This window comes from Aeromonas sp. s2 (genome assembly GCF_040907935.1).
Classification (GTDB): Bacteria; Pseudomonadota; Gammaproteobacteria; order Enterobacterales; family Aeromonadaceae; genus Aeromonas; species Aeromonas dhakensis.
On record NZ_JBFOCR010000009.1, the window covers coordinates 172,343 to 227,689 of the forward strand.

Annotated in this window: 54 protein-coding genes and 2 pseudogenes (2 of these 56 only partly in view); 32 read left to right on the top strand and 24 right to left on the bottom strand. The window is 62.7% G+C overall.

The annotated features are described in order from the left end of the window. Positions 1-1,346, bottom strand: the 5' portion of a protein-coding gene (glpT, locus tag AB5Y81_RS05710; protein WP_005299556.1) for a glycerol-3-phosphate transporter. It extends 10 nt beyond the left edge of the window; only the first 1,346 of its 1,356 coding nucleotides appear in the window; the start codon lies at positions 1,344-1,346; the stop codon falls past the left edge of the window. Between the two features lie 487 nt (positions 1,347-1,833). On the opposite strand from glpT, the gene AB5Y81_RS05715 reads away from it, so the two are divergent. From AB5Y81_RS05715 to AB5Y81_RS05730, 4 genes are all read left to right on the top strand, one after another. Next, entirely contained in the window at positions 1,834-2,682 is an 849-nt protein-coding gene (locus tag AB5Y81_RS05715) for an MIP/aquaporin family protein (RefSeq protein ID WP_005299554.1), read from the top strand. 54 nt (positions 2,683-2,736) lie between these two features. Beyond that, positions 2,737-4,239, top strand: a complete 1,503-nt coding sequence (gene glpK, locus AB5Y81_RS05720) for a glycerol kinase GlpK (RefSeq protein ID WP_005299552.1) — start codon at positions 2,737-2,739, stop codon at positions 4,237-4,239. 197 nt (positions 4,240-4,436) lie between these two features. Continuing rightward, positions 4,437-6,413: a methyl-accepting chemotaxis protein gene (locus AB5Y81_RS05725; protein WP_279484539.1), complete on the top strand. Its 1,977-nt coding sequence runs from the start codon at positions 4,437-4,439 to the stop codon at positions 6,411-6,413. Between the two features lie 186 nt (positions 6,414-6,599). Further along, entirely contained in the window at positions 6,600-6,836 is a 237-nt protein-coding gene (locus tag AB5Y81_RS05730) for a hypothetical protein (RefSeq protein ID WP_206219821.1), read from the top strand. 92 nt (positions 6,837-6,928) lie between these two features. Here AB5Y81_RS05730 and AB5Y81_RS05735 read toward each other — a convergent pair whose 3' ends face one another. Continuing rightward, positions 6,929-7,831 (bottom strand): LysR substrate-binding domain-containing protein, encoded by a 903-nt coding sequence (locus tag AB5Y81_RS05735; protein WP_005299545.1) that lies wholly within the window; start codon positions 7,829-7,831, stop codon positions 6,929-6,931. A 190-nt stretch (positions 7,832-8,021) separates the two neighbouring features. On the opposite strand from AB5Y81_RS05735, the pseudogene AB5Y81_RS05740 reads away from it, so the two are divergent. From AB5Y81_RS05740 to AB5Y81_RS05775, 8 genes and pseudogenes are all read left to right on the top strand, one after another. Then, positions 8,022-8,408: pseudogene (locus tag AB5Y81_RS05740) on the top strand (DUF6404 family protein). 72 nt (positions 8,409-8,480) lie between these two features. Beyond that, entirely contained in the window at positions 8,481-8,702 is a 222-nt protein-coding gene (locus tag AB5Y81_RS05745; protein ID WP_162791134.1) for a hypothetical protein, read from the top strand. Between the two features lie 142 nt (positions 8,703-8,844). After that, complete coding sequence (locus AB5Y81_RS05750; RefSeq protein ID WP_017779401.1) at positions 8,845-9,231, top strand: DUF6404 family protein; 387 nt, start codon at positions 8,845-8,847, stop codon at positions 9,229-9,231. A 20-nt stretch (positions 9,232-9,251) separates the two neighbouring features. Further along, complete coding sequence (locus AB5Y81_RS05755) at positions 9,252-9,617, top strand: VOC family protein (protein ID WP_024942200.1); 366 nt, start codon at positions 9,252-9,254, stop codon at positions 9,615-9,617. A gap of 285 nt (positions 9,618-9,902) precedes the next feature. Then, positions 9,903-10,871 (top strand): hypothetical protein, encoded by a 969-nt coding sequence (locus tag AB5Y81_RS05760; protein ID WP_368146592.1) that lies wholly within the window; start codon positions 9,903-9,905, stop codon positions 10,869-10,871. A 130-nt stretch (positions 10,872-11,001) separates the two neighbouring features. Then, a complete protein-coding gene (locus AB5Y81_RS05765) occupies positions 11,002-11,298 on the top strand; it encodes a putative quinol monooxygenase (protein ID WP_024942201.1) in 297 nt (98 codons plus the stop codon). Between the two features lie 46 nt (positions 11,299-11,344). Continuing rightward, positions 11,345-12,148, top strand: a complete 804-nt coding sequence (dkgB, locus tag AB5Y81_RS05770) for a 2,5-didehydrogluconate reductase DkgB (RefSeq protein ID WP_279484541.1) — start codon at positions 11,345-11,347, stop codon at positions 12,146-12,148. A 579-nt stretch (positions 12,149-12,727) separates the two neighbouring features. Next, positions 12,728-13,915 carry an MFS transporter gene (locus AB5Y81_RS05775; protein WP_368146594.1) on the top strand — a complete coding sequence of 396 codons (1,188 nt, stop codon included), beginning with the start codon at positions 12,728-12,730 and terminating at the stop codon, positions 13,913-13,915. An 84-nt stretch (positions 13,916-13,999) separates the two neighbouring features. Here AB5Y81_RS05775 and AB5Y81_RS05780 read toward each other — a convergent pair whose 3' ends face one another. From AB5Y81_RS05780 to AB5Y81_RS05815, 8 genes are all read right to left on the bottom strand, one after another. Continuing rightward, entirely contained in the window at positions 14,000-14,605 is a 606-nt protein-coding gene (locus AB5Y81_RS05780) for a DoxX family protein (RefSeq protein WP_279484542.1), read from the bottom strand. Continuing rightward, the gene (locus tag AB5Y81_RS05785; RefSeq protein WP_341536329.1) at positions 14,602-15,345 is read right to left on the bottom strand and encodes a putative DNA-binding domain-containing protein; all 744 of its coding nucleotides are present in this window, start codon (positions 15,343-15,345) and stop codon (positions 14,602-14,604) included. The genes AB5Y81_RS05780 and AB5Y81_RS05785 overlap by 4 nt, the downstream gene beginning before the upstream one ends. 43 nt (positions 15,346-15,388) lie before the next feature. Further along, positions 15,389-16,249, bottom strand: a complete 861-nt coding sequence (locus tag AB5Y81_RS05790) for a DUF692 domain-containing protein (protein ID WP_279484544.1) — start codon at positions 16,247-16,249, stop codon at positions 15,389-15,391. After that, positions 16,237-16,566: a hypothetical protein gene (locus tag AB5Y81_RS05795; RefSeq protein ID WP_017765999.1), complete on the bottom strand. Its 330-nt coding sequence runs from the start codon at positions 16,564-16,566 to the stop codon at positions 16,237-16,239. The genes AB5Y81_RS05790 and AB5Y81_RS05795 overlap by 13 nt, the downstream gene beginning before the upstream one ends. Beyond that, entirely contained in the window at positions 16,559-17,518 is a 960-nt protein-coding gene (locus tag AB5Y81_RS05800; protein WP_139430398.1) for an MBL fold metallo-hydrolase, read from the bottom strand. Before AB5Y81_RS05800 ends, AB5Y81_RS05795 begins: the two co-directional genes overlap by 8 nt. 78 nt (positions 17,519-17,596) lie before the next feature. After that, positions 17,597-17,719: a cytochrome bd-I oxidase subunit CydX gene (cydX, locus tag AB5Y81_RS05805; protein WP_017766001.1), complete on the bottom strand. Its 123-nt coding sequence runs from the start codon at positions 17,717-17,719 to the stop codon at positions 17,597-17,599. A gap of 16 nt (positions 17,720-17,735) precedes the next feature. Next, positions 17,736-18,875, bottom strand: coding sequence for a cytochrome d ubiquinol oxidase subunit II (gene cydB / locus AB5Y81_RS05810; RefSeq protein ID WP_010634395.1), 1,140 nt, complete (start codon positions 18,873-18,875; stop codon positions 17,736-17,738). Then, on the bottom strand, positions 18,875-20,446 hold the full coding sequence (locus tag AB5Y81_RS05815; protein WP_279484545.1) for a cytochrome ubiquinol oxidase subunit I: 1,572 nt from the start codon (positions 20,444-20,446) through the stop codon (positions 18,875-18,877). The genes cydB and AB5Y81_RS05815 overlap by 1 nt, the downstream gene beginning before the upstream one ends. Before the next feature lie 122 nt (positions 20,447-20,568). Here AB5Y81_RS05815 and AB5Y81_RS05820 point away from each other — a divergent pair, with 122 nt between their 5' ends. Next, positions 20,569-22,008 (top strand): PLP-dependent aminotransferase family protein, encoded by a 1,440-nt coding sequence (locus AB5Y81_RS05820; protein ID WP_279484546.1) that lies wholly within the window; start codon positions 20,569-20,571, stop codon positions 22,006-22,008. Positions 22,009-22,048: 40 nt separating this feature from the next. On the opposite strand, the gene AB5Y81_RS05825 is transcribed toward AB5Y81_RS05820, so the two are convergent. Continuing rightward, on the bottom strand, positions 22,049-22,567 hold the full coding sequence (locus tag AB5Y81_RS05825; protein ID WP_279484548.1) for a GNAT family N-acetyltransferase: 519 nt from the start codon (positions 22,565-22,567) through the stop codon (positions 22,049-22,051). Positions 22,568-22,713: 146 nt separating this feature from the next. Beyond that, on the bottom strand, positions 22,714-23,364 hold the full coding sequence (locus tag AB5Y81_RS05830) for a tellurite resistance TerB family protein (protein WP_017766005.1): 651 nt from the start codon (positions 23,362-23,364) through the stop codon (positions 22,714-22,716). A 62-nt stretch (positions 23,365-23,426) separates the two neighbouring features. Between AB5Y81_RS05830 and AB5Y81_RS05835 the strand changes: the two genes are divergently transcribed. From AB5Y81_RS05835 to AB5Y81_RS05860, 6 genes are all read left to right on the top strand, one after another. Continuing rightward, complete coding sequence (locus tag AB5Y81_RS05835) at positions 23,427-24,278, top strand: DMT family transporter (RefSeq protein WP_279484549.1); 852 nt, start codon at positions 23,427-23,429, stop codon at positions 24,276-24,278. After that, entirely contained in the window at positions 24,275-24,574 is a 300-nt protein-coding gene (locus AB5Y81_RS05840; protein WP_279484550.1) for a hypothetical protein, read from the top strand. Before AB5Y81_RS05835 ends, AB5Y81_RS05840 begins: the two co-directional genes overlap by 4 nt. Before the next feature lie 20 nt (positions 24,575-24,594). Further along, positions 24,595-25,065 carry an acyl-CoA thioesterase gene (locus tag AB5Y81_RS05845; RefSeq protein WP_017784440.1) on the top strand — a complete coding sequence of 157 codons (471 nt, stop codon included), beginning with the start codon at positions 24,595-24,597 and terminating at the stop codon, positions 25,063-25,065. An 81-nt stretch (positions 25,066-25,146) separates the two neighbouring features. Next, positions 25,147-25,302, top strand: a complete 156-nt coding sequence (gene rsmS / locus AB5Y81_RS05850) for a pleiotropic regulatory protein RsmS (protein ID WP_010634402.1) — start codon at positions 25,147-25,149, stop codon at positions 25,300-25,302. Between the two features lie 40 nt (positions 25,303-25,342). Next, positions 25,343-25,810: a GyrI-like domain-containing protein gene (locus tag AB5Y81_RS05855; RefSeq protein WP_279484551.1), complete on the top strand. Its 468-nt coding sequence runs from the start codon at positions 25,343-25,345 to the stop codon at positions 25,808-25,810. A 109-nt stretch (positions 25,811-25,919) separates the two neighbouring features. After that, a complete protein-coding gene (locus AB5Y81_RS05860) occupies positions 25,920-27,119 on the top strand; it encodes an MFS transporter (RefSeq protein WP_279484552.1) in 1,200 nt (399 codons plus the stop codon). A gap of 22 nt (positions 27,120-27,141) precedes the next feature. Here the strand turns inward: AB5Y81_RS05860 and AB5Y81_RS05865 are convergent, their stop codons facing one another. After that, positions 27,142-27,990: a LysR family transcriptional regulator gene (locus AB5Y81_RS05865; protein WP_279484553.1), complete on the bottom strand. Its 849-nt coding sequence runs from the start codon at positions 27,988-27,990 to the stop codon at positions 27,142-27,144. Positions 27,991-28,095: 105 nt separating this feature from the next. Between AB5Y81_RS05865 and AB5Y81_RS05870 the strand changes: the two genes are divergently transcribed. The 3 genes from AB5Y81_RS05870 to AB5Y81_RS05880 all read left to right on the top strand — a co-directional run bounded on the left by AB5Y81_RS05870 (position 28,096) and on the right by AB5Y81_RS05880 (position 32,037). Next, complete coding sequence (locus AB5Y81_RS05870; RefSeq protein WP_279484554.1) at positions 28,096-28,599, top strand: nucleoside deaminase; 504 nt, start codon at positions 28,096-28,098, stop codon at positions 28,597-28,599. After that, positions 28,592-29,812, top strand: a complete 1,221-nt coding sequence (locus AB5Y81_RS05875) for a cyanate transporter (protein WP_279484555.1) — start codon at positions 28,592-28,594, stop codon at positions 29,810-29,812. The genes AB5Y81_RS05870 and AB5Y81_RS05875 overlap by 8 nt, the downstream gene beginning before the upstream one ends. A 344-nt stretch (positions 29,813-30,156) precedes the next feature. Further along, a complete protein-coding gene (locus AB5Y81_RS05880) occupies positions 30,157-32,037 on the top strand; it encodes an exotoxin A binding domain-containing protein (protein WP_341536330.1) in 1,881 nt (626 codons plus the stop codon). A 76-nt stretch (positions 32,038-32,113) separates the two neighbouring features. Here the strand turns inward: AB5Y81_RS05880 and rluF are convergent, their stop codons facing one another. Beyond that, the gene (rluF, locus tag AB5Y81_RS05885; RefSeq protein WP_279484557.1) at positions 32,114-33,163 is read right to left on the bottom strand and encodes a 23S rRNA pseudouridine(2604) synthase RluF; all 1,050 of its coding nucleotides are present in this window, start codon (positions 33,161-33,163) and stop codon (positions 32,114-32,116) included. A 469-nt stretch (positions 33,164-33,632) separates the two neighbouring features. On the opposite strand from rluF, the gene AB5Y81_RS05890 reads away from it, so the two are divergent. Next, a complete protein-coding gene (locus tag AB5Y81_RS05890) occupies positions 33,633-35,216 on the top strand; it encodes an alpha/beta hydrolase (protein ID WP_279484558.1) in 1,584 nt (527 codons plus the stop codon). A 123-nt stretch (positions 35,217-35,339) separates the two neighbouring features. On the opposite strand, the gene AB5Y81_RS05895 is transcribed toward AB5Y81_RS05890, so the two are convergent. Next, positions 35,340-35,708, bottom strand: a complete 369-nt coding sequence (locus AB5Y81_RS05895) for a VOC family protein (RefSeq protein WP_005299484.1) — start codon at positions 35,706-35,708, stop codon at positions 35,340-35,342. A 349-nt stretch (positions 35,709-36,057) separates the two neighbouring features. Here AB5Y81_RS05895 and AB5Y81_RS05900 point away from each other — a divergent pair, with 349 nt between their 5' ends. Continuing rightward, entirely contained in the window at positions 36,058-36,735 is a 678-nt protein-coding gene (locus AB5Y81_RS05900; protein WP_240035824.1) for an HNH endonuclease signature motif containing protein, read from the top strand. A gap of 57 nt (positions 36,736-36,792) precedes the next feature. Here AB5Y81_RS05900 and AB5Y81_RS05905 read toward each other — a convergent pair whose 3' ends face one another. The 4 genes from AB5Y81_RS05905 to AB5Y81_RS05920 all read right to left on the bottom strand — a co-directional run bounded on the left by AB5Y81_RS05905 (position 36,793) and on the right by AB5Y81_RS05920 (position 39,930). Then, positions 36,793-37,380 (bottom strand): phosphoglycerate mutase family protein, encoded by a 588-nt coding sequence (locus AB5Y81_RS05905; RefSeq protein WP_279484559.1) that lies wholly within the window; start codon positions 37,378-37,380, stop codon positions 36,793-36,795. A gap of 142 nt (positions 37,381-37,522) precedes the next feature. Beyond that, positions 37,523-38,176, bottom strand: coding sequence for a transcriptional regulator (locus AB5Y81_RS05910; RefSeq protein ID WP_005299461.1), 654 nt, complete (start codon positions 38,174-38,176; stop codon positions 37,523-37,525). A gap of 58 nt (positions 38,177-38,234) precedes the next feature. Then, positions 38,235-39,524 carry a serine dehydratase subunit alpha family protein gene (locus AB5Y81_RS05915; RefSeq protein ID WP_279484560.1) on the bottom strand — a complete coding sequence of 430 codons (1,290 nt, stop codon included), beginning with the start codon at positions 39,522-39,524 and terminating at the stop codon, positions 38,235-38,237. A gap of 22 nt (positions 39,525-39,546) precedes the next feature. Beyond that, positions 39,547-39,930 carry a Rid family detoxifying hydrolase gene (locus tag AB5Y81_RS05920; protein WP_065018725.1) on the bottom strand — a complete coding sequence of 128 codons (384 nt, stop codon included), beginning with the start codon at positions 39,928-39,930 and terminating at the stop codon, positions 39,547-39,549. A gap of 257 nt (positions 39,931-40,187) precedes the next feature. On the opposite strand from AB5Y81_RS05920, the gene AB5Y81_RS05925 reads away from it, so the two are divergent. The 3 genes and pseudogenes from AB5Y81_RS05925 to AB5Y81_RS05935 all read left to right on the top strand — a co-directional run bounded on the left by AB5Y81_RS05925 (position 40,188) and on the right by AB5Y81_RS05935 (position 44,252). Next, positions 40,188-41,483, top strand: coding sequence for an amino acid permease (locus AB5Y81_RS05925; protein WP_005299451.1), 1,296 nt, complete (start codon positions 40,188-40,190; stop codon positions 41,481-41,483). A 193-nt stretch (positions 41,484-41,676) separates the two neighbouring features. Then, complete coding sequence (locus tag AB5Y81_RS05930; RefSeq protein WP_043169990.1) at positions 41,677-43,683, top strand: methyl-accepting chemotaxis protein; 2,007 nt, start codon at positions 41,677-41,679, stop codon at positions 43,681-43,683. Positions 43,684-43,962: 279 nt separating this feature from the next. Further along, a pseudogene (locus AB5Y81_RS05935) lies at positions 43,963-44,252 on the top strand (hypothetical protein). Between the two features lie 55 nt (positions 44,253-44,307). Here AB5Y81_RS05935 and AB5Y81_RS05940 read toward each other — a convergent pair. Then, positions 44,308-44,496: a hypothetical protein gene (locus AB5Y81_RS05940; RefSeq protein WP_010634417.1), complete on the bottom strand. Its 189-nt coding sequence runs from the start codon at positions 44,494-44,496 to the stop codon at positions 44,308-44,310. A 313-nt stretch (positions 44,497-44,809) separates the two neighbouring features. Here AB5Y81_RS05940 and AB5Y81_RS05945 point away from each other — a divergent pair, with 313 nt between their 5' ends. The 3 genes from AB5Y81_RS05945 (at position 44,810) to AB5Y81_RS05955 (ending at position 48,541) form a co-directional block, all read left to right on the top strand. Further along, positions 44,810-45,718, top strand: a complete 909-nt coding sequence (locus tag AB5Y81_RS05945; RefSeq protein WP_279484563.1) for a LysR substrate-binding domain-containing protein — start codon at positions 44,810-44,812, stop codon at positions 45,716-45,718. Positions 45,719-46,043: 325 nt separating this feature from the next. Beyond that, positions 46,044-48,026, top strand: a complete 1,983-nt coding sequence (locus AB5Y81_RS05950; RefSeq protein ID WP_279484564.1) for an alkyl/aryl-sulfatase — start codon at positions 46,044-46,046, stop codon at positions 48,024-48,026. After that, a complete protein-coding gene (locus tag AB5Y81_RS05955) occupies positions 48,023-48,541 on the top strand; it encodes a hypothetical protein (RefSeq protein ID WP_162852034.1) in 519 nt (172 codons plus the stop codon). The genes AB5Y81_RS05950 and AB5Y81_RS05955 overlap by 4 nt, the downstream gene beginning before the upstream one ends. A 78-nt stretch (positions 48,542-48,619) precedes the next feature. Here AB5Y81_RS05955 and speA read toward each other — a convergent pair whose 3' ends face one another. Together speA and AB5Y81_RS05965 are read right to left on the bottom strand one after the other, a co-directional pair. After that, entirely contained in the window at positions 48,620-50,521 is a 1,902-nt protein-coding gene (speA, locus tag AB5Y81_RS05960; RefSeq protein ID WP_005299427.1) for a biosynthetic arginine decarboxylase, read from the bottom strand. Positions 50,522-51,256: 735 nt separating this feature from the next. After that, positions 51,257-51,634: a hypothetical protein gene (locus AB5Y81_RS05965; RefSeq protein ID WP_279484565.1), complete on the bottom strand. Its 378-nt coding sequence runs from the start codon at positions 51,632-51,634 to the stop codon at positions 51,257-51,259. On the opposite strand from AB5Y81_RS05965, the gene pepT reads away from it, so the two are divergent. Together pepT and AB5Y81_RS05975 are read left to right on the top strand one after the other, a co-directional pair. Then, positions 51,590-52,813 carry a peptidase T gene (pepT, locus tag AB5Y81_RS05970; RefSeq protein ID WP_279484566.1) on the top strand — a complete coding sequence of 408 codons (1,224 nt, stop codon included), beginning with the start codon at positions 51,590-51,592 and terminating at the stop codon, positions 52,811-52,813. The genes AB5Y81_RS05965 and pepT overlap by 45 nt on opposite strands. Before the next feature lie 152 nt (positions 52,814-52,965). Next, entirely contained in the window at positions 52,966-54,690 is a 1,725-nt protein-coding gene (locus AB5Y81_RS05975) for a lysophospholipid acyltransferase family protein (protein ID WP_279485549.1), read from the top strand. A gap of 62 nt (positions 54,691-54,752) precedes the next feature. Here AB5Y81_RS05975 and AB5Y81_RS05980 read toward each other — a convergent pair whose 3' ends face one another. After that, positions 54,753-55,064: a SelT/SelW/SelH family protein gene (locus AB5Y81_RS05980; protein ID WP_279484567.1), complete on the bottom strand. Its 312-nt coding sequence runs from the start codon at positions 55,062-55,064 to the stop codon at positions 54,753-54,755. A 37-nt stretch (positions 55,065-55,101) separates the two neighbouring features. Continuing rightward, positions 55,102-55,347: the 3' portion of an adenosylhomocysteinase gene (locus tag AB5Y81_RS05985; protein ID WP_005299415.1), read on the bottom strand. 876 nt of this gene lie beyond the right edge of the window; the window shows 246 of its 1,122 coding nt (coding positions 877-1,122); its start codon lies beyond the right edge, outside the window; the stop codon is at positions 55,102-55,104.

Consider the following 55,347-nt stretch of genomic DNA (forward strand, 5'->3'; position numbering starts at 1 on the left):
TGAACAGCAGCCTTGGCGGCAATCGACTCGTTCTCGTGCTTGAGGGTCATCGCCAGCAGCACGATGGAGAGCAAGCAGGAGGCAGTCAGCACCATGAAGCCACCGTCCCAGCCGAAGTGGTCAACGGTGTAACCCAGCATGGCGTTGGCCGCAACCGCGCCACCCAGGTAACCGAACAGACCGGTGAAGCCCGCCGCGGTACCGGCCGCCTTCTTCGGCGCCAGCTCCAGGGCATAGAGGCCGATCAGCATGACGGGACCGTAGATGAGGAAGCCGATGGCGACCAGGGCCATCATGTCGATGGTCGGGTTGCCGGCCGGGTTGAACCAGTAAACCAGCACGGAAATGGTCACCAGCACCATGAACAGGATACCGGCCGGAGCGCGGCGGCCCTGGAACATCTTGTCGGAGATCCAGCCGCACAGCAGGGTGCCCGGAATACCGGCCCACTCATAGAGGAAGTACGCCCAGGAGGACTTGTCGACGCTGAAGTCCTTGGCCTCTTTCAGGTAGGTGGGCGCCCAGTCCAGCACACCGTAGCGAATGAGGTAGACGAAGGCGTTGGCGATCGCGATGTACCACAGCAGCTTGTTGTGCAGCACGTACTTCATGAAGATTTCCTTGGCGGAAAACTCCTGCTCGTGGCTCTCGTTGTAATCCTTCGGATAGTCGTTCTTGAACTCTTCGATGGGCGGCAGACCGACCGATTGCGGGGTGTCACGCATCACGAAGAAGGCGATCACCGCGATGGCGGCAGCCGCGGCGGCCGGCACGTAGAAGGCACTGCGCCAGTCGTTGAACCAGCCCATCCCCAGAATGAACAGCGGGCCTATCATGCCGCCACCCACGTTGTGGGCCACGTTCCAGACCGAGACGATTTCGCCCCGCTCTTTTTGCGACCACCAGTGCACCATGGTGCGACCGCAGGGCGGCCAGCCCATGCCCTGTGCCCAGCCGTTCAGGAACAGCAGCACGAACATGATGGCGATGCTGGAGGTGGCCCAGTGCATGGTCCCCATCATGAACATGATACCGGCCGACAGCAGCAGACCGGCGGAGAGGAAGTAACGGGCGTTGGAGCGGTCCGACACGTTCCCCATCAGGAACTTGGAGAGACCGTAGGCGATGGAGACGCCGGACAGGGCCAGGCCCAGATCACCGCGGGAGAAGCCCTGCTCGATGAGATAAGGCATGGCCAGACTGAAGTTTTTCCGTACCAGGTAGTAACCGGCATAACCGAAGAAGATCCCGAAGAACACCTGCCAACGCATGCGTTTGTAGAAGGGGTCGACCTTGTCGGCCGGGAGCCTGTCTATGTGTGGTGCAGGCCTGAAGAGACTAAGCATGTTCTGCTTCCTTATTGTTGTTGTGGGCGGTTGAGGGTGCCCTGTCCATGCTGACCAATCAGAGGAGTCCCGATTCGAAAGCGAGCCTATTGTGCTCATATGTGAACATTTAATCTGTGATGTAGTCGGAAATATTGCAGTTTTATTACAAAAGAAAGTGTCAGATGAGTAATCACTCATCAGTCGCAATCCCTTGTGTAGCAAGGCTTTTGGATACCCACTAAGTGGTATAACCACGGTATCAACTTGCTTTCCGTCACATTTTCTTAGCAATGAGTGGGATCTTGTCCACATTTCCTGCGGGGAGGGAGTGGTGAATGGTCGATTTCGGTTTATTTTCTCTCTCGTCCGAGAACGAGCGCAAACGAGCATAACGTTTGCGTCAGCTCAAAAAACAAGAAGAAACGTTTTCGGGCGCAACAATGGGAATGAAAAACAACAAAACGGAACATCAAACCTACTCTGGGTGGATATAAGGAATAACGGTATGAGCATACAAAGACCCAATACCCTGCTTGGCGAGTGCATCGCCGAGTTTATCGGAACCGGCCTGCTGATCTTCTTCGGCGTCGGTTGCGTGGCCGCACTGGTGCTAGCCGGTGCCAACTTCGGGCAATGGGAAATCTCCATTACCTGGGGTCTGGGCGTCGCCATCGCCATCTATGTGACCGGCGGCATCTCAGGTGCCCACCTCAACCCTGCGGTCACCCTGGCCCTGATGACCTTCTGCGGGTTCGACAAACGCAAGGTGGTGCCCTACATCATCGCCCAGGTGGCTGGCGCCTTCTGCTTCGCGGCGCTGGTCTACTTCCTCTATGGTAACCTTTTCAGCCAGTGGGAAGTGACCCACAACGTGGTACGCGGCAGCGTCGAGAGCCTCGGCACCGCCGGCATCTTCTCTACCTACCCGAATGCCCTGCTCTCCAACATGCAGGCCTTCACCGTCGAGCTGGTGATCACCGCCGTGCTGATGCTGGGTATCATGGCACTGGGTGACAACAATAACGGCGCCCCCAAAGGCTTCGCCGCCGCCCTGCTGATCGGTATCCTGATCGCGGTGATCGGCGCCTCCCTTGGCCCGTTAACCGGTTTTGCCATGAACCCGGCTCGTGATTTCGGCCCCAAACTGTTCGCCTTCCTGGCCGGCTGGGGTGACGTGGCCCTGACCGGTGGTCGTGACAACCCCTACTTCTGGGTTCCCATCCTCGGCCCCATCGTCGGCGCCCAGATTGGTACCGCCCTCTATGTGAAAGTGTTGGCTCCCTGTGTGCCGGGCAACCGTGTTGCCGCCACCGAGCAAGCTGCCCAAACCGCCAAAGAAGAGGCCGCCGCCTAAGAGCGGCCCTCCCCAACGTGTAAAAACGTGGAAAATAAAAACGTGGAGAACATCATGTCTGCTGAAAAGAAATATGTCGTCGCTCTGGACCAGGGTACCACCTCCTCCCGCGCCATCGTGTTTGACCAGGACGCCAACATAGTCGGTACCTCCCAGCGCGAATTCACCCAGCACTACCCGAAAGCGGGCTGGGTGGAGCACGACCCGATGGAGATCTGGGCGACCCAGTCCTCCGTCTTCACCGAAGTGCTGGCCAAGACTGGCCTGCGCAGCGAAGAGATCGCCGCCATCGGCATCACCAACCAGCGTGAAACCACAGTGGTATGGGAAAAGGCCACCGGCAAACCCATCTACAACGCCATCGTCTGGCAGTGCCGCCGTACCGCGGCCATCTGTGAAGAGCTCAAGGCCCGCGGCCTGGAAGAGTACGTGCGTGAAAACACCGGTCTGGTGCTGGACGCCTACTTCTCCGGCACCAAGGTGAAGTGGATCCTCGACAACGTCGAAGGTGCCCGCGAGAAGGCGATGAACGGCGAGCTGCTGTTCGGCACCATCGACACCTGGCTGGTGTGGAAGATGACCAACGGCGAAGTGCACGTCACCGACCCGACCAACGCCTCCCGTACCATGCTCTACAACATCCGCGACCTGAAGTGGGATCAGCGCATGCTGGACGAACTGGGCATCCCTGCCTCCATGCTGCCGGAAGTGAAACCCTCCTCCGAGGTGTATGGCTACACCACCCGTGGCGGCGGCTCCCGCATCCCCATCGCCGGTATCGCCGGTGACCAGCAGTCTGCCCTGTTCGGCCAGCTCTGCTTCGAGAAAGGGATGGCCAAAAACACCTACGGCACCGGCTGCTTCATGCTGATGAACACCGGCACCGAGCCAGTTCGCTCCAGCAACGGCCTGCTGACCACGGTCGCCATCGGCCCGAAAGGGGAAGTGAACTACGCGCTGGAAGGTGCCGTGTTTATGGGCGGCGCCACCATCCAGTGGCTGCGTGATGAGCTCAAGATCATTCACGATGCCCGCGATACCGACTACTTCGCCTCCAAGGTGGGCGACACCAACGGCGTCTACCTGGTACCGGCCTTCGTCGGCCTGGGCGCCCCCTACTGGGATCCGTATGCTCGCGGCACCATGGTCGGCCTGACCCGCGGTGCCAACCGCAACCACATCATCCGTGCCGCGCTGGAATCCATCGCCTACCAGAGCCGCGATGTGCTGGATGCCATGCAGCAGGACTCCGGCATCAAGCTGGCGGCCCTCAAGGTGGACGGTGGCGCGGTAGCCAACGACTTCCTGATGCAGTTCCAGGCCGACATGATGCACACCCCTGTGGTGCGTCCGACCCGGATCGAGACCACCGCCATGGGCGCCGCCTTCCTGGCCGGCCTTGCCGTCGGCTTCTGGAAGAGCTCGGAAGAGCTGGAAGACAAGTTCAGCGTGGACCGTGAGTTCATCCCGCAGATGGACCGCGACGATCGCGCCAAACGCTACAACGGCTGGAAGAAGGCAGTCGAGCGTTCACGCCGCTGGGCCGAAGAGGAGTGATCGGGCAACCGATATCCTTGAAATAAAAACTGAAGGGGCCGACAGCAATGTCGGCCTCTTGTTTTATGGCCTGCCGGTCCCCTGCCAGCCGCCCCTGCCTTGATGACGATTTCATGTCAGACATTCTCAATTGAGTTATCTATCTATAATCATCTCTTGGGTCGCATATGCGACCTTATTTAATACAGGAGAGCGTTATGGAGCGGGCGATACACCTTGTTAGATTGCAATCACTCTGGTCGGGGCTCGGGATCCGCAGCCGGATCCTGATCGGAGTAGCCATCCTGATGATCATTGCCATCAGCTGCATCACCCTGATCCTGGAGCAGATCTCCCACGACAAGGCACAGCAGCGGGTGGAACGCTATGAGCTGCCAAGCAGCGTGGAGCGCATCGCCAACCAGCTGACCGCCGAGCTGACCCAGCACCTGACCGAAGCCGAGGCACTGGCCGGCAACAGCTTTGTCATCGACTGGCTGAGCCAGGAGATGCCCGCCGAGCAGTGGCCGATCATGGAGCGCTACTTTCTGGCACTGCAGCAACGCATCGGGGGCAATGTGTTTATCGCGCCACGCCAGAGCGCCACCCTGCTCAACTTCAGCAACGGCACCACGGCCCAGAAGAGACTGAGCGCATCGGATCCCAAAGACGAGTGGTTTTACGGCTTTCTGAAACGGGGCAAGCCCTACGAGCTGAACCTCGACATCTCCGACTTCGACAAGCGTGCCTCCCTCTACATCAATACCGCCGTCAGCAAAGAGGGGCAGGTGCTGGCAGTGGCCGGTACCTCCATCGACATGAGCGCACTGCGCAAGCTCATCAGCAGCTACCGGATAGGCAAGAGCGGACAGGTCTACCTGGCCGACATGGAGGGGCATATCGAGATCCACCCAGAGCAGGAGCTCAAGGGGGCCGCTCACCATCAGAGCGCCTTCCTCGACACCGTCAGGACGCTGATCCCGGCAGCCAGAGAACAGGTCGCGGTCCAGGCGCTGACGCTTGGGAAAGAGACCTATCTGATCGCCGTGCGCTACATTCCGGCACTCAATCGCCTGCTGATAGGCGAGATCAATGCAGCCGAACTGGAGGAGGGACGCAGCGAATCCCGCCGGCTTATCATCATGGTGTCGCTGGCTATCGGCGGGCTCGCCATGCTGGCCTCCGCCTGGCTCGCCCACTCCATCAGCCGCCCCATTCGCCAGGCCGCCGACGGCATGCACCACATCACCGCCGATCGGGATCTGGCGACCCGCCTGGACTTCTCGGATCAGTCGGAGCTGGGCCAGATGGCGCAGAGCTTCAACCGCTTGATCCAGAGCCTGAACCAAAGCTTCTCCCGCTTCCAGCAGTCAGGCAGTGCCCTCTCGGCCCAGTCCTCCCAATCCCTGCATCAGGCGCAGGCCCTGGCAGGAGAGGCCTGCCAGCAGGCCCAGAGCATCCAGGAGCTGAGCAGCGTGGTCGCCCTCATCGGCGACAATGCCGAGCAGATTGCCGGTCGCTCGGAGGGGGTCAACGAGGTGACCCACCGCATCGCCGATCACATGCTCGCCATCGAGCGGGACGTCAGTCAAAGCGCCCAGCAGCTCGACACCCTGCGCAGCAGCATCGGCAGCTCCTCCGCCCTGCTCGAAGAGGTGGTCAAGGACAGCAACAACATCACCCAGATCATGAACCTCATCCGTGACGTCTCGAACCAGACCAACCTGCTGGCGCTCAATGCCGCCATCGAGGCGGCGCGGGCGGGCGAGATGGGGCGCGGCTTTGCCGTGGTGGCCGACGAGGTGCGCCAGCTGGCGGTGCGCACCCAGACCGCCACCAAGGATGTGCAGGATCTCATCCTGCGCTTGCAGGAGGGTACCCGCCAGGCCAGCGGCTCCATGGCTGATTCCCGCACCCTGAGTGAAGAGAGCCATGACCGCATGCATCAGGCCAGGGCGGTGTTGATGGATGCCAGCCGCCAGATCAAGCAGACCGCCCTCGAGATAAACGAGATCAGCGCGCTGGCCCAGGCGCAGGATCAGCAGATGGGACAAGCCAGAGCGGCGCTGGACGAGCTGGCCATGGTGGCCGAGCACCAGCGCGAACACGCAGAAGAGAGCAATGCCGCCAGTCGCGAGCTGTTCGAGCTGGCCAAGGCGATAGACGAGCAGATCCGCCAATACCGGATCGGCTGAGCCGCTATCGGTCAGACAAGACGCCACCCTGGGGTGGCGTTTTCATTTTGCGAACAATTTTGCATCACTCCCGAAACGGGAATGGCACGCACATACACAACTGATTGATAAATAGAATGAAAAAATTTGGAACGGCCATTGCTAGTCATCGTTGAGTCATATCAGACGCAACCCAGGGACATCGCCATGAAGCCGACCACCACTCACACCCCCGCCGCCCAAACCTGTGTCACCCACAAGGCGGCGCTGACCCCCCGTGAAGGCACCTTGCTGATGATGGTTGCCCAGTTGCTGGTGCTCACCTGCATCGTCCTGGCCGCCACCCTGGCTGAGCTCCCCTGGTATTGGACGCTTTTGCTGGCCGTGCCGCCTGCCATCGGCGGCGCTCTGCTCAGCCGGGTATGGGGCAGATTGCCCCGCTAAGCCCTCCCCACCTTCCCAGGCAGACGGCCGCCCCTTGAGGCGGCCGTCTGCTTATCCGGTGCAGCCCCTGCCCCCTTCACTCGGCCGCGGGATCACAGGGCATGGCTTCCTAGTTGTTCCTTGAGGAAATCGAGCCAGACCCGCAGCCGGATGTCGCGCTGGGCATCGGAGTAGAAGACCGCATTGATGGGGCGCGAGGCGCCGCTGTTGCTGCGGGCCAGCACCTCCACTAGGGCCCCGCTCGTCCGATCCGGCCCGGTCATGAAATCCGACAGACAGACGATCCCCTGCCCCCGCAGCGCCAGCTGGCGCAGGGTTTCACCGCTGCTGGCGCGCAGGGTCGGGGTGATGGGAAAGCGATCCCCCTGCTCCTGGCTCAGAAGCGGCCAGTGGTTGAGGTGATCGGGGTGCAAAAAGCCGAGCAGCTCGTGTCCGCTCAGCAGATCTGCCGGCTGGCGCGGTGTGCCGTGCTCGCGCAAATAGTCGGGGGACGCCAGCAGCCGCAGCCGCGAGCGGCCCAGCGGCAGCGCCCGCAGAGAAGAATCTGTCAGCTCGCCGATGCGGATGGCCATGTCCACCCGCCGCTCCATCAGGTTGATAAAGCCCTCGGAGCTGTGCAGTTGCAGCTCGATGGCGGGATAACGGCGGCGAAACTCGCCGATGATGGGCACCAGCCGGTGCAGGATGAAAGGAGTGGCGGCATCGACCCGCAATACCCCCTCCGGCTGCTCGCGGCGCATCAGCAGCAGCCCCTCCGCCTCGCTCATCTCGGTCAGGATCTTCACCGCCCGCTGATAGAACCAGCCCCCCTCCTCGGTCAGACTGACCCGCCTGGTGGTGCGATTGAGCAGCACGGTGGCGAGCTTCTCTTCCAGCCGCTTGATGCCGCGGCTCACCACCGAATTGTCCATGCCGAGGTTTTCCGCCGCCTGGCGAAAGCTGCCCGCCTCCACCACAGCTACAAACAGGGTCAGTTCATCAGAATGGGTCTTCATTGCTGCAATCCAGACAAGAGTAATGGGCCTTTATAGGCGTAATGTCCTTGGGTTGGCAAGGGCGCTCTGGCAGCCGTGCCGGCATTTCAGGGAGAAAAACCAGATATGCGCGCTATCCCTCAACCTGCTTAATCCGTAGAATGCCGCAAAAAAGGCATCGTATGACGCCACATTGATATGAGACACATCAATGACATTTGAAGAACGACTGACCATAGCCCATCAGACTCTGGCTGACCAAGGCATCAAGGAATCCGACTACAACCCATGGGGGTTCAAGCTGCTGCGCAAACTCGGCTGCACCGTCAAGCCACCTTATTACGCGGGCTGGCTGGTCAATTTTCTTTATGCCAGCCTCAGTATCGCGCCGATCTGGGGTCTGATTATGTAGATGTTCGTTTGGAACCCAGAGGGAAGATCCTTCGTATCATCCTTGTTCAGCACAGCTCTATTCGCTGGTCTGTTTGGTCTCGTTACCTTAATCAGGCTCTGGCAAAGGCGCAGGCAGCTTGATTTGACCCCATGGGAACAGCTGGCATGCCAATCCACCAGTGCAGGCGCGACAGAAAAAGCGTGAAGAACCCTGCGGATTGACACCAGGTGCCATGCCCCTTTTGCAAAGCAAACCTCACAGACACGGACTCCCACCTTGCCCGATTTCGTCAAATTCATGATCAGTTTTTCAGTTAACTGCTTCATTCAAACCGCAATTTGTCTTGTGGTTCTCACCTACCGGCTGTTCCGTCACCATAATGGCAACTGGCGCAGCTATCGACGCAGCCGGGATCCTCTCCCTCTCTTTATCTCCATTTTACTTGGCATGGTGGTCGCTAGAAGGCTTCATCCAGCCATCATGACGGCCCTGGCGTGATGGGTAACCACAGCCTGAGATGGCCAGGCCAGGCCACGACAAGGAGATAACGTGACGGCACGCTCACATGCCACTCGGGGTTTGCCAGTAGAATGCGGTAAGCCGGCATCGTATGGCACCAAACACCTCAAGGAAAAACATCATGGAATTCGAACGTAGACTGGCGGCCGCCCACCGGGAGCTGGCAGAGAAGGGCGTGCAGACGCTCAACTACAACCCGCCGATCACCTGGCTGCTACGAAAGGCTGGGTTTACCATCAGGCCGCCCCACTACGAACGCTTTCTGGTCAATGTCCTTGCTCTGGGGATCCCCACTGGCGCTATCTGGGGGGTGTTGATGTGGTTCTTCGGCTGGCAACATGAGGTAACGCCAGCATTCGCCCTGCGCCAGAGCCTGCTGTTTGGCATAGGGTTTGGTCTGCTGATGGCGACCTGGCTCTGGTTTCGGCGCAAGCAGCTCAAACTGACTCCTTGGGACGCTTTGCCCCACTCCACGATCCGCACGCAAAAACGCTGGCAACCGAAATAATCACCGACAAGGAAATCCTCATGACCAGGGCCCATGAAAAACTGAACTATGTGGAGTTTGCGGCCAGGGATCTTGCCGCCACCAAGGCCTTCTTTCAGGCCGCTTTCGGCTGGCAATTTGCCGATTATGGCCCCGATTACTGCGCCTTCGAGGGAGAAGGGCTGGATGGCGGCTTCTATCGTGCAGACCTCTGCAGCCAGAGTGCGCAAGGCGGCGCCCTGCTGGTGTTCTACAGTGCCGATATTGTCGCAACCCAGACCAAGGTGACCAGCGCAGGAGGCACCATAGTTCGCCCCCTGTTCGACTTTCCCGGTGGCCGCCGCTTTCACTTCGTCGAGCCCAGCGGCAATGAGTTTGCGGTCTGGTCGGAGCCGGCCAGCGCCTGATGGCAAAAGGGCGCCCTGCTGGTGTTCTATAGCCCCATATTGCTGAGACCCAGAGCAAGGTAGCTAGCGCGGGGGCACCATAGTTAGTGTCCCTGTTCGATTTTCCCGCTGGCTGCAGCTTCCACTTTGTTGAACCCCGAAAAATGAATTTGCAGTCTGGTCTGGGCCAGACTGCATCTAACCCCTATTGGGAAGCAAGTCAGCATTTTTCAGCTGCTTATTCTATGCGATATCATGCTATTATATTTCGGCGCTAGGACTATTACAGGATAACACTGAAAAATGATGTTCCCGACAGAATTTGAGCGTTCTCATGAATTGTGTTTATATATTCACGATGTCATGGTGGAATTTATTAAGTCTGGGGAGATGCATGATGTTTTCAATCAGTCTATAAATATAAATGAAGAAGAAGTTTCTTCTTTAGAAAAGACCGACCAACATATCTTGGATTGGCTTGAAGAAAATAACAGAAGTGAGCAAAGAAATTTAGTAATACGAACTGTTGTGCTGCCAGCAGTCTTATCAGACATGTTACATTGTATTTTTGAATGCCTATCTACATCCAAAAAAGGTAAAATCGCAGTTTCCTTTATGTTGTTGCGAAAACCATTACAGGAAAGCTTATATCTGCTTGAGTCAATGGCGATAGATAAAAATTCATTTGTAGAGCATTTATCTAAAAACCCATTATTTCTCAGACCTAAAAATGGAGGTGGGCCAGTAGGCCATGCTCAACGAATAGACATTGTTTTAGATAAGATGGGGTTAAGGGAAATATTCAGCAGTCAATATATTTCTGAATTACGGTATGACAAAAAGAGCTATGATAGCTTCGATAGAGTTTGTAATCATGCGATGCATCTTTTTACCGAACACTCATCGATAAAAACAGATTTACTGAACATAAATTTTATTTTTTCAGGTGTTGAACAAATTTATAGTCAGCAACGATATTTATACACAAGGCTTCCATATTTACTTTATTATATATATTGCCTTTTTGAATATGTTGCTAGCGATATTGCACCAACGACTTCAGAATATGTTGAAAATATCAACCGTAGAATATCCGCATATTTTCTAATGGCCTACATCGATATGGATAATGAATTTATTACTGATGAGATACATAGACTAGCTAATCTTTTTAGGTATTCATTACAAATAGATCAGACACAATCGTTGAACTCATCCTCAATTATCAAAAGACTGGTTCATATAGCAGAAACAGGGTCACTAATGACAAATTAAGATAATCAGTCATAAAAAATCTCACTACCGCGATTGCTGCTCTCCCTTCAATACTGTTTTGTGGCCAGCGCCCTGTTTCCTGTGATAGACGGCGGGCATACTGACCCTTCGTTTTTGCAAGGAGGTTCAGATGTCATCCCCCGTGATTGTGATTGCCCAGCTTGAAGCCAAACCCGAATTCGCCCCCCAGTTTCGCGCCGCCTTGGACCCCTTGATCGCGGCCACCTTGCAGGAGGCTGGCTGCCTGCGCTACCAGCTGCATCAGGATTTGGACAATCCCCACAGCTGGATGCTCTACGAGGTGTGGGAGAGCGAGGCCGCCCTCAGCGCCCATCAAGGCCAACCCCATTTCACCGAATTTGTCACCACGGCCGAGCCCTGGTTTGCCGGCAGCACCATTCGCCGCTATCAACCGCTGGACGCCTGATGTGCCGCGCCGCCGAGCGCATTTTTACAACCCATTTGAGGAATAAATGATGAAGATGCCCAACCTGGGTCTTGGTACCTTTCGCCTGACCGGCCAACCCCTGCGCGACTCTCTGCTGCAAGGGCTCGAGCTTGGCTACCGCCATATCGATACCGCCCAGATCTACGCCAACGAGGCCGAAGTGGGCCAGCTGATGCGCGAGAGCGGCGTGCCCCGCCAGGATATCTACCTGACCACCAAGGTGTGGACCAGCGAGTTCGGCCCGGGCAAGGTGATCCCGAGCCTGGAGGTGAGCCTGGAAAAACTGGGCACCGACTATCTGGATCTGGCGCTGATCCACTGGCCCTCCCCCAAAGATGAGGTGCCGATGACGGTCTATCTGGAGCAGCTGGCCGAGGCCAAGGCCCGGGGTCTGACCCGCGAGATCGGGGTCTCCAACTTTACCGTGGCCCAGCTCAAACAGGCCATCGACATTCTGGGGCCGGGCGCCATCGCCCACCAGCAGGTGGAGATCCACCCGCTGCTGCAAAACCGCAAGGTAGTTGAGTTCTGCAAAGATCACGGCATCGCCATCACCGCCTATATGCCGCTGGCCTATGGCAAGGTGCTCACCGAGCCGCTGCTGATGGAAATTGGCCATCGCCACGGCGTCTCGGCGGCCCAGGTGTCGCTGGCCTGGCTGCTGGCCCAGGGCATGACGGTGATCCCGAGCTCCACCAGGCGGGAGAACCTGGCCGCCAACCTGGCGGCGCTGAAGGTCACCCTCACTGCCGACGAGCTGGCCGCCATCGCCACCCTGGAGCGGGGCGAGCGCTGTGCCGACCCGGACTTTGCGCCAGATTGGGATTAAACGAGAGTGGAGCCATGGTCTCTCGCTTCGGCGGCGGATAGCGGCAACCCGCACGAGCCTATTGCAGCCACGGGCTATCCCCTCTCCCTGTGGGAGAGGGTCAGGGTGAGGGCAAGCTCCTCTTTTTGGGTCATCAGGCCCCCCTCATCCCCAACCCTTCTCCCGCAAGGGGAGAAGGGAGCAAAGAAAACCCGACAACATCGACGAGAACCTGAGCGGGAGGCATCATGCCTCCCGCTTTTTTGTCTCCAACACAGCACCACAGCCGCCCGTGCCGATCTCCCAGCGCCTTCCCTCAACCCTTTGTTTCTTAAATCTTTCCTCTTAACTTTTTCCTCTTTCCTCTTTTCTCGTTGTCCTGGCTCGCTATGCACGGATTGCTGCCGTACGCGTTGTCTCTGCCCCCACCTCGTGCGCTACCAGTTGTACTTGCCGCGTTGCCTCAGCCACTCCTCCTTCCACTGTTCCATTGCTGCTTATTTGGCAAAAGTAATTTGATGTCGCCGTCATTTTGCCAACAAACCACCTCGGCATACTGGCGCCATTCTCCCGTCGGGAGTCACCATCCAAGGAGTTGTTATGCCACTGGCGTTGTTTGCCCTTACCTTAAGTGCCTTTGCGATCGGCACCACCGAATTTGTGATCGTGGGGCTCATCCCCACCATCGCCGAGCAGCTGAATGTCTCGCTCCCCTCGGCGGGCCTCTTGGTCAGCCTCTATGCCCTTGGCGTGGCCATCGGCGCTCCCGTGCTGACGGCACTGACCGGCAAGGTGCCGCGCAAGTGGCTGCTGGTGGGGCTGATGGCGCTCTTTACCGCCGGCAACCTGCTCGCCTGGCAAGCCCCCGGCTACGAAAGCCTGATCGTCGCCCGCATCCTCACCGGGCTGGCGCACGGGGTCTTCTTCTCGGTGGGCAGCACCATTGCCACCGGCCTCGTGGCCAAAGAGAAAGCGGCCAGCGCCATCGCCATCGCCATCATGTTCAGCGGCCTCACCATAGCCCTGGTGACCGGCGTCCCGCTCGGCACCTGGATTGGTCAGGTCTTCGGCTGGCGCGACACCTTTCTGGTGGTGAGCCTGCTGGGCCTGGTCGCCATGGTGGGCAGCCTGCTGCTGATCCCCAATAACCTGCCCAAGGGGGCGGCCTCGACCATCCGCGAGCAGCTCTCGGTGCTGACCAAAAAGCCGCTGCTGCTGGTCTACGCCAAGACAGCGCTCGGTTACGGCGGCGCCTTCACCGCCTTTACCTTCCTCGCCCCCATCTTGCAGCAAGTGAGCGGCTTTAGCGCCGGCGCGGTGAGCCTCATTCTGCTGGTGTACGGAGTGTCGGTCGCCGTCGGCAATATCTGGGGCGGCAAGCTGGCCGACAAGATGGGCCCGCTGCCAGCGCTGAAGCTGCTGTTTGCCGGTCTCGCCATGGTGCTGCTGGTGCTCACCTTCACCGCGCCGCACCCGGTGCTGGCGGTACTGACCGTGCTGGTGTGGGGCGCCTTTGCCTTTGGCAACGTGCCGGGCCTGCAGGTGCTGGTGGTGAAACAGGCCGAGCAACACACGCCGAGGGCGGTGGATGTGGCCTCCGGCCTCAATATCGCCGCCTTCAACGTCGGCATCGCGCTGGGCTCAGTGGTCGGCGGCCTGGTGGTGGAACACCTGGGTCTGATGCACACCCCCTGGATCGGCGCGCTGATCGTGCTGCTGGCCTACGGCCTCACCCATGTCAGCGAGCGGCAAGCCACCCGGATGGCACAGGCCTGCCCCCAGTACTGAAGCCGCAGGCCTTTGCTCTGCAAAATAGAAACGAGCGGCTGATGCCGCTCGTTTCGCTTTCACGCTCTGTTTATTTTGTTTTTGTTATGCCGCTTGCGGCCCGCCCTTGCCTGTCACGGCGCGTGCCAGCCAGTAGTCGAGGCTGACGTAGCGACCGCCGCCATACACCAGCAGTACCAGCAGCATCACGAAGTAGGTGGCGGCAAACTCCATCCCGTTGTTGAGCATCACGGGATCCCCAAGCTCGGTGATGTAGTTGTAACGACCGGGGAAGTTGGCGGCCAGCCACTCGATAAAGCCGTTGAGGCGCAATGTCGCCTCCATGCTGCCGGTGGCGATGGCATCCCAGCCGTGCTTCCAGTGCACCATGGCGCTCGCCACGCTCATCAGGAAGATGGTCGGAATGGCCATGACCCGGGTAAAGAGACCAAGGGCGATGCAGATGCAGCCCAGCACCTCGGTGCCCGCCGCCAGAAAGGCGAGCAGGGTCGGGAACGGCAGGTTGAGCCCCCCTTCCGAGGCTGGCGCGCCAAACCAGGCGACCGTGCCGGCAAACCCCACCACCTTGGAGTGGGCCCCCACATAGATGACCGGGATGAGGTAGAGGCGAATGGCCAGCAGGGCTAGAAAATCGAGCCGCTTGCACTGGGCCACGGCCCGCTCGTACCAATGGATAAGGGTATTGTTCATGGGATGTCTCCTTGGAAAGGGGGTACCTGACGTTCAATGGATATGGGTTCTATGGATGGCGGTTGAGTGGCCACCAGGCCGAGCCGGTGAAAATGGCGGGCCCACCCCAGCAGATCAAAACCGCTGCGATAGTGGTGCACCTGGGCGGCCAACCCGGCCACACTGACCCCTTGCTGCTGCCCAAGCAGCTGCAGCAGGGCCACATCGAATTCGCGCAGCGCCTGGCTGACCAGCTGATGGGCGGGGCAGCGAAACAGGGCGCAGAGCTCGGGAGTCTGACCGGCCGCCACCACCCGCCCCTGCTGGATCACAAAGGGCAGCGTCAGCAACTGCAGGGTGGGGTTGAGCCAGAGCTGGCTGCCCATCTCCACCGCTTCCCCTGCAAGCGGGCGCGGCACCTGCGCGTCGTCAATCTCGACGCACAGGCAGGCCCACTCATACTCCAGCAGCGCCAGCCGCAGCCCGGGCCAGTTGAGCCAACCCTCGCCCTGGCCAAGCTGCACATGGCGCACCAACTCGGTGGCAATCTGGTGAAAGGCGGGCTCCATAGCGCCATGGTGGGCGACGAAGCCATTCACCAGCGCATCGCGCTCAGCCGGCGTCAGGTGGTTCAGGGTGAGCGCGAAGGTACTCTCCAGCACCGCCTCGACATTGGCCCGCACACTGCGCACATAGTGGGGGGCGAGTTCGGCTGCCGACTCTCGTATGCAACCGGCCAGCCACTCGGTCTGCTGCCACAACCGGGGCGGGACCGCTGCGGCAGGCCATGCCCCCTGCTCTCGCCTAGTCATGACACACCTCCCGTCCCGCCGGATGCGCCGTCGCCTCGCAGCAGGCCTGATGGACCCGGACCAGCTCGTCCTCCAGCACGGGCAAGGGGGGCAGATGGTGATCCCGCTCCAGCAGCAGGGGGCGCAGGCCGTGGGTCTGCACCGTATAGCGGGCCAGCGCCACCACCTCCTCGCAGACCGGACGACCATGAGTATCCAGCAGGGTGCCGTCCGCCTCTTCCAGATGGCCGGCGATATGGAAGTAGCGGATCGCCTGGCTCGGCAGCCCGGCAATCATCCGCTCAGGGCAGTAGCCGTGATTGCGGCTGTTCACAAAAACGTTGTTGATGTCGAGCAGCAGCTCGCAGCCGCTGCGCGCCACCAGCTCGGTCAGAAACGCCTCCTCCGCCATCTCGTGCTCATAGCCGTGGTAGTAGGAGATGTTCTCCAGCACCAGCGGGCGGGCCAGCGCATCCTGTACCTGCCGGATCCGATCCGCCAGATAGGGGAGGTTCTCCCACTGGCGCGGCACCGGCAGCAGCTCGTAGAGATAGCCCCGGGCATCGCGGGAAAAGCTCAGATGCTCGCTGTAGATGTCGATGCCAAACTCGTCGAGAAAGGTGCGGATCTGGCCGAGCAGGGTCATATTGAGCGGCTGGCAATCGCCGAGGGAGAGGCTGAGCCCGTGGGCCACCAGCGGATAGCGCGCGGCGATCTGCTGCAGTTGCTCCCGCCTGGCGCCGCCAATGGCCATCCAGTTCTCCGGCGCCAGCTCGAGAAAGTCGATGCCGGGGCGGGCAGGCGCCGCACAGAGCTGGGCCAGATGCTCCTGGCGCAGCCCCACGCCACGGCTGCTGGCGCTTATTGGCCGCATACCCCCTCCGTCATCTTGCTCTCCTGGCGCTGGGCCTCGCCGTTGATCCCCTGCTCCGCCAGACCACACTTGCCATCGCGGGCGCGCACCAGCCGGCCCTGTGGATCGCTGTCGAGGGCCTGCTTCTCGAAGCGCTTCTCGGTGCCGCACTTGCCGGCCGCACACTTGCCGCCGTGCTGCTCGCTCGGCGCCGCCTTCACCGGCGCCTCGCTCGGGGTGGCCGCCAGCGCAAGCCCGGGGGTCAGCGCGATCAGGCCGGTCATGGCGATGGAGAGGCTCAGTTTGCGGGAGCTCTTGTTGCTGTGTGCGTTACTCATGGCTGGACTCCTTGACGGATGAAACGGGGTAACTGGAGAGATCGCGGGCGGCCACCACCTGGCCGTGGAACTGCTGCTTGACGATGGCCATCGCCTCCTTCTTGTGATTGAGACCGACCCCCATCCAGTGGTTCAGCACCAGCAGCTTGGGATTCACTTCGGCGGCAATTCTGGCGACCACCGAGGGTTTGGCATGGAGCGAGGCGGAGACGGGATCGGCGCCCTCGTGGATGGCGAGCGGCATCACCAGGATGTCGGCCCCCTTGGCAAACGGCACAAAGGCCGGGTTGCTGCCGTTCTGATCCGCCGAGATGACGATGGTCCCCTCGGCGCTCTCGATGCGATAGGCCAGACAGGGCACGTCCCCGTGGGGGATGCCGAGCGCCGTGATGGTCAGGCCATCCTGCTGATAGACCTGTTGCGGCCGGGGCGTCTGGTAGGGCACATCGTGCACATTGATGGGGAAGAGACCATCGGTGCCATCCTTGAAGCCGCCGAGGTAGGCATAAGCGCCCTTGCTCGGGTTGAACAGGGCGTCAAAGTAGCCGCTCATGCTCGGGAAGGCCGAGCCGGCTTGCGGCCCCGCCAGATCGAGGGGATCGCTGCGCTTGAAGAAGTAGGCCCCCTTGAGCAGCGCGGGCAGGTCGGTCACATGGTCGGTGTGAAAGTGGGTGATGCCAATGAAGTCGACCTCTTCGAGCTTGGCGCCCGCCTGGCCGAAGCGCAGATAGACGCCGCCACCGGCATCGATCAGGATGCGCGATTTGCCCTTCCACCAGATCACCTCGCTGGAGGAGGCGCGCAGATCGTCGGAGATGGGGCCGCCGCTGCCGAGCACCTGCAGGGTGAATGCCTTGTCCAGTGGCGTCAGTTGTACGGGCTCGGCCCAGGCCGGCGCGGTGGCGAGCGCGCAGCCGATGGCCAGCGTCACCGCTTTGATTGTCTGTTTCATAACGGATTACCTGTCGGTTGGATGACAAGAGAAAGGGGTCGGGGCGAGGCAGTGTCTGCCCTCCCCGACCGAGGGGGATCAGGGTTGAGAGCGGGGCTCATCCCGTTCATCGGCTTCCCAGCGTGCTTCCAGCCAGAGCAGGTTGCACAGGCCCAGCAACAGGGCGAAGCCCAGGCCCAAAATCCAGGTGAAGTACCACATAGCGGCTCCCTTGGGGTCAGTAGAGTTGATGGCTGTCGCGCTTGATGCCGGCACGATCCAGCTTGCCGCGCACCACCCGGTAGACCCAGCCGGTGTAGCCGAGGTTGATGGGCATCAGCACCAGCACGATCCCGAACATGATGGTCAGGGTCTTGAAGCTGGAGGTGCCGTCCCACAGGGTCAGGCTGCTGGCCGGATCCAGCGACGAGGGCAGCACGAAGGGGAACAGGGCGATGGCCACCGAGCAGAGCATGGCGGCGCAGGCCAGGCCGCTGGCCAGCAGCGCCAGTCGTCCCTTCTCCTGCCAGGCGGCGATGCCGCTGGCCAGCGGTGCCAGGGCGCCGATGAGGGGCACCAGCCACAGCAGCGGGTAGTCAAAGTAGTTGCCAAGCCAGCCGCAGGCGTGGGGGATCACCCCCTTCATCAGCGGGCTGATGGCGGCATTGGGGTCAAAGGGCTGGCCCGCCAGGCCGGTCAGCTGATAACCCGGCAACCCCAGCAGATGCCAGCCGGCCAGCAGATAGCAGAGGGTCACCAGCGGTGCCAGCAGGATGGCGAGGCCACGGGCCCGCAGTGCAGGGGTGCCCGTTACCTTGGCTTGCAGGAAGCTGGCACCGTGCAGCAGCAGCAGGCTCACCCCGGTCGCCACCACGCTGGCAATCCAGCTCCAGTGGAAGTCGAAGGCCCCATAGTGCAGGCGCAGTGCGCTGTCGAAGCGAAACGGCAGGCCCTGCATCACCAGCGCGATGGCGGCAGAGAGCACCAGGGTCGGCACCAGACCACCGGCCACCAGGGCGCGATCCCACCAGCGGCGCCAGAGGGGATCGGCCAGCTTGCTGCGATAGTCAAAGCCCACCGGGCGCAGGAAGAGGCCAAGCAGCAGCACTATCATGGGCACATAGAGCGCCGAGAAGGCGGCGGCGTAGACCAGCGGCCAGGCGGCGAACAGGGCGCCGGCGCCGGCGATGAGCCACACCTGGTTGCCCTCCCACACCGGCCCCACGCTGTTGATCACCAGTCGGCGGTCTTCATCCTCTTTCGATACCACCGGCAGCAGCATGGCGATACCGAGGTCGAAGCCATCCATCACGATGAAGCCGACCAGCATGAACAGCACCAGCCCCCACCAGATGAGTTTCAGGGTTTCATAATCCATCAGGCGATCCTCGCAAGTTCGGGTTGTTCACCGCTGTAGCGGCCGGTATGCAGCACGGCGGGCCCCTGGCGGATCACGCGGCGCAGCAGGAACAGCTCCACCACCAGCAGGCAGGAGTAAATGAGACAGATGGAGATCAGGCTGAACCAGAGCTGGCCCGGCTGCAGCAAGGAGACCGAGGCCGACACCGGCAGCACGTCGCTGATGGTCCAGGGCTGGCGACCGAATTCGGCCACGAACCAACCCGCCTCGATGGCAATCCAGGGCAGCGGAATGCTCCACAGCAGCGCCTTGAGTAGGCGGGACGAGGCGAGCAGCCGGTTGCGGCAGAGCTGGACGAAACCCGCCACGAACAGCCCGAGCATCACGACCCCCAACCCGACCATGATCCGAAATCCCCAGAACAGCGGCGCCACCTGCGGCACCGAGTCTTCCACCGCCCTGGCTATCTCGGCCTCACCGGCCTTGGCGATGTTGCTGGCATAGGGGGTGAGCAGCAGCCCGTAGCCGAGATCCTGACCGTGCTGGTCGAACAGCGCACGGTTCTCGGCCGAGTCGTTGCCGGCGCGGATCTGCTCGAGCGCCCCGGCGGCCACCATGCCGCTGCGAATGCGGGTCTCGTGCTGGGCCTTGAGATCCTTGATGCCGGTCACCGCCTCATCGAGGGAGCGGGTGGCGATGATGCCCATCAGATAGGGGATTTTGACCGCAGCGTGGGTGGTCTCGGCCCCCTGATCCGGGAAGCCGAACAGGGTGAAGGCGGCCGGCGCGGGTTCGGTCTCCCACTCCGCCTCGATGGCGGCCAGCTTGACCTTCTGCACCTCGCCGGTGCGATAGCCCGACTCGTCACCCAGCACGATGACCGAGAGAATGGCGGCCAGCCCAAAGCCCGAGGCGATGGCGAAGGAGCGCAGGGCGAAGCGCACCTCCATGCGGCGCAGCAGATACCAGCTGCTCACCCCCATCACGAACAGGGAAGCGGCCACATAGCCCGCCGCCACCGTGTGCACGAACTTGACCTGGGCCACCGGGTTGAAGATCACCGCGGCCACGTCCACCAGCTCCATGCGCTGGGTCACCAGGTTGAACTCGGCGCCCACCGGGTTCTGCATCCAGCCGTTGCCGATCAGGATCCAGAGCGCGGAGAGGTTGGAACCGAGCGCCACCAGCATGGTCACCAGCAGGTGCTGACCGCGGGAGAGCTTGTCCCAGCCGAAGAAGAAGAGCCCCACCAGAGTCGACTCGAGGAAGAAGGCCATCAACCCCTCCACCGCCAGCGGGGTGCCGAAAATGTCCCCCACATACTGGGAGTAGTAGGCCCAGTTGGTACCAAACTGGAACTCCAGGGTGATGCCTGTGGTCACCCCCATCACGAAGTTGATGCCAAACAGCTTGCCCCAGAAACGGGTGATGTCCTTGTAGATCACCTTGCCGGTCATCACATAGGCCGACTCTGCGATCACCAGGATCCAGGACAGCCCCAGCGTGAGGGGCACAAACAGGAAGTGGAACATGGCCGTGGCGCCAAATTGCAGGCGCGACAGGCTGACCACGTCATCCGGATTGATCATGCGTCACTCTCTTTTGTTGTATTTACCTTGCACGTTTTGTGCGAGACAAGTACACCACGGAGCATGACACCTATAACAGATGCAGTTATATTGAATTACACCTATAACAGTTACTGCATCACATGTCCCTTTACCGTCAGCTGGCCGACCGCCTGCAACAGCAGATAGAAGCCGGGGTGTGGCAACCCGGCGAGCGCATCCCCTCCATCCGCCAGAGCTGCAAGACCCATGGTCTGAGCCCCATGACGGTACTGCAGGCCTATCAGCTGCTGGAGAGCCAGGGGCGGATCCTCGCCCGCCCCCAGTCCGGCTACTACGTCAAGGCGGCGCCTTCCCGCCCTGCCGCCAGCCTGCCCCAGCAGGCTCACTACAGCGGCTCGGTGGACATCAACGATCTGGTGTTCGAGGTGTTGCAGGCGAGCAAGTCACGGGGGCTGGTGCCCCTTGGCATGTCGGTGGCCGACCCCACCCTGTTTCCTCATCCCCAGCTTGGCCGGGCGCTGGCCAGCTGCATGCGCCGGCTCGACCCCTTCAGCACGGTGGCAGATCTGCCCCCCGGCAACGAGGCGCTGCGCCGGGCCATCGCCCAGCGTTACGCCAGCGAGGGGCTGGCGGTGGACCCCCAGCAGATCATCATCACCACCGGTGCCATGGAGGCGCTCTCCCTCAGTCTGCAGGTGCTGACCGAGCCCGGTGACTGGGTGGTGGTGGAGTCCCCCACCTTCTATGGCGCCCTGCAGGCCATCGAGCGGCTCAAGTTGAATGCGGTGGAGATCCCGGTGATCCCGGGGGTAGGCATCGACCTCGCCCTGCTGGAGGAGGCCCTCGCCCAACGCCCCATCAAGGCGTGCTGGTTGATGGGCAATGTTCAGCACCCGCTGGGTCACACCATGCCGGATGAGCACAAGCAGGCACTGATGGCGCTGCTCAACCGACGCGGGGTGGCGCTGGTGGAGGATGACGTCTATGCCGAGGTCTATTTCGGCCGTGAGCGGCCAAGGCCCATCAAATACTGGGATACCCGGGGCGAGAGCCTGCTGTGCAGCTCCTTTTCAAAGTGTCTGGCACCGGGCTTTCGGGTCGGCTGGGTGGTGGCCGGTCGCCACGCCGAGCGGGTGCAGCGGCTGCAGTTGATGTCGACCCTCTCCACCAATGTGCCCAGCCAGCTGGCGCTGGCCGAGATGCTGCGTCAGGGCGGGGTGGATGCCCACTTTCGCCGGCTGCGCCACACCCTGGCCCAGCGCCAGCAGCAGATGCGGGCCGCCCTGCTGCGCCTGCTGCCGGGGGAAGTGAGCATCTCCTCCCCCGATGGCGGCTACTTTCTCTGGCTCGAGTTTGACCCGCGCCTCGACAGTCGCGTCCTGCACGCCCGGGCGCTGGCCAGCGGTTTCTCGCTGGCGCCAGGCGCCCTCTTCTCCAGCAAGGGGCTGCACAACCACTGCCTGCGACTCAACAGCTCCCATCCCTGGAACGAGCAGTTGGAGGCGGCCCTCACCCGGTTGGCCGAGCTTATTCACCAACAGCTGGACACAGCTCCCGCCAAGGACCAAAAGGCCCCATGACGGGGCCTTTTCCTTGCGAAATTATCCGGTTGAAACGGGCTTATCTGGCCATGGTCTGTGACAGCATCTTGAACCCCAACCTCTCGTAGAGCGCCTTGGCGCGCTCGTTGAATGCCATCACCTCCAGCCGCAACTGGCTGGCGCCCTGCGCCTTACCCCACTCATCGCAATGGGCGATCAGCGCCTTGCCGATCCCCCGGGAGCGCTGCCCCTCATCGACCACCAGGGTGCCGATGCGGCAGATGGGCTCCTTGCTCAGAAACGGGATGCTCTCGTTGATGTCGATGCGGGCGGTCAGAAAGCCCGCCACGGCTCCATCCTGCTCGGCCACGCAAAACAGGCGCCCTTCGGCGGCGATGGCTGCCAGCAGAAAGGTCCGCTCCTCGGGGGATGGTGGGCAGAATACCTGCGGCGCCTGCGCAAAGTGGATCTCCCCTATCTGCCGGTTCAGCTCGAGGATGGCGTCTATGTCCTGCTCGCGTGCCTTGCGTATTTCCAATGAATGCTCCTTGCCTCTGTGTCCTGACGATGATGTGCCCTGGCGATGAGACGGTCTCATCTGTCCCCTTTGGCTTGGGCTCCATCATAGTGGCTGCCGAGCCAGACAAGCCAGACAAGAAGTGCCGCAACAGCCTTTGGCAGGCATCTGAAAACAACAAGGCCCCGTCACGGGGCCTTGTCGACAATCCATGTACTGAGCGGGGGTCAGGCGGGGGCATCCAGCTGGGCCACCTGGCGCTCAATGCTGCCTTTGAGGTTCTCATCGAGCTTGAGGGCGCGCGCCAGCTCGTCCAGATAACCGCGCTCCATGAAGTGATCCACGTCGATGGCAAGCAGGGAGGCGAGATAGACCTCGGTCGCCAGCTCCATGTCGGTCACTTCCCGCGCCAGAGCATGGGGATCGAGCGGGCGAGCCAGTTCGGCATCGATCCAGCGGGCTGCATCGCTCTGGCCCTGCTCGGTCAGGTACTGCTGGATCTTCTGACGCTCGTCGTTGTCGATATGGCCGTCGGCCCGGGCCGCCGCCACCATGGCGCGCACCAGGAGGGCGGCTCTGGCATCCAGCGCATTGCCCTGCAGGGTATCGAGGGGCTGGGTCGGCTGGGCCGGGGCAGACTGCTGGGCCTGCCAGTCCTGATAGAGTTTGTAGGCCAGGCCGCCGAGGGCCGCCGCGCCGCCCACCGCCGCCACCTTGCCGCCATATTTGCGCACCTTCTTGTTACCAAGCAGCAGGGCCATGGCACCGGCGGCGAGGCCCCCTTGCGCCATCCCCTTCATCTGCGCCTTGCGGCTGTCGCCACCTTCGTTGAGCCAGCCCTTGCCAGCTCCCATCAATTGCTCCAGCATTTGTTTCATGGGACCTCCTCGTTGGATGGTGAACCATGCTGAACCTGCCCCACTGAACTCAAGGTGAATGGATGCCACTGCCCCGCCTGCTGTCGCTGACCCTGCTGACCCTGATGGCGTTCGCCGCCAACTCGGTGCTCTGCCGGCTCGCCCTGTTCGAAGAGCGGATGGATCCCGCCCTCTTCACCCTGCTGCGCCTGACCAGCGGCGCCCTGGTGCTGGTACTGCTGTGCGGCGCGCGCAAAAAATCCCCCCGCCAGGGGGACTGGGGCGGCGCCCTGGCTCTCATCACCTATGGCGCGGCGTTCTCGTTCTCCTACCTCACCCTGACCGCGGGCACCGGCGCCCTGCTGCTGTTTGCCGCCGTCCAGCTCAGCATGCTGGCGCCGCCCCTGCTGCGCGGGGAGGCTCTGCCCCGCCGCCAGTGGCTCGGCCTGCTGCTCGCCATGGCGGGCCTGGTGGTGTTGCTGCTACCCGGCCTCAGTGCGCCGGATCCGCTGGGGGCGGCCCTGATGATAGTGGCCGGCATCGCCTGGGCCGGCTATACCCTGCGGGCCTCACGCTTTGCCGACCCGGTCGCCGCCAACGCCGGCCACTTTCTGCGCGCCAGCCTGCCGGCGGCCCTGCTCTATCTGCTGCTGGGGCAACTGCAGGCCAGCCCCGCCGCCATCGGCTATGCCCTGGCCTCGGGGGCGCTGGCCTCCGGCCTTGGCTATGCGCTCTGGTATCTGGTGCTGCCCCACCTTGGCCGTACCCTGGCCGCCAGCGTCCAGCTGCTGGTGCCCCTGCTCGCCGCCCTGGCCGGGCTCATCTGGTTGGATGAGTCCTGGTCGCTGCGCTTGGTATTGTCGACCCTGGGCATCCTGGGGGGGATCGCCCTGGTCATCGCCGGACGCCCCCCATCAGGAGAAAAATCATCATGAAGATGCTCGTATTGCTGCTCGGTGGTGCCCTCTCGCTCCCCCTGCTGGCCGCAGTGGAGGACAGAGATGCCAAACAGGCCAAGCTGGATGCGGCCTGCCAGCAGGCCCAGCAGCAGCTGGTCGAACAGGGCAAACAACAGCGGATCGACGGCTGCATCAAGGCGGGCGGCAAGGCTGCCAAGTGCCAGCAGGAGTTCGCCAGCTTCGGCCAACGGGAGGGCAACAAGCGGCCCGACCTCAACAACCTGGCCCCCTGCCAGCAGGCTGACGCCTATCGCAAGAGCTACCGGCAATGACTCTCAATCAAGGAGACCCCATGACCCCACCCCGCGAGCTGACCCTGCAATTTCTGGCCGAGCCCGCCGATGTGAATTTCGGCGGCAAGGTACACGGCGGCATGGTGATGAAGTGGATCGATCAGGCTGGCTACGCCTGCGCCGCCGGCTGGTGTGGCGGCTATGCGGTGACCGTCTATGTGGGGGGGATCCGCTTTCTGCGCCCCATCCAGATAGGCCAGCTGGTGGAGGTGCACGCCCAGGTGATCCACACCGGCACCACCAGCATGCACCTGGCGGTGGATGTCTACAGCCGCCACCCGACCCAGCGAGAGCGCCACAAGACCACCCACTGCATCATCATCTTCGTGGCCATGGACGAGCACGGCAAACCAACCCCGGTGCCCCAGTGGCAACCGCAGAGCGAGAGCGATCGGCAGCTGCAGCAGTACGCCCTCAAATTGATGGCCCTGCGCGAGCAGATCGATCAGGAGATGCGCCAGCACCTCTAGCCGGGTTGCCCGCAACAGCAGACAGGTCCCCATCCGGGAGCGGCCCTGTATAATGGCGTTTTCCCCGTTATGGAGTCTGTCATGTCATTGGAAACTGCCCCGCCCGAGGTCCAGCTCGCGGTGGATCTCATCGAACTGCTGGAGACCAACCGGATTGAGCCGGCCCTCGCCCTGGCGGCGCTGGCCATCGTCTCCGCGGACTATCAGCGCAAGCTCAGCGAAGGCAAGGAGTGCTGAGCAAGGTTGCCTTGCCACCCCACCTTGCACAGGAGGTGTCATGACTGACCCCATCCGTTTTGAAACCGGCCGTCCCATGCAGCTTGCCGGCCTGCGCCGTCACCATGCCTTCGCCCACGCCGACTTTGGCGGCCAATGGCGCGATTTCAGCGCCCTGGGTCCGTTGCCGGGCCAGCTGGGTGAGCATGCCTACGGCGTCATCTGCGGCGTGACCGCCACCGAGTGCGAATACATGTGTGCGGTGGAGGTCGCCGCGCTGGAGGTGCTGCCCAAGACCCTGGGGCGGATGCGCATCGAGCCCCAGACCTATGCCGTCTTCCTGCATCAGGGGCATGTCTCGGCCATGCCGCACACCTGGCAACAGGCGCTGGAGTGGCTGGCGCAGTCCGCTTACCAGTCGGCCCACAAACCCGACTTCGAGCGCTATGGCGCCGCCTTTGACCCGGACACCGGCAGCGGCGAGGTCGAACTCTGGCTCGCCGTGCTGCCGCGCCAGGCCATCGCCTGAGCATACCGCGCTCTGCCCTGGTAAACCGGCCAGGTTTAACCCAGACGAGGGGCTGACTCGGCGCTCGGGCGGTGCAAGGATATGGCTCCCCTACTGCCCGAGAGTTGTTATGGATAACCAGGAATGTCGCGACCAGGCTGGTCTCTGGAGCCGCTCCGCCCGCATCATGACGCTGGCCTGCCTCATCGTCTTCATGGCCCAGATGGCCACCACCGTTTACCTCCCCTCCCTGCCCGTGGTGATGACGGATCTCGCAATGACCCGGCAGGGGGCCGAGCTCTCCATCTCGCTGTTCGTCATCGGCGCCGCCTTGCCGGTGCTGTTCTGGGGCGCAGCCGCCGATCGCTACGGTCGCCGGTTGCCTCTCGCCCTGTCACTCTTGCTGTTTGTCGGCCTCAGCCTGCTGCTGGCCACCACCAGCCAGGGGCCGCTGCTGCTGATCCTGCGTACTCTGCAAGGGGTAGCGGCCGGCGGCGCGGCCATCATCGCCCGCATCCTGGTGCGGGATCACTGGCACGGCGATGAGCTGGCGCGCCGCCTCTCGGTACTTTCCATCGCCTTCATCACCGCCCTCGGCGGTGGTCAGTGGATAGGCGGCCTCATCAGCCGTTATGCCCATTGGCAGCTGGGATTCGTGCTGATGGCCGGGGTCGGTGTGCTGGCGCTGCTCTTGATGAGCAGCCTGGCGCTGCAGGGGCCCAATCCGGCGGCGGCGAGCGGCGGCATGTGGGCCCGTTACGCCAGCCTGCTGCGCCGCCCCGGCTTTTTCTGGCCGGCCTGCGCCGGCGGCATCGGCTTTGCCATCACGGTGACCCTGCAGGAGGTGAGCCCCTTCGTGCTGCAGCAGGGGTTTGCCCTCGAGGTCACCACCTTCGGCAGTCTGGGGTTGCTGATCGGTATCGCCTACTTCGCCGGCGCCATGACGGTCAACCGGCGGGTCGCCCGGGTGGGAGGCCGCCAGCTGATGCGCCAGGGGGCCGCGCTCATTCTGCTGGCTGCCAGCGGCATGCTGCTGCTCTGGGCACTGGGCGCCCTACAGGGCAGCGGTGGCTTGGTGGCCATGATGACCTGCTACTGCCTCATCATCTTCGGGCAGGCGGTGCTCTTTCCCAACAGCATGGCGTTGGCGGTGAGCGATGGCCGCGAGCACGGCGCCTATGCCATGGCCCTGTGCGGCTTCCTGCAGCAGGGGGTGGCCGGGGTGGCCGCCGCCGGCGCCACCCTGGTGAGCCATCACGGTGCCTGGGCCCCGCTCGTCTTCACCCTGGCGCTCATCACCCTGCTCATCGTGCGCACCAGGGTGCGCTAAGCAGGCACCTGCCTACGCCCCCTCAACCCTCCGCGGGCCCCATCACCCGATCACACAGGCTGGTGAGGGCCTCACTAAGGCGTGTGAGCGGTTCGCCACGCTCCGCCCCCAGGTGCAGCGCCAGCTCCACTGGCGCCACCGCCGGCCAGTGGGTCAGCTCTTGCTGATCCGGCTGCAGCAGGCGCCGGGGCAGCAGGCTGACCCCGATCCCGGCGCTCACCGCCCCCTGCAGGCTGGCCAGGCTGGCGCTGACGTAGGCGATGCGCCAGCGCCGCCCCATCCCATCGAGCACCTCGGTCAGCTGCCGCCGATAGAGCCCTTCGCTCGGGAATACCACCAGCGGCAGGGGATCCCGCTCGCTGGCGGGCCAGGCACGGCTGTCGACCCAGGCCAGCGGCTCACGCCAGCAGGCGCGCGGCGCCCCCTGTCCCCGCGCCTGTTTGACCAGCGCCAAGTCCAGTTCGCCGGCCTCGAAGCGCTGCCAGATCTCGTGGCTGAGGCCGCTGTGCACCTCCAGCCGCACCTGCGGGTAATCGCGGGCAAAGGCTGCCAGCACAGGGGCGATGGCGCCGGCGGCAAAATCCTCCGGCACTCCCAGGCTCAGCTGCAGGCTGGCCTCGGCCACCTGCTCCTCGGCCCGGGCCAGCAGGGTCAGGATGCTGCGGGCCAGCCCCAGCAGCTTCTCCCCCTCTGCCGTGGTCACCACCTGGCGACCGGAGCGGTCCAGCAGCGGGCAGCCGAGCTGCTGTTCGAGGCGCCGCATCTGCTGGCTGATGGTGGACTGGGTGAGGTGCACCCGTTCACCGGCACGGGTAAAACTGCCGCTGTCGACGATGGCGACAAAGCTGCGCAGCAAGAGGGGATCCAGCATGGTGACTCCATTTACAAAACCACTGGATGTCATTCTATCATTTAATTTCCCCATGGCTGGCTTCCCCGCTAGGCTGGTCTCCTCCCCTTGCCTCGAGGATCCGCCATGTCCCACTCCCTTGTCGAACCCGCCGGCTCACGCCTGATCGCCTCGCTCACCACCAATCCCACTCATCAGGAGTGGCTGGAGCAGGCGCTGCAACTGGCTCTTCATAACCGCCAGCAGGGAGGCCGCCCCTTTGCCGCCCTGCTGGTGCAAGGCAACCAGCTGGTGGCCAGCGCCGTCAACGGCATGCACCAGGATGGCGACCCCACCCGCCACGCCGAGCTGGAAGCCCTGCGCCAGGCCAGCCAGGTCGGGCCGCTGGCGGGCGCCATCGTCTACGCCAGCGGTCACCCCTGCCCCATGTGCCTGAGCGCCCTGGTGATGAACGGCATCGCCGCCGTCTACTACGCCTTCGATAACGAGGATGCGGCCCCGTTCGGCTTTGACAGCACGGCCGCCTACCACAAGCTGGGCCTGCCCCTCGCGCCAGCCCCCCTGCCACTCATCAAGCTGCCGAGCCCGCTGGCCGCCGCCGAGCTCTATGGTGCACCAGACCATGGTTGAGGCCCGCATCGATACGCGCCAGCAGCAGGCCCTGCTGGTGCTGGTGATCCTGATCGGGCTCAACCTGCGGCCGTTTCTCACCGCCATCGGCCCCCTGAGCCGCGACATTGCCGAGGCGCTCGGGCTTGGCATGGATACCCTGGCCTGGCTGACTCTGCTGCCGCTCTGGCTCATCGGCGGCGGCGTGCTGCTCACCCCGGCCCTGCGCAGTCGCAGCGGGCCGCGCCAATTGCTGGGGGCGGCCCTGCTGCTGCTGGGCATGGGCAGCGCCATGCGCTTCGAGGCAGGCAGCGGCGCCCTGCTCATCGCCAGCGCCGCCCTCTGCGGGCTGGGCTCGGCCCTGGTGCAGGGGGTACTGCCCGGCCTCATCAAGCAGGCGTTTGCCCAGAAGGTACCGCTGGTGATGGGCATCTTCTCGGCCTGCATGATGGGAGGCGGGGCCCTGGGTGCCAGCCTCACCCCGCAGCTCGCCGCCCGGCTCGACTGGTCCCAGGCGCTGGCGCTGTGGAGCCTGCCGGTGCTGCTGGCCATGGGCTGGCTCAGTTGGCGGGTACGGCTGCCCGCAGCGCCGGTGGCTGTCTCCGGCGGTGGCGAGCAGCGCCTCATCAGCCTGCCCCGCAGCTGGCTGCTGATAAGCTGCTTTGGCATCATCAACAGCGGTTACGGCATCGTGGTGGCCTGGCTGGCGCCGGCCTACATGGCACTGGGCTGGAGCCCCCAGCAGGGGGGCGAGCTGGTGGCCTGGCTGGCACTGGCCCAGACCATGAGCGGCCTCGGCCTGCCGCTGCTGGCCGCCCACCGGCTCGACCGGCGGCCCTGGATGGGATTGGCCATCGCCATGCAACTGGCGGGCTTTGGCGGCCTCTGGCTGGCGCCGACTGCCGCCCCCATCCTCTGGTGCATGCTGTGCGGCGCCGGGCTTGGCGGCAGCTTCTCCCTCATCATGGTCATCGCGCTGGATCACCTGCCGGATCCGCGCCGTGCCGGCACCCTCAGCGCCCTGATGCAGGGGTTCGGCTTCATGCTGGCGGCCACCGGCCCCTGGGTGGCGGCCCGCCTGCATCACCTGAGCGGTGACTTCGCCGCCGCCTGGCAGTGGCAGCTGGCCGGCCTGGTGCTGATGAGCCTGCTGGTGTTGCGCCTCGACCCGCGCCGCTACCCGCGCGCCATGAAGCTGGCCACGGCCTCTCCTGCCCCCGCCCCCATCAACTGATCTGTGCTTGCCTCCTCTTTTCCAGATGAGGAGGCAAACTCACCCCCCTGCTATTCCTTCCCATCCTTTGCTCGCTTTCCGGTATCGGGCCAGCTGAGCAAATTATCAGCAAAGCACTTCATATCCATTTGATTTGTAACACATTAAATCTTCCCATATGGAGGGTTGTGCTGCCATATGAGCCCATTAAGGTAAGGCACTCAGACGAGAATTAATCTCGTTTCGTCTGACAGGGAAGAGGCTGTATTCATCAGGGAGGAGAGCGCCACGCGCCAGTGGCTTTGCTATCACACAAAGGAAATTACATGCAGACAAACACAAAATGGGCTTCTCTACTCGGTGGCTTGGCCATGCTAGGCGGTGCCATCTCACCGGTCATGGCCGACGAGTCATTCAACCTGTGGCAGGAGTGCGCCACCCGCTGCACCCTGGATCTGGCCCAGGGGGTGCGCGCCAGTCAGCTCGATGTCGCCAGCCTGCTGGGCGGACAGGCCGATTCCGGGGTACTGCACTACTCCATGGTATTGGAAGAAGGGGGAGACAGCCTCAAGCTGGCCCTCGGCAATGCGCTGACCTTGCGCACGGATGGCACCACCATCACCCTGACCAGCGCCACCGCGGGCAAGGGCCCACGCACCTACAGCTATACCCGCCAAGGACGCGGCAACTGGTCGCTGCACTGGCTGGTTCCCGTCGGCGACGATGCGCCCGCCAGCATCAAGGTCTTCTTCCATGAGCTGGATGCAGGATCCGAGGTGAGCCATATCTCCCCCATCTACAGCATCGAAGTGAGCGACGACCTGCTGCGCACCATGGCCAGCAACTCGACGCTCTTCGTCAGGCACGTGGAAAACAACGAGATCAATCGCAGCCTCACCCTCAGTGCGGCCGGTGTCGGCTTCGTGGCGGCGCCCACCCAGCACAGCCGTCAGAAGCGCTGGAGCGAGTGGCATACCGGCAAGGTGCTGTGCCTGCTGGATCCGCTGGATGCGGTCTACAACTATCTGTCGCAGCGCACCTGCAACCTGGGTGATACCTGGGAAGGCAAGGTCTACCGGGTATTGGCCGGGGCACCCGCCTCTCACGACACCCATATCGTGCCGACCGCCATTAGTCATCGGCTGCACTTTGCCAAGGGAGACGGTCTGGCGGCCCTCACCACTCATCAGGTTTGCGCCATCCCCCTTGAATCCCTGGCCAGAAGCCGTCAACCCAGAGGCTGGGAAGAGCTCAGCCAGTGTGGCTATCCGGTCCACAATCTCATCACCCTCTATCTGCTGACCCGCCTGCCATGGTCCCAGCTTGATACCGTGATCACCCAGGCGCTGGCCAACACCACGCCAGAGGATGGCTCAACGCCACGAGGGCAGCTGGCGCAAGCCATTCGGGAAAACCCGGCCCAGGCACGGCTGGCCCTGAGCATGGCGGCCGCCCAGAACGATGCCTTTAGCCACCAGCAGGCGGGCAATAGCCAAGAGCAGGCCGCCAGCGCCGACGTGGTCAATCTCACCTGCCCCGCCGCCGATCTCAACTGCCTGGCGCCGGCCGACAGTGCCGATGCCCTGCAGGAGCGGGACTATCCGAACGGAGCCAACTTCCTGGGTGACGGGGACGAGGTCAGCTTCAGCACGGCCGGTACTCGCAACTGGTCGGTGACCCGCCTGGAGCAGGCCCATCGCCAGCTGCTGGCGCGCGGTTATCTCTTCGTCGGTTATCACGGCACCTTCCTCGAAGCCGCCCACAGCATAGTGTTTGAGGGGGTGCATGAACGGGATCAATCCTCCATCGCCCCCTGGCAAGGCTTCTATGTCGCCGGCGATCCGGCCCTCGCCTACGGTTACGCCCAGGATCAGGAGGCGGATGCCCGTGGCCGCATCCGCAATGGCGTGCTGCTGCGGGTGTATGTGCCGCGCGCCGCACTGCCCCGCCTCTACGCGACCCAGCAGACCCTGGCCGATCCCGGCGCCGTCGATGGGGTCGGCCGCCTGATTGGTCACCCCCTGCCGCTGCAACTGGAGGCCATCACAGGACCGGAAGAAGAGGGCGGACGCCTGGAAACCATTCTGGGTTGGCGGCTAGCGGAGCAGGCGGTGGTGATCCCCTCCACCATACCGACCGATCCGCGCAATGTCGGCGGCGATCTTGACCTTGCCAGCGTGCCGCAGGAAGAGAGCGCCATCAGCAGCTTGCCTGATTACACCACCCAGCCCCGCGAAGACCTCTGAATCGCAGGTCATCGATACAAAAACACCGGCCTGTGGCCGGTGTTTTTTCCTGTCAACGCGGGGAGTGAGAGGGGGCTTAACGCCCCTTCTTCTGTCGCCCACCCTGACCGGCACGCGGTTTGCCGGCGGCCGGTTTGGCCCCCTTGTTCGGGGCGCCTTTGCCAGCGCTACCTTTGGCCGAACCGCCTTTTGCTGCGCCGCCTTTGCCCGCAGCACCCTTGCCTGCCGGGGTCCGTTTCTCGAACGCCTCCGGGCCCGGCACGTTGGGGCGGCCACCAATCTCGTGATCGTCATCGCGCCGTGGCTTCTTGCCCGGTGCCTGCTTGCCACCTTGCACCGCAGGTGCCTTGGGTTTGCCACCCTGGGCATTGGCCGGTTGCGCCCCCTTGGCAGGTTTCACCTCGGAGGAGGAGTCTTCAATCAGCTTGAACAGCTCGATCAGCTCGTCACCGTCGAGATCGCGCCACTCGCCCACCGGCAGCCCCTTGAGGCTGACGTTCATGATGCGGATACGCTCGAGCTTGGTCACCTCGAAGCCGAAGTGCTCGCACATGCGGCGGATCTGGCGGTTCAGCCCCTGCACCAGGGTGATGCGAAACACGAACGGTGCCTCTTTCTTCACCTTGCACTTCTTGGTGACGGTGCCGAGGATCGGCACCCCGGCCGCCATCCCTTTGATAAAGTCGTCGGTCACCGGCTTGTCGACGGTCACCAGATACTCTTTCTCGTGATCGTTGCCCGCTCGCAGGATCTTGTTGACCAGATCGCCGTGGTTGGTGAGGAAGATGAGCCCCTGAGAGTCCTTGTCGAGCCGGCCGATGGGGAAGATGCGGGTGCTGTGGTTGACGAAGTCGACGATGTTGTCCTTCTCCCCCGCCTCTGTGGTGGAGACGATGCCCACCGGCTTGTTGAGGGCGATGAAGACCAGGCTGTCCGCCTCACGCGGCTCGATCACCTGGCCGTTGACCTTGACCAGATCCCCGGCAAACACCTGATCCCCCACCCCGGCCCGCTTGCCGTTGATGAAGACACTGCCCTGCTCGATGAAGCGATCGGCCTCGCGACGCGAGCAGATGCCGCTCTCGCTGATGTATTTGTTCAGACGCATGGATTCATCAGCCAGCATGGGTCACCTGCCAGCGGCCCACGGCCTGCTCATGTCTCATCAGAGCGCGGGATGGCCGGCTCACCAGGTCAAAATTGTGCATATCACTCCATCTTTAAAACCGGCCTAGGTCGGCCTTGTCAGCAAAAAACGCCGGCACATTAGCACATTGCTATGCCGCACACGCAGGATAGTTGCACCCGGCCCGCCCCCTTCTCGCAAAATGCGCGCCGCGTCACGCCAAAACGGCGCGCAATGCGTCCCCATATAACGGCGCCGCAGGCGGCAAGTGCCACCATGAAAGCGCCTTATCCCCAGACCTGACAATGCCCAAAGCCTCACCCCCTGGCGCCTCTCATCTACCTCATCCCGGCCTGCTGCCTGTACTTATCATCTTGTTTCCCTTAGGCTTTAAGCCAGATTTCGAGCTTTAGTACGGCTGCCGTGGACGCGGGGCCGCCTCTCTTTTATCAGTGCCAAGGACTCGCCCATGCTGGCTCGCACCCGCCGCCTCGTTCGCCGCCTTCTTCTCAGCCTGCTGGGCTTGCTGCTGCTCGGCTGGGCCCTGATCGCCTACTTCGCCTGGCAGGCTGAACCGCTGCAACCCTGGCACACCCTGGTACCGCCCGAGCTCAGCGCCGAGCAGCTCGATAACAGCGACTGGCAGGCCTATCTGGCCCACGAGCAGCAGCTGTTCGAGCTGGTGACCAAGGAGGTGATCGCCAGAACACCGCCGGAGCAGCAGCTCGACAGCAATCGCTACTATCAGGATGCCCCCATCAATCCGGCTCATTTTGAGACTGACTGGAACCGCTCCTATCTGCTGCGCCCGAGCGGCGAGGTGAAAGGGGTGGCGGTGTTCCTGCACGGTTTGACCGACTCCCCCTACAGCCTGCGCCACCTGGCCCAGCGCTACCGCGAGCAGGGCTTCATCGCCCTGGGGCTGCGCCTGCCGGGCCACGGTACCGTGCCGGCCGGACTGGTCGACATCGACTGGGAGACCTGGCTGGCCGCCACCCGGCTGGCGGTACGCGAGGCCAGAGTACTGGCGCCAAGCCCGCTGCCGCTGCATCTGGTGGGGTTTTCCAACGGCGGCGCACTGGCGGTGAAATATGCGCTCGATGCGGAAGGTGACAAGACCGGCACGCTGGCAAGGCCGGATCGGCTGGTGCTCATCTCCCCCATGATAGGGGTGACCCGCTTTGCCCGCTTCGCCGGCCTCAAGGCGGTGCCCGCCCTGCTGCCCGCCTTTGCCAGCGCCGCCTGGCTCGACACCATGCCGGAGTTCAATCCCTTCAAGTACAACTCGTTCCCGGTCAACGGCGCGCGCCAGTCTTACCGGCTGACCCACGCCATCCAGCAGCAGGTGCGTGAGCAGGCCGCCAGCGGCGAGTTGGCGGCCTTCCCGCCCACCCTCACCTTCCAGTCGGTGATGGACTACACCGTCAGCACCCGCTCCATCATCGCCGATCTCTATCACTTCCTCCCTGCCAACGGCAGCGAGCTGGTGCTGTTCGACATCAACCGCGGCACCCTGTTCGGCCCCTTGCTGAGCAGCGCCTCCGAACTGGCGCTGAGCCACCTGCTGCCGCGCCCGCCGCTCTCCTACCGACTGACGGTGGTGGGCAACCAGGCGCCCACCAGCACCCGCACCCAGGCCAGCAGTTTGCCGGCCGGCGGCGGGCCTGAGCAGATCCAGCCCCTCGACATCGACTACCCCAGGGAGATCTACTCTCTCTCCCACGTGGCCCTGCCCTTCCCGATGGATGACCCCCTCTATGGCATGGCGCCGCGGCCCGAGCAGCGCGAGCAATACGGCATCAATTTGGGGGGGTTGGCCCTGCGCGGTGAGCGCGGGGTGCTGATCGTCAACCCCGGCGCCCTCACCCGCACCTCCTCCAACCCCTTCTTCCCCTATCTGCAGGAGAAGGTGATAGAGACGCTGACGGCGCCTGCCCAACCGCCGGCCGGCAAACAGCCAACCCCGGTCTGGGACAGCGAAGACGAGGCCGCCTATCAGGCGGAGCGGGAAGCGTTTCTAAACGATGGGCAGGAGAGCGAGGCGCCCTTCTAGGGCACTGGCCAGGACCCGTTGCGGCTGTGTGTCAAGATAGAGCCAGCGCGGGGCCTCTCACCACTTGCCCCAATCGCCCCGGCAGAACGGTATCCACCGTCAATCACCCGATACCAAGCGCCATCAGGGATAGCGGCTGATCTCAATCAGGTTGTGATCCGGATCCAGGCAGTAGACCGACTCGATGGGGCCGCAGGCCCCGCTCTTGGTTACCGGCCCCTCCACTATCTCCACCCCGTGGCAATGGAGCTGGGCGATGACCTGTTCCAGCGGCCAGCGGGTGATGAGGCAGAGATCCCCCGAGCCCACCTGCGCCCGGTTGCGCGGCTCCTGCCCCAGCAGTTGCAGATTGATCTTCTGGTTGCCAAAGCGCAGGGCCCGGCGCCCCGCCCCAAAGGTGATGGCTTCCATGTTGAGCACTGAGCTGTAAAACGCGACGGCACGCTCGATGTCACTGACCGTCAATACCAGATGGTCGATATGGCTGATCATGTCCCCTCCTGGCTGATGTGTCTCGATAGCGCTGGCCCGACAGACTGGCCTGTGGGCCCCCTCATCATACCCAATTGCCTACCAATCAACTGTGCCGAATGGCGCAAAGATGGCCGAGCAAAGCCGCTAGCTGAGTGAAGGCGGCGTTGGCCTGATCACTGCGTATGATAAGCCTCTTACAGGCCACAACTAACGTAATTGGTTGATGATGAACACATTATTGTACCGATACAGCTGAAATAAGGTGTCGATTGGATTATGATTCGCGCCATATCAGGTAACTCGAATGGGGCCATCCCGATCATGTCGGGGCGAGAGGCGACCGAGAAACAGTGCTGAGGAGCCCGTTTTGCGCGAGTCATGGACAGAAGAGGAACTAAGGGCGACGGTCAGCGCCTACCTGGCGATGCGCACCATGGAGCAAAATGGCATCCCCTTCGTCAAGAAGCGCTATTACACCGAGCTCGCTAACCAGTTTGGCCGCACCGAGAAGGCATTCGAATATCGAATGCAGAACATCTCCTACATCTGCGCCCTGCTAGGACGAACCTGGGTATCAGGTCTCAAGCCGGCTAAGAACGTGGGTCCCCACAATGCCCCCATCATAGAGCGCCTGCTCTGTGAACTCGATGGCCAACCCTATACCGGCAAGGCTGCCTTTGAGCATCAAGTGAGCCGCTACCAGGCCAAACCAACACTCCCCATGCCGACGGGCATTCAAGAACCAGAGCAGCGTTATGGGGCCAGTCCTGGCTATGGGCGAGATCCAAAGGTGAAGGCTTGGGTATTGATGACGGCGGCGGGCCATTGCGAAAGCTGCGCACAACCAGCCCCTTTTCATGCCACCACGGGGGAGGCCTTTTTAGAGGTGCATCATCTGCGCACACTCGCAGAAGGGGGTTCGGATACCATCAGCAATACGGTGGCGCTCTGCCCTAATTGCCACCGTGAGCTGCACTATGGCGTCAACCAAGCACAAAAACGTGAGGCCCTTTACCAGGCGCTACCCAGACTGGTACGAGAATAACGCGCCTTCTTCACTCATAAAAAATGGCTCGCCATTGGCGAGCCGTTTTCGTCGGGGTCAGCAGGGGATCCGCTCGATGCGGCCACCGCTCAGTTTGAAGAAGGCATCCTGCGGCAGCTCCTGCAGCCAGGTGGTGGTGTAATCCAAGTCCGCATAGGCGCCGCGCAGCATGGCGCCGAACAGCCCGTGAGAGACCACGATGGCGCGCTCGGCGATCTGCTCATCCTGCAGCCAGTTCAGGGCCCGGCCTTGAATGCTCTGAAAACTCTCCCCCTCGGGGGCTTGCAGATACCAGTCTGGCTGTTCCAGATCCAGCTCGGGGTGGGCCGCCAGCAGCTCGGGCACCCGGCGACTCTCCCACTCTCCCATCCCCAACTCCATCAGCCGCTCGTCCCAGACGATACGCGCTTGCTCCAAGCCAAGCTGCTGGCACACCCGCTCCGCGGTCTGGCGCGCCCGGCCGAGGGGGCTGGCGTAGAGGGTCCAGTCGGCAGGCTCGGTCAGCAGCTGGGCCAGACGGGCCCCCATGGCGAGGGCCTGAGCTTCGCCCTTGGCGGTCAGTTCGGAGTTGCAGCGCCCCTGCAGTCGCAGTTCGGCGTTGTAACGGGTCTGGCCGTGGCGCAGCAGATAGAGGGTACGGGACATGGTTTCTCCAGCAGGTTCAACGAGATAACAAAAACAAGAGAGGCATGGTAGCAGATGTGCCGGAGCAGCCAAGGCACAGACGGGGGAAAGAAAAAAACAAAACGGGTCAATGGTGACCCGTTTATGCCGGCAGGCTCCGCGCTCAGCCCTTCTTGATCTCCCGCAGATAGCGGTAGATGGAGTGAACCGAGATGCCGAGCTGGCGGGCCGCTATCTGGGCGCTGTCCTTGAGTTCGAAGATGCCGAGCTCGTGCAGCTGGTTGACCATGACCCGGGTCTTCTGGGACGGGGGCACCGCCTCGTTGCCGCGCACCTCGGCACTGACGGTGTCGATGGTGCTGTTGAGGGCCTCGTCGATGTTGCGGGCAAACACCTCCGGGGTGGCGTGACCATCGTGGCCGTGCAAACACTCCGGCATCATGGTGCGCAGCACGGATTGCAGCGGGGCATCCATGTCGGTGTTGATGCAGAGCAGACCGATGGCCTGCCCCTCGCCGTTGCGAATGACGGTGGTGAGCGAGCGCAGCGTCTTGCCGGTGGCGCACTTGGTCATGTAGGGGCTGGAGATATCCTGCCCGCTCTTGAGTTTCATCATCGCCAAGTTGGTGATGGGGGCTCCGACACTGCGCCCCGTGATATGGCCGTTGGCAATCTTGATGATCGACGGATTGCGCGCATCCAGGCTATGCAGCAGCACCTCGGTGTGCTGACCATACATGGCGGCGATGCCGTCCACGATGATCTCCATCGCCTTGAGGATCTCGAAATCGGTCTGACTCAGCTCTTGCAGCTTCACATTGAAACCTTATAAAAGGGCCGCCGACCCGGGCAAGGGCGGCAGCCGACAGGGACACTCAGGCGGACATGATATCAATAATGGTGCTGTCTGTGGCAGACATGCCGTCTTTGACCATCTGGCCCACGTTGCGAATGGTCTGCTCCACGTTGCCCGCCACTATCCCCTGCCCCGACACAGCATGGCTGTTGAGCGCCATCAGGAAACCGCGCACCGCCGCCCCGGAGGAGGTGCTCACCTTCATGGCGCAGGATGCCTTGGCGCCGTCGCACACCATGCCGGCGCTGTCGCTCAGCACGTTCTGGATGGCGTGGCAGGATTGCTCGAAACTGCCGCCCGCCAGGTAGACCATCGCCATGGCCGCAGCCGCGCTGGTGACCGTGTTGCCGCAAAAGGCCGACAGCGGCGGATAGTGGGACTTGATGTAGATGGCCCCCAGGTGGCTCATGATGAGGGCGCGGGCCAGTTGCTCTTCGCTGGCACCGAAGCGCTCGGCGATGACCACCACCGGGATGGTGGCGGCGATGCCCTGATTGCCGCTACCAAAGTTGCTCATGGCCGGCAGGCTGGCGCCCCCCATGCGGGCATCGGAGGCCGCCGCGGTGCGCATCACGATGCGGTTCATCACGTCCTCGCCGATGAGGCCGGCCTGGATGTTCTGCTGCATGGTGCGGCCGATCTCGAGGCCATAAGGGTTGTTCATCCCCTCGTCGGAGAGTTTGCTGTTGAGCTCGGAGGCCTGCAGGATAAAGCGGATCTGCTCGAACTCCACCTGGGTGGCAAACTCATGAATGGCGGCGATGCTGATGTCGACCCCGTCGCAAATGGCACCGGTGGCGCCGCCCTGGCCCTGCTCGGCCGTGAAGGTCACTTCATCATTGCGGCGCTGCTCGACGATGCGGGTATGGCCGCCGCACAGGGTCACCTCGGCGCTGTGCTCGGAGCCCTCTGCATCAAGGCCCAGCAAGCGGACCCGGCAATAGATGAACTCGGGGGCCGAGGTGCGGCTCACCTGCACCTGGCCTGCATCGATCAGCGCCTGCGCCTCTGCGACCTGGGCCGGCGTGATGGCGGCCAGCACCTCCAGCCCGGCCTCGGCGTTACCGCCGATGGCGCCGGCAGCCGCCGCGATGGCCAGCCCGATCTTGCCGGTGCCCGGCACATAGACCCCCATGGAGTTCTTGTAGAGGTTGTCCGACACCACCACCTCCAGCCGGACGGGCTTGCAGCCCAGTTGCCGGGCGGCGACGGCGGCGGCATAAGCGGCGGCGATGGGCTCGGTACAGCCCAGCGCCGGTTTGACAACCTGTTGAATAATCTGCAGATACTGCTGCCACGCTTGCTTCATCAGAACACCCTTTCTATCAACATTAACCAGCGATGTGAGCGATCGCTTCCACTTCCACCCTGACACCCATCGGCAGATCCTTCACCGCAAAGCAGCTGCGGGCCGGGCAATCTTTCAGGAAATAGCGTTTATAAACCTCGTTGAACGCGGCAAAATCACTGATCTCGGCGAGATAGCAGGTGGTCTTGAGCACGGTATCCAGGTTGCCGCCGGCGGCCTCCAAGACATGCTTGAGGTTCTCCAGCGCCTGACTGCTCTGGGCTTCGATGCCCCCTTCCACCACGCCACCCTGCTGTTTGCACACCGGCAGCTGGCCAGAGGTAAAAATGAGGTCGCCATAGGCTGTGCCATGGCTGTAGGGACCGATGGCATCGGGTGCGGCATCCGCCACTATGATCTTTTTCATATCGCCACTCCTTAAAATGCAATTATTTTTGCAATCATTTGTAATCAACAGTCTTGTCTTGTTCAACATTATTTGCTCATTAATCATTTCATTCAACAAAAACCTGCAAAAACAGCGATAAATTCGGTAATAGTGCAAATGGAAAGCGTGATCAGCCTCCCTTTTTGGGTACAAGAGCGATAAAAGGCATTGTTTTGCCACTTTTTATTCAACTATATTTGCATTTGATTTTTACCCCTACAAAAACAAGGTATTTTATGGACGCGCACAGTACGACACTCACCCGGCCCGTGATGGGCACGCTGGAATGGAAAGAAGCGGTTCGTTTTGACAGCACCGACTGGGGCTGGGTCATCATGAGCATCGGCATGGCCATCGGGGCGGGGATCGTCTTCCTGCCGGTGCAGGTAGGATTGATGGGGCTGTGGGTGTTTCTATTGTCGGCGGTGATCGGCTACCCGGCCATGTACATGTTCCAGCGCCTCTTCATCAATACCCTGGCCACCTCGCCTGAATGCAAGGACTACCCCAGCGTCATCAGCGGCTACCTCGGCAAGAACTGGGGCGTGCTGCTTGGCGCCCTCTACTTCGTGATGCTGGTGATCTGGGTGTTCGTCTACTCCACCGCCATCACCAATGACAGCGCCTCCTTCCTGCAAAGCTTCGGGGTCACCCAGCAACTGCTCTCCGAGAATCCCTTCTACGGGCTGGTACTGATCTGCGCCCTGGTGGCACTGGCCTCGCGCGGCGAAAACCTGCTGTTCAAGATCTCCACCTTCATGGTGCTGACCAAGATCAGCGTGGTGGCAGTGCTCGGCCTGATGATGGTGGGCAAATGGGATGCCGCCAACATCACCGCCATGCCGGCCAGCGGTGACTGGCTGAAGGATGCCATCGTCATGCTCCCCTTCACCCTCACCTCCATTCTCTTCATCCAGAGTCTGAGCCCCATGGTGATCTCCTACCGCTCGCGGGAAAAATCCCTGGAAGTGGCCCGCTTCAAGGCGATGCGCGCCATGAACATCGCCTTCGGCATCCTGTTCGTGGTGGTGTTCTTCTACGCCGTCTCCTTCACCCTGGCCATGGGCCACGAGCAGGCGGTCAAAGCTTCCGAGGAGAACATCTCGGCGTTGGCCATGGTGGCCCAGGGCATGCCGGGCCAGACCCTCAAGCTGCTCAGCCTCACCCTCAACATCTTCGCGGTGATGACCGCCTACTTCGGCGTCTATCTGGGCTTTCGCGAGGCTTGCCAGGGGCTGGCGATGAACCTGCTGCGCCGGGTGATGCCGGAAGATCGCATCAACAAGGGGCTGGTAGGCAAGGGCATCATGGTGTTCACCGTGCTGCTCTCCTGGGGGGCCATCGTGCTCAACGCCCCAGTGCTGAGCTTCACCTCCATCTGCAGCCCCATCTTCGGCATGGTAGGGTGCCTCATCCCGGCCTACCTGGTCTATCAGGTGCCGGCGCTGCACAAGTACAAGGGGGTCTCCCTCTACATCATCATCGTCACCGGTCTGCTGCTCTGCGTCTCGCCCTTCCTCGCCTTCAACTGATCTGGCGGCACCCTGTGTCATCGGCGGCGGGCCACCCTGAGGGTGGCCCGTCTGTTTGACCCATTCAGCCCCCTTCCTGAGTGAAAAAGCCAAGAGGATCACAACTTCCACCGCCCTTCCAACCGAGCCTCCCCGGCGAGGAGTAATATCCAGCCATCCCGCTACATGCCCCCCTCGGGGCCCGAGGCTTCATATGAAATGGATATTCATGCCCGCCATCCGGCTCGGCAATCAGCTCTCCTTCAAGTACAAGTTTTTGCTCTGGTCATGCCTGATGCTGCTGCCGCTCGCCTACAGCATGACCAACCTGCTGGGCCGGCTGCAGGACGACAATGCCCAGGCCCGCAAGGAGCTGGCCGGCGTGGTCAAGCTGGCACCGCTGCCCGCCATCGAGCAGGCCCTGCTGACCCATCGCAACCTGGTTACCCGGCACGGCTATGAGCAGAACCCGGTCGGCGAGGAGGAGGTCAAGGCCGCGGCCCGGGCCGTCGATGCGAGCCTGGCCGCCTTTGCCGCCAGTGGACAGCAAAACCCCACCTTTGATGCCCTCGCCCAGGGCTGGGCCGGCCTGCAAAACGAGGCGCTGGGGCTCGAGGTGGATCAGAGCAACCTGCGCCACGACAAGCTGCTGACCGAGGTGCGCCACCTCTACAAGAGCATTACCGCCGCCAGCAGCCTGGTGCAGGATCCCGCGCTCGGCACCTACTACATGGTGGTGCTCGCCAGCGAGCGGTTGCCGCAGCTGCGCGATCTGCTGGCCCAGGTACGGGATCGCGCCGCCACCATCGCCGACTTCGGCCTATTTCAGGCGCAAGGGTATAGCGCGCTGCGCTTTCGCCTCGACCTCATCAACGCCACCCTGCAGGAGTTGGAGGCCGACCTGACCCTGCTCTACGAGATGGCGCCCACCTATCGCAGCGAGCTTGGCCAGCAGACCGACGCCCTGTTGCAGCAGGCCCATCAGGGGATCGATACCCTAGAAAACAAGATGATGAAGGATCAGCAGGTGCAGCTCTCCAGCAAGGAGGTGCTGGCGCTGGGGGATGGGCTGGATGCCGCCATCACGGCGCTGGCCGGTCAGGTGCGCCAGCGGCTGGAGGCGGACCTGCACCAGCGCATGACCGCCAACCAGCGCCACTTCTGGTGGGTGACCGGGCCGCTGACCGCTATCCTGCTGGTCTATCTCTACCTGATGATCGGCGCCTATCTCTCCTTGCGCGCCACCGTGGGCCGGGTGCGGGAGATCGCCGCCCGGGTCAACGCCCAGGATCTCGGCCAGCAGATCGAAATCGTCGGCCAGGATGAGCTGGCCGCCATCAGCCGGGATTACAACGTGACCCTGCAGACCCTGCGCACCCTGATGCTGCGGGTGCGGGAGAACGGCGTCAGCGTGGTGGAGAGCGCCACCGAAATCGAAGCGCGGACCTGCCGCTCCCAGGAGGTGATCGCCGATCAGCAAGGGGAGACCCACCAGGTGGCCACCGCCATCAAGGAGCTGGCCGCCACCTCCCACGACATGGCGGGCAACGCCCAGCAGGCCGCCCGCATGACCCAGGAGGCGCAGGCCGTGGTGAGTCAGGGCGAGGCAGTGGTCGAGCGAACCATCACCGCCATCGACCACATCAACCGCGAGGTGCTGCGCACCGCCGAGGCCATCGGCCAGCTGGAGCAGCAGTGCAGCCAGATTGGTGGCGTCATCGGGGTGATCCGCGGCATCGCCGAGCAGACCAACCTGCTGGCCCTCAACGCCGCCATCGAGGCGGCCCGCGCCGGCGAGCAGGGGCGCGGCTTCGCGGTGGTGGCCGACGAGGTGCGCTCGCTGGCCAGTCGCACCCAGGGGGCCACGGTCGAGATCCAGCAGATGATCGAGCAGCTGCAAACCGGCGCCCGTGCCTCGGTCAGCGCCATGTCCGCCGCCAGCCGCGAGGCGCAGGAGGGTGTCGGTCTGGCCCAGGAGGCCCAGCAGGCCTTTGGCGCCATCACCGAACGGGTGGGCAGCATGGTCGACACCAACTCGGTGATCGCCAGCGCCATCGAGCAGCAGGGGGCCGTGGTCAACGAGATAGAGCGCAACGTGGTGCGCATCTCCGATGGCAGCGACGAAGCGCTGCAGGTAGCCAACGCGGCCCGCGACGCCGCCCGCCAGATCCACCAGCTCACCGAGCAGCTGCGTGCCATGGTGCAAAGCTTCGTGCTCTGAGCCGGCGCCCGTCACCCACGCCAGCCCCTTGCCGGGGCTGGTTTTTTTGCAAATTCAGACGGCCGGGCAGCATTGTTTTTCTTGGCGAAAAAAGTATCGACTACCCATTGTGCGATGAGATGAAAGCGGGGTAATCTGCAGCCACAACAAGATTCGAACGTTACCTTTATTGCCTGCAACAGGCCCGGGGATCAGTTCGACGCCCGAGAGGCAGTTCGACGAGAGTTCGGCGAGAGGAAGCTCGCATCACGACACACAAGTTCAGGCGAGGTATCGCAAATGGCGAAGTACCAGTTTTTCTCTATCCCGGCCTCCAACCGGCAGCAGTACACCTTTATCGACATGGCCTCCCCCACCTTTCTGATTGAGAAAGCCGCCTGCTGGCGCAGGGGTTCGAGGTGGAAGAGGATTTCATCGACGCGGCCAACCCGCGCGAGGCGGTGGAGAAGTACGGCTCCAACTTCCTCTACGTGGCCGATGAGATGGGCAGGTCGGACGCCGGTTACGCCGCGGCCGTCGCCGTGCAGGCGTTCGGCAAGACACTGCTGGGGCAGAAGCGGGGCAATTGAGTAAGTAGATGAAGCGCGGCCATCGGCAAGCTGCCGATGGCCGCAGCAATATGGTTCAACCGCAGGCGAGCTGGCGGAGCATCTCGATCAACTCCTCCTCGCTGCTGGGCTCATAAGCCAGCGTCATGCTCGGCGCCGCCCCTCCCATCAGCATGTAAACGTGCGTGCTGCAGTGGTCATAGTGATACCACTTACCGTCGATACAGACGTCGGTATAACATCTCGGGTCCCTTTCAAGTTCCATACATCCATCCTTCTGTTACCTACTACCCACATCCTTTTTCGACCGTAAAGTAACCAGAGCGTTACAAACTTGATGCAGATCAAGCCAGGTTGCCGACGCCACCATTTCTCGGTGAAAGAGCCCCGAAAGGCGCTTCTTCTGCCTCAGCGATGGTCATATGCTGCTCGTTAAGTTCTCAGTCAGCCACGCCCGCCACAATGTGAGCTGGGGCAGCGGATCCTGCGCAGCCCCTCAGGCGCCCTTCACCCCATGGCGGGGCCCGGCGACAGCCAGCGCCTGGCGCCACACGACCAGGCCCACAGAGGAGGCATAGATGAGCCACTCCCACATAGATCTGAACCTGTTTCGCATCTTCGATCGCGTCATGACCGAGAAGGGGGTATCGGCCGCGGCCGCCAGCCTGGAGATGACCCCCGCCGCCATCAGTCAGGCCATTCGCAGGCTCAGCGATCTCATCGGCGAGCCCCTGTTTCGCCGCGATGGCCGCGGGATCATCCCCACCAGCCGTGCCCTCGCCCTGCACCGGGAGATCCGCACCGCCCTGCATACCATGGAGCGCTCCCTGCTGCTCAATCAGGCGTTCGATCCCCTCACCAGCCAGCGTATCTTTCGCATCGCCAGCCACCCGGACCTCGATCTCCTGCTGTTGCCGGCGCTGCTCGCCCATCTGGCCAGGGTGGCGCCCCACTGCCGGGTGGAGTCGGTGCCCGGCATGTTTGAAGAGCACCTGCGTCAGCAGGCGCTGCGCCTTCGCAACATCGACCTGGTGCTGGCCAGCACGGCGCTGGAAGAGACCGGTTTTTGCAACGAATCCCTGCTGACCCTGGAGCTCAGGGTGGCCTGTCGCGCCAATCATCCGCGCATCGGGGAGAGCCTCGACTTCGAGACCTTCTTTGCCGAGGAGCACGTGGTCTGGGATGTGCGCCGCAAGGACGACTGGGTCATCCGCAGCCTCAGCGAGCAGGCCCTGCCTCCCCGCAAGATTGCCTACGAGAGCAACGCCCTGCTCACCGCCCTCTCCCTGGTCAGCCAGACCGAGTGGCTCTGCGTGGTCAGCCAGTGGCATGTCGCACAGGTGCGCGACACCCTGCGGCTCAAGGATTTTCCGCTGCCCTGGGCCTCCAGCCACTGCCCCGTCTACATCAGCTGGCACCAGGCGCAGGGCCGGGATCCCGCCCTCCAGTGGTTTATCCGCCAGCTGTACCTGATTGCCGCAAGCTGACCCCCTCATTTAACGGCTGCTTAACTGTCGTTTATTGCCGGCTGCCATGATTGTTGCGGCCGGCTTGACTACTCTGGTGCCGACCCCGTTGCCGTGCCCTCGGCGCAATGCCGCAACGCCCGACTAACCAATCGATGCTGACCATGTTCATGGGACATGTCGTCAGGGGGCATCTCTCGCCCAACGTTTCACTCCGGGTCTGGATAGCGCCTGCCATGGCTGGCGTCATCTCGGCTACCCGTCACTCACCCTGTTTATTACTGGGAGGCATCAGAGTCTGACTACACTTGGTCCTGCCTACCCACCACAATCTGGAGAAAGACAGATGAAGCTCAAGTTCTCGACGCACACCATTGTCACCCTATGGCTCTCCGGCTCCCTGCTGTTGCAGCCGGCCTGGGCCGTCATCAACCCCAAGCCAGCCAGCGAATTTACCATCCAGGCCAACCAGAATGTGCTGCACACCCTGCCATTCAACGACAAGCAGGATTTCGAGGACGCCCGGCGCGGCTTCATCGCCAAACCGGATACCCTCACCATCAAGGATGACAAGGGCAACGTGGTGTGGGATCTGGAGCAATACAAGACCTACATCGGCCTGGACAAGACGGCGCCGGATACCGTCAACCCGAGCCTGTGGCGCAATGCCCAGCTGAACATGGAGTACGGGCTGTTCAAGGTGACCGACAAGATTTACCAGATCCGCGGCTTCGATCTCTCCAACATCACCTTCATCCAGGGTGACAAGGGATGGATCGTCTTCGACCCGCTGATCTCGCCGCAGACCGCCAAGGCTGCCCTCGCCTTCATCAACAAGACCTTGGGCGAGCGGCCGGTCACTGCCGTGGTCTACAGCCACTCCCACGTGGATCACTACGGCGGGGCCGCCGGCCTCTTCAACTCGCCGGACGAGGTGAAAAAGAACGGGGTTCAGATCATCGCTCCCGAAGGGTTCACCGAGCATGCGGTCTCGGAAAACGTCATCGCCGGCAACGCCATGGCCCGCCGCGCCGTCTACATGTATGGCGCCCTGCTGCCGCGCAATGCCCAGGGAGGCGTGAATGGCGGCCTGGGGCAGACTACCTCCACCGGCGTGCCCTCCCTGCTGCTGCCGACCCGCTTCATCACCAAGAGTGGGGAAGAGGTCACCCTGGACGGCGTGCGGATGGTCTTCCAGATGACCCCGGGCACCGAAGCGCCGGCCGAGATGAACACCTGGTTCCCGGAGAGCAAGGCGCTCTGGATGGCCGAGAACACCACCAACACCATGCACAACATCCTCACCCTGCGCGGCGCCCAGGTACGCGATGCCCTCAAGTGGTCCAGCTACCTCAACGAGACCATCGAGACCTGGGGCGACCAGGCCCAGGTCAAGTTCCAGAGCCATCACTGGCCGCGCTGGGGCAATGCCAGCATCGTCGACTACTTCAAGAAGCAGCGGGATCTCTACAAGTACATCCACGACCAGTCGGTGCGGCTGATGAACATGGGCTACACAGGTGAGGAGATTTCAGAGAAGATTGCCCTGCCCCCCGAGCTCAACGACTTTTGGCCGAACCGCGGTTACTACGGCACCCTGCGCCACAACAGCCGGGCCGTCTATCAGCGCTACATGGGCTGGTACTCCGGCAACCCCTCCGATCTGGACAACCTGCCACCCGAGATGGTCGGCCCCAAATACGTCGAGTTCATGGGCGGTGAGCAGGCGCTGCTGAAGAAAGCCAAGGCGTCGTTCGACAAGGGGGAATATCGCTGGGTCGCGGAAGTGCTCAAGCATCTGGTGTTCGCCAACCCGAACAATCAGGAGGGCAAGCTGCTGCTGGCCGATGCGCTCGAGCAGCTGGGCTATCAGGCCGAGTCCGGCCCATGGCGCTCCGTCTATCTGCAGGGGGCCTATGAGCTGCGCAACGGCGTGCCCACTGCTGGCGGTACCGTCACCGCCTCGCCGGACACCATTCGCGCCATGAGCCCCAGCATGCTGTTCGACTATCTGGCGGTGCGGATCAATCCGGAGAAAGCGGCCGGCAAGAAGATGGTCATCAACATGGACTTCACCGACATAGGGGAGAAACACACCCTGAGTCTGGAGAACGCCGTGCTCAACCACACCACCCACTATGCCGCCAAGCCGGATGTCACTCTCACCCTGAGCAAGCAGACCCTGGACGACATCCAGCTGGGCCAGGGCACGCTGGAGCAGAAGATCGCCAGCGGCGAGATCAAGGTTCAGGGGAACCCGCAGACCTTCAGCGACTTCGTCGGCCTGCTCGACAAGTTCAACTTCTGGTTCAACATAGTGACCCCATGATGCGACGCACCCTGCGCGTGTGCATGACCCTGCTCTGCCTCATCCCTGGGATGGGGCAGACCTGCGGTTATGACGCACTCTACCCCAATCCGTTTGAACAGAGCTGGCCCGGCGCACTCGACGTTGCCATGGCGACCGCGGCAGCGGTCAATGATGAGAGGGTGGCCCGTCTGCCTAGCCTCACCGGCGAGGCGGGGTTTGCCCGCAGCAAGGCCTGGCTGCAGACCCTGAAGAGCCGCTTCCAGCAAGCCGGCGTCAGGGGCGGCGTCTCCATCCTGCTGGTCGATTCCGGGCTCTGGTCGAGGCTGCGGGGCAAGGAGTCACTGCTGCTCCAGCTCCATACTGCCGGCCCGCACCCCAAGGATCGGATGATGCTGCTAAGCGAGGCGGCCCTCGACGCCCTGCTGGCCGGCACCCTCACCATAGAGGAGGCGCTGCGGCTGGGGGTGGTTGCCATGCCGGGCGAGGAGGACCGGCAGTTGCAGCACGACTTGCACCTGGCTCTGGGCTCATGACCGCCCAGACATGAAAAAAGGGAGGCATCTGCCTCCCTTTTCTTTGCTGCCATCGGGACAACGAACCAGCGCGGGCGCTTATTCGTCTTCCAGGTAGGCGTAGCCTTGCAGACCCAGCTCCAGCTCTTCGAGCAGGGCCTTGCGAGCTGCGTCGTCCAGCGCCGGGTGGGAGACGATCCGCTGATAGTTCTCGCGAATGACGGACGGGTCGATGTTGACGTAACGCAGCAGCTGGTCGACGGTGTCGCCGCGCACCACGTTGCGAATGTCCATCTTGCCTTCCTCGTCCAGCCACACTTCCGCGCAGTGGGTGTCACCGAACAGGTTGTGCAGATCGCCGAGGATCTCCTGATAGGCACCCACCAGGAAGAAGCCGACGTGGCACTCTTCGTTCTCGCCATACACCGGCATCGGCAGGGTGCTTTCCACACCCAGACCGTCGACGTAGTGCTCGACCTGACCGTCGGAGTCACAGGTGATGTCCATCAGGATGCCACGGCGGGTGAGCGGACGCTCGAGGCCGGCCAGCGGCATCACCGGGAACACCTGACCGATACCCCAGGCATCCGGCAGGGACTGGAACAGGGAGAAGTTGGCAAAGCACTTGTCAGCCAGTTTCTCGGAGAGCTCGTCAGCCAGCGCGCGGTGGTTGCGGTTGACCGGATTGAGCATCTCTTTGAGCGCCAGACAGGTGTTCTGGTGCAGCATCTCGGCCCAGGCGCGTTGCTCGAGGTTGAGCAGACCCATGGTGTACTGGGTATTGACGTCACCGAGGTCAGCCACCGAGTCGTGGAAGATCTCCAGCAGGGAGGGATCTTCGCCGCGCAGGTCCAGCCAGCCTTTCCACATGTTCTGCAGAATGGTGGGCGCATCTTCGTCCGGCGCGCTGATGTCGTTCATCTCCACCCCTTCGGCACCAATGATGTTGGTGACCAGCACGGCGTGGTGAGCGGTCAGGGCACGGCCGGACTCGCTGATGATGGTCGGGTGCGGCAGGTCGAACTCGCGGCAGACATCGCCGATGCCCCACACCACGTTGTTGGCGTACTCGGAGAGGCTGTAGTTGGCGGAGCAGTGGCTCTGGGAACGGGTTCCCTCGTAGTCCACGCCCAGGCCGCCACCCACGTCAACCACTTCGATGTTGGCACCGAGGCGACGCAGTTCGGCGTAGAAACGGCCGCACTCGCGGATACCGCCCTGGATGTCGCGGATGTTGGCGATCTGGGAACCCAGGTGGAAGTGCAGCAGCTGCAGGCAGTCCAGCTTGCCCAGGCCACGCAGACGCTCGATCAGCGCCAGGATCTGGGAGGCGGACAGACCGAATTTGGACATGGAGCCGCCGCTCGATTCCCACATGCCGGAGCCGGTGGAAGCGAGCTTGGCACGCACCCCGATGTTGGGCTTGATGTTGAGGCGAGCTGACTCGTCCAGCACCATTTCCAGCTCGGAGGGCTTCTCCACCACGATGTAGACCTTGTGGCCCATCAGGTTGCCGAGGAGGGCATGGCGGATATATTCGCGGTCTTTGTAACCGTTGCAGACGATCACCGAGCCTTGCTCATGGTGATGGGACAGCACGGCCAGCAGTTCCGGTTTGGAACCAGCTTCCAGGCCAAGCCGGGGCTTGTCGCTGTAGGACTGGCTGATGGTCTCGATGACGCGACGCTGCTGGTTTACCTTGATCGGGTAAACGCACAGGTAGTCCCCTTCATAGCCTGACTTCTCGATGGCCTGACCGAAGGCGTTGAACAGCGCATCGACCCGGCTCTTGAGGATGTCGGGGAAACGCAGCAGTACCGGAGTGGTCAGCCCGGATTGACGCAGTTGTTCGATGGCATCGGAGAGCACGATCTGTGCGTCAGGGCGTGACTTGTCGGGAGCGACGGTCACATGACCGGCGTCATTGATGTTGAAAAAACCCGCACCCCAGTAGGGAACGTTGTAGACCTTCAAGGAGTCCTTGCTGGACCAGTTAGTCATGGGCTATGCCTCGCAAATGAGCGGCCGGTGGCCGCCTTCGTTACCCTCAATCACATCCAGACCATCGATGAGCAGGTGTGGCGCGCCGAAGCGGCCTGCGGGCGAGCAAGGCAAGACGTCCGGCACCGGGCGCTGACGCCGCGGGTTGACCTGAACGTTCACCTGTCGCCACCTCCCTGATTCATCGCGGCAAGCCTAGGCTGCCTGGTGGATCTTGGGGAAGTAACGAGTCTTGATGTGGGGCTGGTGGCTTTACATCAAGCTCAACGGTATGCGGTGCTGCAATCAGCGCCGCGGTACTTTGATGACAAACGACATCAGCCACGTCGTTCGTTCATCATTCGGCAGCCGTCACGACAGCAGGGGAGGGTTTCAAGGAAGAGATGCGAAGGCGTCAGCACGCAAGCGTGTTGATAGACGACAACAACCACAGCCAGCTCACCGCCAGTGACCGCCCATGACAAGGGAAGATGATGAGCCGATGGCTCACTCGGTCAGCCGGAAAATGAGAGTCCGTTGTTCTCCCTGATACCGGAGCCTAACCGGTATTAAAGAAACCATACCCTAGCAGTGTCTGTCGTTTCTGCGTGCCTCGCCCTATAGGCGTATGATCCTGCGGGAGTCTGGCGGCCTCTGCCTGCTCAGGGTTGCCCTTGGATCGGCGCGGAGTGTACACACTTACCGCCAGCGGTGACAATAAAAAATAGTGTTCAAAAACAGCTTTTCATAAGGCGATCAAATCTTGCTGCCAGCGGGCCTGGCAAGCGGGGGGAGAAGTCCCGCCACGCGCCCTTTTTCACCCTGAAAATAACCCCGTCTGGCCCGTCCTCGCCCCTCCCCCGCCACCAAGGGCATTGACGGAAAACCGAGTCCCATCACAAGCCGCTTAAAAATGCGCTTGATGGACCATTTTATGCTGTCATTGATATCAACAACCACAGCCTGAACCACCTTACACCTTTCCAACCCGATCTTCGCCAAAAAATGTGGCAAAAACTGCGCTGACGCAAAAAGCCCCGCCGCCAGATTGGCCACAATGACCCTCCACCACAGGTTTGAGGCTTGCCAATGGATACCTTGCTTGAGCGTTTTCTGCGTTACGTGACTTTTCATACCCGCTCCGATGCGACCAATCCCGTCTGTCCCAGCAGCGAGGGACAGCTGGTCTTCGCCCGCGCCCTCTGTGACGAAATGACGCAGATGGGGCTGAGCCGGGTCACCCTGGACGAGCACGGCTACCTCACCGCCTGCCTGCCGGGCAACCAGCCGGACGCGCCGGCCATCGGCCTCATCGCCCACATGGATACCGCCGACTACGAGGCCGAGCAGGTGGTGCCCCAGATCATCGAAAACTATCAGGGTGGGGACATCTGCCTGGGCAAGGGTGACGAGGTGCTGGCCATTCGCGACTACCGTTTCCTGAAAAACTACCTGGGCCAGGATCTCATCACCACCGACGGCACCACCCTGCTGGGGGCCGATGACAAGGCGGGCATCGCCGAGATCCTCACCGCCATCGACCACCTGCTGGCCCACCCCGAGATCCCCCGCGGTGATGTCTGGGTCGGCTTTACCCCGGACGAGGAGATAGGCCGCGGTGCCGACCGCTTCCCGCTGGACCGCTTCCCGGCCCGCTGGGCCTACACGGTGGACGGCGGCGAGCTCGGTGAGCTCGAGTACGAGAACTTCAACGCCGCCAGTGCCACCGTGCGCTTTATCGGCAACAACGTGCACCCCGGCACCGCCAAGGGCAGCATGATCAACAGCCAGACCCTGGCCGCCCGCTTCCACGCCGCCATGCCAACCGAGCAGACCCCGGAGTGCACCGACGGCTATCAGGGCTTCTTCCACCTGGCCCAGATGAACGGCACAGTGGAGGAGTGCACCCTGCACTACATCATTCGTGACTTCGACGACGAGGGTTTTGCCGCCCGCAAGGCCCAGCTCAAGGAGCGGGTCGCCTCGTTGCAGCTGGAGGCCCCCAAAGCGCGCATCGAGCTCACCCTGACCGACAGCTATCGCAACATGCGCAGCCAGATCGAGCCGCACATGCACATAGTCCAGCTGGCCAAGGCCGCCATGCTGGCCTCCGACGTGGCGCCAAAGATAAAACCCATTCGCGGCGGTACCGACGGCGCCCGGCTCTCCTTCATGGGGCTGCCTTGTCCCAACCTCTTTACCGGTGGCCACAACTTCCACGGCAAGCACGAATTCATCCCGCTGCAATCCATGGAAAAAGCGGTCGCCACCCTGGTGGAGCTGGTGCGCCTGACTTCGTCCTGGCGCGACTAAACCGGCCATCGTCACCGCCATGATCAAAGCATGACCAAAGAGGGGAGCCGGTTAACCGGCTCCCCTCTTTGCCATCAAACTGTCATCCCGCTGCCATGGGGCGGGAACAAAAGGGCGTCATGCTAGGGCAACGACTCATCGGAGCCCAGCCCATGTTCAGTGTCGATGCCCTGTTACAACAACACCTGCCCCGCCTGTCGGCCAACGACCTGCTACGCCCCCTGCTTCGACAAGGGCTGCGCTGGCTGCTGCACGAGCAGGCGTTTCAACGCTTCGCCGCATGCCACCCCCATCTGCGCGGACTCGACTTCGTCGAGCAGGCACTCACCGAGCTCGACTTCGACTACCGGGTGAGCGAGGCCCAGCTCGAACACATTCCGGCCAGCGGCCGGGTCATCATAGTCGCCAACCACCCCATAGGGTCTCTCGACGGGCTGGCGCTGCTGCGCCTGCTCGGCCGCATCCGGCCGGACGTCAAGATAGTGGCCAACCAGTTGCTGTCCCAGCTGACGCCGCTGCGCCCCCTGCTGCTGCCGGTGGACAACCTGGGGGGCAAGACGGACAGGCGCGCCATCCTGGCGATGGGGGAACACCTGGCGGGAGAAGGGGCGCTGGTGATCTTTCCCGCCGGCGAGGTGTCGCGCCTCGGCCCCAAGGGGGTCAAGGACGGCCCCTGGCAATCAGGCTTCATCAAGCTGGCCCAGCGCACCCGCACCCCGCTGGTGCCGATCCATCTGGACGGGCGCAATGGGCTCTCCTTCTATCTCGCCGCCTGGCTCAACAACGACTGGGCCGGGCTGTTGCTGGTCAAGCAGCTGTTTCGCCAGCAGGGCAAGCGCATCGCCATCACCATAGGTGCCCGCATTCCGGTGAGCGGGGTGCAGGAGCTGCCCGCCAAGAGCGCGGCCCGGCTGGTGCGCAGCCACCTCTACCGAGTCGGGCGTGGCAAGCGGGGCTTGCTGGCCACCGAAGCCCCTATCGCCCTGCCGGAGGAGCGCCGTCAGCTCAAGCAGGCCATCGAATCCTGCGAGGCCCTCGGCCACACCCCGGACGGTCAGGGGATCTATCTCTACCGACGCCACGAGCTGAGTCACTCGGTGATCCTGCGCGAGCTGGGGCGCCTGCGGGAGATCGCCTTTCGGGCGGTGGGGGAAGGTTCCGGCAGACGGCGGGATCTCGACACCTTCGACGATGACTATCACCACCTCATTCTCTGGGATCCGGCCCGGCTCGAGATCATCGGCGCCTACCGTTTCGCGCCGGTGGCCGAGCTGCTGGCCAGCAAGGGGCTCGACGGCCTCTACAGCCACACCCTGTTTGGCTTTGAAGAGAAGCTACTGCCCAGGCTGGAACTTGCCATCGAGCTTGGCCGCAGCTTCATCCAGCCTGCCTACTGGGGCAAGCGGGGGCTCGATTACCTCTGGTTTGGCATCGGCGCCTATCTGGCCCGCTATCCCCGCTATCGCTACCTGTTTGGCCCGGTGTCGCTCTCCGGCAGCCTGCCGGTAGCGGCCAAGGATCTGCTGGTGAGCTTCTATCGCCAGCACTTTGCCCCCGAACTGGCGCTTGCCCCCTCCCGCCGCCCCTACCCGGCCACACCGCTCCTGTTTGCCGGGCTGGATTACGGCGCCGATCTCAAGGAGCTCAAGGCCCGCCTCGACAATCTGGGCTGCGCCATTCCCACCCTCTACAAGCAGTACTCCGAGCTGTGCGAGCCGGGCGGCGTGCAGTTCATGGATTTCGGTATCGACCCCGGCTTCAACCACTGCATCGACGGCCTGGTGTGGGTGGATGTGAGCCGCCTCAAGCCCCACAAGCGGGCCCGCTATATCGGCCTCCCCGCCGAAGATAAGCCGGGCACAGCTGCCGACCGTTGAGCGGACGCCACAACGAGAGAGGGAGGCCTGCGCCTCCCTCTCTTTGTCATTGATGATGTGGCCTACTCGGCGGCCGGCTTGCGATCGGCATGGCCCAGGTCACGATCGGGGGCAATGACATCACGCACCCGCTGCTTGATCTCCTTGGCCTCGGGGAAGCCGTCGTCGGTCACCCGATCCCACACCAGCACCCCGTCCACCAGGATGCGAAACTCCCCCTTGCTGGCCGGCACCAGCGCCACCTCCCCCAGCTCGCTGTCGAAGGTGGAGAGCAGCTCCTGGGCCAGCCAAGCGGCGCGCAGCATCCAGCGGCAGAGGGTGCAGTAACGGATCTCGATGCGGGGTTTGGGGGTGGGCAAGGTCGTCTCGCTCATGTGGTCACTCCATCAATGGCGGCAAGAAAAAAGAGGCTCACTGGGTGACCCCGTGGAAGTCGGCCAGCCAGTGGCGGGCAATGGTGCGCATGGTCGACTGCGGCAGGTCGAACAGGCCGGGGGCCAGCGGCTGCAACGCCAGCTGACGCACCCCTTCGATGATCTCCGCCAACACCAGATAGACATATTCGCCGATGACGGCGCCGTGGACGAAGTTGACCGCCTCGCCCCGGTTGAGCAGGAAGATGGTGCTGCCGTCCGGGCGGGTCAGCGCCAGCACGTG

What these genes read in the sequence shown, in the direction of transcription:
- AB5Y81_RS05715 (WP_005299554.1), top strand. Translation starts at nt 1,834, where the DNA reads ATGAGCATACAAAGACCCAATACCCTGCTTGGCGAGTGCATCGCCGAG.
- glpK (WP_005299552.1), top strand. Translation starts at nt 2,737, where the DNA reads ATGTCTGCTGAAAAGAAATATGTCGTCGCTCTGGACCAGGGTACCACC.
- AB5Y81_RS05725 (WP_279484539.1), top strand. Translation starts at nt 4,437, where the DNA reads ATGGAGCGGGCGATACACCTTGTTAGATTGCAATCACTCTGGTCGGGG.
- AB5Y81_RS05730 (WP_206219821.1), top strand. Translation starts at nt 6,600, where the DNA reads ATGAAGCCGACCACCACTCACACCCCCGCCGCCCAAACCTGTGTCACC.
- AB5Y81_RS05735 (WP_005299545.1), bottom strand. Translation starts at nt 7,831, where the DNA reads ATGAAGACCCATTCTGATGAACTGACCCTGTTTGTAGCTGTGGTGGAG.
- AB5Y81_RS05750 (WP_017779401.1), top strand. Translation starts at nt 8,845, where the DNA reads ATGGAATTCGAACGTAGACTGGCGGCCGCCCACCGGGAGCTGGCAGAG.
- AB5Y81_RS05755 (WP_024942200.1), top strand. Translation starts at nt 9,252, where the DNA reads ATGACCAGGGCCCATGAAAAACTGAACTATGTGGAGTTTGCGGCCAGG.
- AB5Y81_RS05760 (WP_368146592.1), top strand. Translation starts at nt 9,903, where the DNA reads ATGTTCCCGACAGAATTTGAGCGTTCTCATGAATTGTGTTTATATATT.
- AB5Y81_RS05765 (WP_024942201.1), top strand. Translation starts at nt 11,002, where the DNA reads ATGTCATCCCCCGTGATTGTGATTGCCCAGCTTGAAGCCAAACCCGAA.
- dkgB (WP_279484541.1), top strand. Translation starts at nt 11,345, where the DNA reads ATGATGAAGATGCCCAACCTGGGTCTTGGTACCTTTCGCCTGACCGGC.
- AB5Y81_RS05775 (WP_368146594.1), top strand. Translation starts at nt 12,728, where the DNA reads ATGCCACTGGCGTTGTTTGCCCTTACCTTAAGTGCCTTTGCGATCGGC.
- AB5Y81_RS05780 (WP_279484542.1), bottom strand. Translation starts at nt 14,605, where the DNA reads ATGAACAATACCCTTATCCATTGGTACGAGCGGGCCGTGGCCCAGTGC.
- AB5Y81_RS05790 (WP_279484544.1), bottom strand. Translation starts at nt 16,249, where the DNA reads ATGCGGCCAATAAGCGCCAGCAGCCGTGGCGTGGGGCTGCGCCAGGAG.
- AB5Y81_RS05795 (WP_017765999.1), bottom strand. Translation starts at nt 16,566, where the DNA reads ATGAGTAACGCACACAGCAACAAGAGCTCCCGCAAACTGAGCCTCTCC.
- AB5Y81_RS05800 (WP_139430398.1), bottom strand. Translation starts at nt 17,518, where the DNA reads ATGAAACAGACAATCAAAGCGGTGACGCTGGCCATCGGCTGCGCGCTC.
- cydX (WP_017766001.1), bottom strand. Translation starts at nt 17,719, where the DNA reads ATGTGGTACTTCACCTGGATTTTGGGCCTGGGCTTCGCCCTGTTGCTG.
- cydB (WP_010634395.1), bottom strand. Translation starts at nt 18,875, where the DNA reads ATGGATTATGAAACCCTGAAACTCATCTGGTGGGGGCTGGTGCTGTTC.
- AB5Y81_RS05815 (WP_279484545.1), bottom strand. Translation starts at nt 20,446, where the DNA reads ATGATCAATCCGGATGACGTGGTCAGCCTGTCGCGCCTGCAATTTGGC.
- AB5Y81_RS05820 (WP_279484546.1), top strand. Translation starts at nt 20,569, where the DNA reads ATGTCCCTTTACCGTCAGCTGGCCGACCGCCTGCAACAGCAGATAGAA.
- AB5Y81_RS05825 (WP_279484548.1), bottom strand. Translation starts at nt 22,567, where the DNA reads ATGAGACCGTCTCATCGCCAGGGCACATCATCGTCAGGACACAGAGGC.
- AB5Y81_RS05830 (WP_017766005.1), bottom strand. Translation starts at nt 23,364, where the DNA reads ATGAAACAAATGCTGGAGCAATTGATGGGAGCTGGCAAGGGCTGGCTC.
- AB5Y81_RS05835 (WP_279484549.1), top strand. Translation starts at nt 23,427, where the DNA reads ATGCCACTGCCCCGCCTGCTGTCGCTGACCCTGCTGACCCTGATGGCG.
- AB5Y81_RS05840 (WP_279484550.1), top strand. Translation starts at nt 24,275, where the DNA reads ATGAAGATGCTCGTATTGCTGCTCGGTGGTGCCCTCTCGCTCCCCCTG.
- AB5Y81_RS05845 (WP_017784440.1), top strand. Translation starts at nt 24,595, where the DNA reads ATGACCCCACCCCGCGAGCTGACCCTGCAATTTCTGGCCGAGCCCGCC.
- rsmS (WP_010634402.1), top strand. Translation starts at nt 25,147, where the DNA reads ATGTCATTGGAAACTGCCCCGCCCGAGGTCCAGCTCGCGGTGGATCTC.
- AB5Y81_RS05855 (WP_279484551.1), top strand. Translation starts at nt 25,343, where the DNA reads ATGACTGACCCCATCCGTTTTGAAACCGGCCGTCCCATGCAGCTTGCC.
- AB5Y81_RS05860 (WP_279484552.1), top strand. Translation starts at nt 25,920, where the DNA reads ATGGATAACCAGGAATGTCGCGACCAGGCTGGTCTCTGGAGCCGCTCC.
- AB5Y81_RS05865 (WP_279484553.1), bottom strand. Translation starts at nt 27,990, where the DNA reads ATGCTGGATCCCCTCTTGCTGCGCAGCTTTGTCGCCATCGTCGACAGC.
- AB5Y81_RS05870 (WP_279484554.1), top strand. Translation starts at nt 28,096, where the DNA reads ATGTCCCACTCCCTTGTCGAACCCGCCGGCTCACGCCTGATCGCCTCG.
- AB5Y81_RS05875 (WP_279484555.1), top strand. Translation starts at nt 28,592, where the DNA reads ATGGTTGAGGCCCGCATCGATACGCGCCAGCAGCAGGCCCTGCTGGTG.
- rluF (WP_279484557.1), bottom strand. Translation starts at nt 33,163, where the DNA reads ATGCTGGCTGATGAATCCATGCGTCTGAACAAATACATCAGCGAGAGC.
- AB5Y81_RS05890 (WP_279484558.1), top strand. Translation starts at nt 33,633, where the DNA reads ATGCTGGCTCGCACCCGCCGCCTCGTTCGCCGCCTTCTTCTCAGCCTG.
- AB5Y81_RS05895 (WP_005299484.1), bottom strand. Translation starts at nt 35,708, where the DNA reads ATGATCAGCCATATCGACCATCTGGTATTGACGGTCAGTGACATCGAG.
- AB5Y81_RS05905 (WP_279484559.1), bottom strand. Translation starts at nt 37,380, where the DNA reads ATGTCCCGTACCCTCTATCTGCTGCGCCACGGCCAGACCCGTTACAAC.
- AB5Y81_RS05915 (WP_279484560.1), bottom strand. Translation starts at nt 39,524, where the DNA reads ATGAAGCAAGCGTGGCAGCAGTATCTGCAGATTATTCAACAGGTTGTC.
- AB5Y81_RS05920 (WP_065018725.1), bottom strand. Translation starts at nt 39,930, where the DNA reads ATGAAAAAGATCATAGTGGCGGATGCCGCACCCGATGCCATCGGTCCC.
- AB5Y81_RS05925 (WP_005299451.1), top strand. Translation starts at nt 40,188, where the DNA reads ATGGACGCGCACAGTACGACACTCACCCGGCCCGTGATGGGCACGCTG.
- AB5Y81_RS05930 (WP_043169990.1), top strand. Translation starts at nt 41,677, where the DNA reads ATGAAATGGATATTCATGCCCGCCATCCGGCTCGGCAATCAGCTCTCC.
- AB5Y81_RS05940 (WP_010634417.1), bottom strand. Translation starts at nt 44,496, where the DNA reads ATGGAACTTGAAAGGGACCCGAGATGTTATACCGACGTCTGTATCGAC.
- AB5Y81_RS05945 (WP_279484563.1), top strand. Translation starts at nt 44,810, where the DNA reads ATGAGCCACTCCCACATAGATCTGAACCTGTTTCGCATCTTCGATCGC.
- AB5Y81_RS05950 (WP_279484564.1), top strand. Translation starts at nt 46,044, where the DNA reads ATGAAGCTCAAGTTCTCGACGCACACCATTGTCACCCTATGGCTCTCC.
- AB5Y81_RS05955 (WP_162852034.1), top strand. Translation starts at nt 48,023, where the DNA reads ATGATGCGACGCACCCTGCGCGTGTGCATGACCCTGCTCTGCCTCATC.
- speA (WP_005299427.1), bottom strand. Translation starts at nt 50,521, where the DNA reads ATGACTAACTGGTCCAGCAAGGACTCCTTGAAGGTCTACAACGTTCCC.
- pepT (WP_279484566.1), top strand. Translation starts at nt 51,590, where the DNA reads ATGGATACCTTGCTTGAGCGTTTTCTGCGTTACGTGACTTTTCATACC.
- AB5Y81_RS05965 (WP_279484565.1), bottom strand. Translation starts at nt 51,634, where the DNA reads ATGAAAAGTCACGTAACGCAGAAAACGCTCAAGCAAGGTATCCATTGG.
- AB5Y81_RS05975 (WP_279485549.1), top strand. Translation starts at nt 52,966, where the DNA reads ATGTTCAGTGTCGATGCCCTGTTACAACAACACCTGCCCCGCCTGTCG.
- AB5Y81_RS05980 (WP_279484567.1), bottom strand. Translation starts at nt 55,064, where the DNA reads ATGAGCGAGACGACCTTGCCCACCCCCAAACCCCGCATCGAGATCCGT.